At 53.0% G+C, this 57,671-nt stretch carries 54 protein-coding genes (2 of these 54 only partly in view); 4 read left to right on the top strand and 50 right to left on the bottom strand.

Annotated features, from left to right (window positions below):
* From ileS to C7820_RS01395, 37 genes are all read right to left on the bottom strand, one after another.
* Positions 1–1,519: the beginning of an isoleucine--tRNA ligase gene (gene ileS, locus C7820_RS01575; RefSeq protein ID WP_116231583.1), read on the bottom strand. 1,574 nt of this gene lie to the left of the window's left edge; only the first 1,519 of its 3,093 coding nucleotides appear in the window; the start codon lies at positions 1,517–1,519; its stop codon lies beyond the left edge, outside the window.
* A 1,065-nt stretch (positions 1,520–2,584) separates the two neighbouring features.
* Positions 2,585–3,076, bottom strand: coding sequence for a DivIVA domain-containing protein (locus tag C7820_RS01570; protein WP_076169866.1), 492 nt, complete (start codon positions 3,074–3,076; stop codon positions 2,585–2,587).
* A gap of 148 nt (positions 3,077–3,224) precedes the next feature.
* Positions 3,225–4,007, bottom strand: a complete 783-nt coding sequence (locus C7820_RS01565) for a YlmH family RNA-binding protein (RefSeq protein ID WP_116229546.1) — start codon at positions 4,005–4,007, stop codon at positions 3,225–3,227.
* A 9-nt stretch (positions 4,008–4,016) separates the two neighbouring features.
* The gene (locus C7820_RS01560) at positions 4,017–4,289 is read right to left on the bottom strand and encodes a YggT family protein (RefSeq protein ID WP_116229545.1); all 273 of its coding nucleotides are present in this window, start codon (positions 4,287–4,289) and stop codon (positions 4,017–4,019) included.
* Positions 4,290–4,296: 7 nt separating this feature from the next.
* Positions 4,297–4,743 (bottom strand): cell division protein SepF, encoded by a 447-nt coding sequence (locus tag C7820_RS01555; RefSeq protein ID WP_076169863.1) that lies wholly within the window; start codon positions 4,741–4,743, stop codon positions 4,297–4,299.
* A complete protein-coding gene (locus C7820_RS01550; RefSeq protein WP_116229544.1) occupies positions 4,743–5,435 on the bottom strand; it encodes a YggS family pyridoxal phosphate-dependent enzyme in 693 nt (230 codons plus the stop codon). Before C7820_RS01550 ends, C7820_RS01555 begins: the two co-directional genes overlap by 1 nt.
* Positions 5,432–6,298, bottom strand: a complete 867-nt coding sequence (gene pgeF, locus C7820_RS01545; protein WP_116231582.1) for a peptidoglycan editing factor PgeF — start codon at positions 6,296–6,298, stop codon at positions 5,432–5,434. Before pgeF ends, C7820_RS01550 begins: the two co-directional genes overlap by 4 nt.
* A gap of 89 nt (positions 6,299–6,387) precedes the next feature.
* Entirely contained in the window at positions 6,388–6,705 is a 318-nt protein-coding gene (locus tag C7820_RS01540) for a YlmC/YmxH family sporulation protein (protein ID WP_116231581.1), read from the bottom strand.
* 303 nt (positions 6,706–7,008) lie between these two features.
* Entirely contained in the window at positions 7,009–7,791 is a 783-nt protein-coding gene (gene sigG, locus C7820_RS01535) for an RNA polymerase sporulation sigma factor SigG (RefSeq protein WP_076169861.1), read from the bottom strand.
* Positions 7,792–7,868: 77 nt separating this feature from the next.
* A complete protein-coding gene (gene sigE, locus C7820_RS01530) occupies positions 7,869–8,591 on the bottom strand; it encodes an RNA polymerase sporulation sigma factor SigE (protein WP_076169860.1) in 723 nt (240 codons plus the stop codon).
* A 216-nt stretch (positions 8,592–8,807) separates the two neighbouring features.
* Complete coding sequence (gene spoIIGA, locus C7820_RS01525; RefSeq protein ID WP_116229543.1) at positions 8,808–9,773, bottom strand: sigma-E processing peptidase SpoIIGA; 966 nt, start codon at positions 9,771–9,773, stop codon at positions 8,808–8,810.
* Positions 9,774–10,250: 477 nt separating this feature from the next.
* Positions 10,251–11,378 carry a cell division protein FtsZ gene (ftsZ, locus tag C7820_RS01520; RefSeq protein WP_076169858.1) on the bottom strand — a complete coding sequence of 376 codons (1,128 nt, stop codon included), beginning with the start codon at positions 11,376–11,378 and terminating at the stop codon, positions 10,251–10,253.
* Positions 11,379–11,439: 61 nt separating this feature from the next.
* Positions 11,440–12,720, bottom strand: coding sequence for a cell division protein FtsA (gene ftsA, locus C7820_RS01515; protein ID WP_076169857.1), 1,281 nt, complete (start codon positions 12,718–12,720; stop codon positions 11,440–11,442).
* Positions 12,721–12,915: 195 nt separating this feature from the next.
* Complete coding sequence (locus tag C7820_RS01510; protein ID WP_116229542.1) at positions 12,916–13,683, bottom strand: cell division protein FtsQ/DivIB; 768 nt, start codon at positions 13,681–13,683, stop codon at positions 12,916–12,918.
* Between the two features lie 61 nt (positions 13,684–13,744).
* The gene (gene murA / locus C7820_RS01505) at positions 13,745–15,028 is read right to left on the bottom strand and encodes a UDP-N-acetylglucosamine 1-carboxyvinyltransferase (RefSeq protein WP_116229541.1); all 1,284 of its coding nucleotides are present in this window, start codon (positions 15,026–15,028) and stop codon (positions 13,745–13,747) included.
* A 16-nt stretch (positions 15,029–15,044) separates the two neighbouring features.
* A complete protein-coding gene (gene murB / locus C7820_RS01500; protein ID WP_076169854.1) occupies positions 15,045–15,950 on the bottom strand; it encodes a UDP-N-acetylmuramate dehydrogenase in 906 nt (301 codons plus the stop codon).
* Between the two features lie 159 nt (positions 15,951–16,109).
* The gene (gene murG, locus C7820_RS01495; protein ID WP_105444531.1) at positions 16,110–17,219 is read right to left on the bottom strand and encodes an undecaprenyldiphospho-muramoylpentapeptide beta-N-acetylglucosaminyltransferase; all 1,110 of its coding nucleotides are present in this window, start codon (positions 17,217–17,219) and stop codon (positions 16,110–16,112) included.
* 5 nt (positions 17,220–17,224) lie between these two features.
* Entirely contained in the window at positions 17,225–18,322 is a 1,098-nt protein-coding gene (gene spoVE / locus C7820_RS01490; RefSeq protein ID WP_116229540.1) for a stage V sporulation protein E, read from the bottom strand.
* 48 nt (positions 18,323–18,370) lie between these two features.
* A complete protein-coding gene (gene murD / locus C7820_RS01485) occupies positions 18,371–19,792 on the bottom strand; it encodes a UDP-N-acetylmuramoyl-L-alanine--D-glutamate ligase (protein WP_116229539.1) in 1,422 nt (473 codons plus the stop codon).
* A gap of 3 nt (positions 19,793–19,795) precedes the next feature.
* Complete coding sequence (mraY, locus tag C7820_RS01480; RefSeq protein WP_116229538.1) at positions 19,796–20,761, bottom strand: phospho-N-acetylmuramoyl-pentapeptide-transferase; 966 nt, start codon at positions 20,759–20,761, stop codon at positions 19,796–19,798.
* Positions 20,762–20,781: 20 nt separating this feature from the next.
* Positions 20,782–22,182: a UDP-N-acetylmuramoyl-tripeptide--D-alanyl-D-alanine ligase gene (locus tag C7820_RS01475; RefSeq protein ID WP_309545758.1), complete on the bottom strand. Its 1,401-nt coding sequence runs from the start codon at positions 22,180–22,182 to the stop codon at positions 20,782–20,784.
* On the bottom strand, positions 22,182–23,669 hold the full coding sequence (locus tag C7820_RS01470; RefSeq protein ID WP_116229536.1) for a UDP-N-acetylmuramoyl-L-alanyl-D-glutamate--2,6-diaminopimelate ligase: 1,488 nt from the start codon (positions 23,667–23,669) through the stop codon (positions 22,182–22,184). Before C7820_RS01470 ends, C7820_RS01475 begins: the two co-directional genes overlap by 1 nt.
* A 47-nt stretch (positions 23,670–23,716) precedes the next feature.
* Complete coding sequence (locus C7820_RS01465; RefSeq protein ID WP_116229535.1) at positions 23,717–25,738, bottom strand: stage V sporulation protein D; 2,022 nt, start codon at positions 25,736–25,738, stop codon at positions 23,717–23,719.
* A gap of 93 nt (positions 25,739–25,831) precedes the next feature.
* On the bottom strand, positions 25,832–28,111 hold the full coding sequence (locus C7820_RS01460) for a penicillin-binding transpeptidase domain-containing protein (protein ID WP_116229534.1): 2,280 nt from the start codon (positions 28,109–28,111) through the stop codon (positions 25,832–25,834).
* 18 nt (positions 28,112–28,129) lie between these two features.
* Entirely contained in the window at positions 28,130–28,546 is a 417-nt protein-coding gene (locus C7820_RS01455; RefSeq protein WP_181908917.1) for a hypothetical protein, read from the bottom strand.
* An 86-nt stretch (positions 28,547–28,632) separates the two neighbouring features.
* Entirely contained in the window at positions 28,633–29,583 is a 951-nt protein-coding gene (gene rsmH / locus C7820_RS01450) for a 16S rRNA (cytosine(1402)-N(4))-methyltransferase RsmH (RefSeq protein WP_105444520.1), read from the bottom strand.
* 20 nt (positions 29,584–29,603) lie between these two features.
* Entirely contained in the window at positions 29,604–30,041 is a 438-nt protein-coding gene (gene mraZ, locus C7820_RS01445; RefSeq protein ID WP_076169844.1) for a division/cell wall cluster transcriptional repressor MraZ, read from the bottom strand.
* Between the two features lie 215 nt (positions 30,042–30,256).
* Positions 30,257–31,528 carry an adenosylhomocysteinase gene (locus C7820_RS01440; protein ID WP_116229533.1) on the bottom strand — a complete coding sequence of 424 codons (1,272 nt, stop codon included), beginning with the start codon at positions 31,526–31,528 and terminating at the stop codon, positions 30,257–30,259.
* A 27-nt stretch (positions 31,529–31,555) separates the two neighbouring features.
* Positions 31,556–33,187 (bottom strand): bacillithiol biosynthesis cysteine-adding enzyme BshC, encoded by a 1,632-nt coding sequence (bshC, locus tag C7820_RS01435; protein WP_116229532.1) that lies wholly within the window; start codon positions 33,185–33,187, stop codon positions 31,556–31,558.
* A gap of 143 nt (positions 33,188–33,330) precedes the next feature.
* Positions 33,331–34,260 (bottom strand): ABC transporter ATP-binding protein, encoded by a 930-nt coding sequence (locus C7820_RS01430; RefSeq protein WP_116229531.1) that lies wholly within the window; start codon positions 34,258–34,260, stop codon positions 33,331–33,333.
* Positions 34,257–35,252 carry an ABC transporter ATP-binding protein gene (locus C7820_RS01425; RefSeq protein WP_076169840.1) on the bottom strand — a complete coding sequence of 332 codons (996 nt, stop codon included), beginning with the start codon at positions 35,250–35,252 and terminating at the stop codon, positions 34,257–34,259. Before C7820_RS01425 ends, C7820_RS01430 begins: the two co-directional genes overlap by 4 nt.
* 14 nt (positions 35,253–35,266) lie before the next feature.
* A complete protein-coding gene (locus C7820_RS01420; RefSeq protein WP_116229530.1) occupies positions 35,267–36,214 on the bottom strand; it encodes an ABC transporter permease in 948 nt (315 codons plus the stop codon).
* 2 nt (positions 36,215–36,216) lie between these two features.
* Positions 36,217–37,149, bottom strand: coding sequence for an ABC transporter permease (locus tag C7820_RS01415; RefSeq protein ID WP_076169838.1), 933 nt, complete (start codon positions 37,147–37,149; stop codon positions 36,217–36,219).
* A 234-nt stretch (positions 37,150–37,383) separates the two neighbouring features.
* Positions 37,384–39,057 carry a peptide ABC transporter substrate-binding protein gene (locus C7820_RS01410; RefSeq protein WP_116229529.1) on the bottom strand — a complete coding sequence of 558 codons (1,674 nt, stop codon included), beginning with the start codon at positions 39,055–39,057 and terminating at the stop codon, positions 37,384–37,386.
* 165 nt (positions 39,058–39,222) lie between these two features.
* The gene (locus tag C7820_RS01405; RefSeq protein ID WP_116229528.1) at positions 39,223–39,615 is read right to left on the bottom strand and encodes a DUF3397 domain-containing protein; all 393 of its coding nucleotides are present in this window, start codon (positions 39,613–39,615) and stop codon (positions 39,223–39,225) included.
* 6 nt (positions 39,616–39,621) lie between these two features.
* Positions 39,622–40,590 carry a ketopantoate reductase family protein gene (locus tag C7820_RS01400; RefSeq protein ID WP_116229527.1) on the bottom strand — a complete coding sequence of 323 codons (969 nt, stop codon included), beginning with the start codon at positions 40,588–40,590 and terminating at the stop codon, positions 39,622–39,624.
* Positions 40,591–40,740: 150 nt separating this feature from the next.
* Complete coding sequence (locus C7820_RS01395; protein WP_076169834.1) at positions 40,741–41,391, bottom strand: RsfA family transcriptional regulator; 651 nt, start codon at positions 41,389–41,391, stop codon at positions 40,741–40,743.
* Positions 41,392–41,719: 328 nt separating this feature from the next.
* Here C7820_RS01395 and C7820_RS01390 point away from each other — a divergent pair, with 328 nt between their 5' ends.
* Together C7820_RS01390 and C7820_RS01385 are read left to right on the top strand one after the other, a co-directional pair.
* A complete protein-coding gene (locus C7820_RS01390; RefSeq protein ID WP_076169833.1) occupies positions 41,720–41,956 on the top strand; it encodes a DUF2626 domain-containing protein in 237 nt (78 codons plus the stop codon).
* Between the two features lie 219 nt (positions 41,957–42,175).
* A complete protein-coding gene (locus tag C7820_RS01385) occupies positions 42,176–43,276 on the top strand; it encodes a coiled-coil domain-containing protein (protein WP_258875091.1) in 1,101 nt (366 codons plus the stop codon).
* A 39-nt stretch (positions 43,277–43,315) separates the two neighbouring features.
* Here the strand turns inward: C7820_RS01385 and C7820_RS33745 are convergent, their stop codons facing one another.
* Together C7820_RS33745 and C7820_RS01375 are read right to left on the bottom strand one after the other, a co-directional pair.
* Positions 43,316–44,536, bottom strand: a complete 1,221-nt coding sequence (locus C7820_RS33745; RefSeq protein WP_116229525.1) for an extracellular solute-binding protein — start codon at positions 44,534–44,536, stop codon at positions 43,316–43,318.
* A 420-nt stretch (positions 44,537–44,956) separates the two neighbouring features.
* Positions 44,957–46,291 carry a PhoH family protein gene (locus tag C7820_RS01375; protein WP_116229524.1) on the bottom strand — a complete coding sequence of 445 codons (1,335 nt, stop codon included), beginning with the start codon at positions 46,289–46,291 and terminating at the stop codon, positions 44,957–44,959.
* A 48-nt stretch (positions 46,292–46,339) separates the two neighbouring features.
* Here C7820_RS01375 and C7820_RS01370 point away from each other — a divergent pair, with 48 nt between their 5' ends.
* Entirely contained in the window at positions 46,340–46,963 is a 624-nt protein-coding gene (locus C7820_RS01370; RefSeq protein WP_306434088.1) for a YhcN/YlaJ family sporulation lipoprotein, read from the top strand.
* 272 nt (positions 46,964–47,235) lie between these two features.
* Here C7820_RS01370 and C7820_RS01365 read toward each other — a convergent pair whose 3' ends face one another.
* The 5 genes from C7820_RS01365 to C7820_RS01345 form a co-directional block, all read right to left on the bottom strand.
* The gene (locus C7820_RS01365; RefSeq protein ID WP_116231580.1) at positions 47,236–48,315 is read right to left on the bottom strand and encodes an LCP family protein; all 1,080 of its coding nucleotides are present in this window, start codon (positions 48,313–48,315) and stop codon (positions 47,236–47,238) included.
* Positions 48,316–48,408: 93 nt separating this feature from the next.
* Entirely contained in the window at positions 48,409–48,705 is a 297-nt protein-coding gene (locus tag C7820_RS01360; protein WP_116229523.1) for a YlaH-like family protein, read from the bottom strand.
* 45 nt (positions 48,706–48,750) lie between these two features.
* Positions 48,751–50,592, bottom strand: coding sequence for a translational GTPase TypA (gene typA, locus C7820_RS01355; RefSeq protein ID WP_116229522.1), 1,842 nt, complete (start codon positions 50,590–50,592; stop codon positions 48,751–48,753).
* A gap of 151 nt (positions 50,593–50,743) precedes the next feature.
* Positions 50,744–51,253 carry a hypothetical protein gene (locus C7820_RS01350; RefSeq protein ID WP_116229521.1) on the bottom strand — a complete coding sequence of 170 codons (510 nt, stop codon included), beginning with the start codon at positions 51,251–51,253 and terminating at the stop codon, positions 50,744–50,746.
* A 252-nt stretch (positions 51,254–51,505) separates the two neighbouring features.
* Complete coding sequence (locus C7820_RS01345) at positions 51,506–52,168, bottom strand: TerC family protein (RefSeq protein WP_116229520.1); 663 nt, start codon at positions 52,166–52,168, stop codon at positions 51,506–51,508.
* Between the two features lie 132 nt (positions 52,169–52,300).
* On the opposite strand from C7820_RS01345, the gene C7820_RS01340 reads away from it, so the two are divergent.
* Positions 52,301–52,990, top strand: coding sequence for a TerC family protein (locus tag C7820_RS01340; protein WP_116229519.1), 690 nt, complete (start codon positions 52,301–52,303; stop codon positions 52,988–52,990).
* Positions 52,991–53,076: 86 nt separating this feature from the next.
* Here C7820_RS01340 and thiI read toward each other — a convergent pair whose 3' ends face one another.
* The 6 genes from thiI to C7820_RS01310 all read right to left on the bottom strand — a co-directional run.
* Positions 53,077–54,306, bottom strand: coding sequence for a tRNA uracil 4-sulfurtransferase ThiI (gene thiI, locus C7820_RS01335; RefSeq protein WP_116229518.1), 1,230 nt, complete (start codon positions 54,304–54,306; stop codon positions 53,077–53,079).
* Entirely contained in the window at positions 54,303–55,463 is a 1,161-nt protein-coding gene (locus C7820_RS01330) for a cysteine desulfurase family protein (protein WP_116229517.1), read from the bottom strand. The genes thiI and C7820_RS01330 overlap by 4 nt, the downstream gene beginning before the upstream one ends.
* 132 nt (positions 55,464–55,595) lie before the next feature.
* Positions 55,596–56,327 carry a lytic transglycosylase domain-containing protein gene (locus tag C7820_RS01325; protein WP_116231579.1) on the bottom strand — a complete coding sequence of 244 codons (732 nt, stop codon included), beginning with the start codon at positions 56,325–56,327 and terminating at the stop codon, positions 55,596–55,598.
* 163 nt (positions 56,328–56,490) lie between these two features.
* On the bottom strand, positions 56,491–57,132 hold the full coding sequence (locus C7820_RS34005) for a hypothetical protein (RefSeq protein WP_309545731.1): 642 nt from the start codon (positions 57,130–57,132) through the stop codon (positions 56,491–56,493).
* Between the two features lie 58 nt (positions 57,133–57,190).
* Positions 57,191–57,409, bottom strand: coding sequence for a DUF1540 domain-containing protein (locus C7820_RS01315; RefSeq protein ID WP_076169821.1), 219 nt, complete (start codon positions 57,407–57,409; stop codon positions 57,191–57,193).
* 136 nt (positions 57,410–57,545) lie between these two features.
* Positions 57,546–57,671, bottom strand: partial view of a YpuI family protein gene (locus C7820_RS01310; protein ID WP_116229516.1) — the 3' portion only. It continues 381 nt past the right edge of the window; the window shows 126 of its 507 coding nt (coding positions 382–507); the start codon falls outside the window, past its right edge; its stop codon occupies positions 57,546–57,548.

The raw sequence follows: 57,671 nt of genomic DNA, 5'->3' as shown, positions 1-57,671 counted from the left end.
TCACGCCGCCTTCGCAGTGCGGACAGCGCACTTTGACCTCATCGACGTAAGGCTTATGCAGCTCCAGATCGTCGCTGATTTCGCCGACCGCCTGGGCCTTCAGCTCCGCAAAGCTGTGCGGCGAAAACTCGCCTTTGCACGATTCGCAGACCCAAACGTTCAGCGGCGTGCCCCAATAGCGGTTACGGCTGATATTCCAATCCACCAGCTCTTCCAGGAACTTGCCGAAGCGTCCTTCACGGACATGGCCCGGATACCAGGTAACCCCATTGTTGTTGGCGATCAGCTGATCCTTGACGGCCGTCGTTTCGATAAACCAGCTCTCCATCGCATAATAGAGAAGCGGAGACTTACAGCGCCAGCAGAACGGATAGCTGTGCTCATATTTTTCCTTGCTGTACAAAGTTCCTTTTTCCGACATCATCTTCACGATGTCCAGATCGCAATCTTTCACGAAGCGTCCGGCGAAGTCGGTAACCTCATCGGTATAGCGTCCTTGGGCGTTCACCACGCTCACGAAGCTGATGCCGTTTTCCCGGCAGGTTTTGTAGTCGTCTTCCCCGTGGGCCGGCGCCATATGCACGATCCCCGTACCACTCGAATCCGTAACAAAAGATGCGCCGACGATGATGTTGCCTTTTTCCGGCTTGAAGTAAGTAAACGGCGGCGTGTAGCTCTGGCCGACAAATTCGGAACCTTTGTGTGTGGACAAAACCGTATAGTCGCCTTTCATCACGTCTTCAACCAGGTTTTTGGCGACGATGTAGACGCCGTCTTCCTGCTGGACGCGGGCATATTCCATATCCGGATTCATGGCCAGCGCCACGTGGGACGGCAGCGTCCAAGGCGTGGTCGTCCAGGCCAGCACATAATCGCCGCTGTCATGCAGCTTGAATTTGGCCGTAGCACTCAAATCCTTGACATCTTCGTAGCCCTGCGCCACTTCGTGGGAGCTGAGCGTCGTCTGGCAGCAAGGGCAGTACGGGCTGACGCGATGTCCGCGGTACAGCAGCCCTTTGCCGTGAATCGTGGACAGGATGTTCCATACGCTCTCGATGTAATTGTTCTCCAGTGTGATGTACGGATGGTCCAGATCCGTCCAGTACCCGATCGCTTCGGTCAGCTCTCTCCACTGCTTCTCGTACTCGAACACGCTGTCCTTACATTTCTTCACAAACTCTTCCACGCCGTATTTCTCGATATCCTGCTTACCGGAGATGCCGAGCTGCTTCTCAACGCCGAGCTCCACCGGCAGACCGTGGGTGTCCCAGCCGGCTTTGCGCACGACACGGTAGCCCTTCATCGTTTTGTAACGCGGCACAAAATCCTTGATCACGCGTCCCAGCACGTGCCCGATATGCGGAGCCCCGTTGGCTGTCGGCGGGCCTTCGAAAAATACGAAGTTCGGCTTGCCCGAACGGTTTTCAATGGATTTTTTGAAGGTGCCTTCTTCATTCCATTTTTTCAGGATGCGCTGATCTCTCACGCGCGCTTTTTCTTTGACATCGACCTTATGCATGGTCACCATACCTCACTTTCATTCTTTGAAAAACTTCCCATCTCCCTAAATCCCTCTTCGTAAGAGGGACCCCGAGGGCGCTGCCCTCTGGACACCCGGAAGTCTCCGTGCGCATCATTTGATACGGACTTAGTTATGCTTGAGCGTATCCCCGCTTGCCGCCCATCTTCCTTTGCCCCGCAAAGTGAAGATGGGCACGCTTGATGTTTGTGTTACCTTGTTACTAATCTTGTTACTAATTAAGAAACGCTCCTCTAATTTCCAGCCTGATCACCACTCAGTACACCAAATGATCTCCGTCAGCCCGGCACACAGCCTGCGCATGTGCCGCCGGTCGAGCGGGTGCGAAGAGGCGTAAGACCCATCTCGCATGGGAGGTTCCGAAGGCGGTCCCCCAAAGGGGGCAGCCGGAGAAGAACCAGGCACCTCGCCCACCATCACATCAATACTCCAAACTAGTTCCATCCTCGGAGACTTTCGGGTGTCCAGAGGGTAGAACCCTCTGGAGTCCCCCTTAGGATAAGGGGGATTTAGGGGGATCGGAACCGACATCAATACTCCAAACCAGCTCCGTCCTCGGAGACTTTCGGGTGTCCAGAGGGTAGGACCCTCTGGGGTCCCCCTTAGGATAAGGGGGATTTAGGGGGATCCGAAACAAAACAAATAAGCCTCATCCCCTAAGGGACGAGGCTTCTGCTCGCGTGACCACCCTAATTCCATTCTTTCAACAATCGTCCTTGAACCGCAAGGTCAAGCACATTGATCAAAGAATGACTCCTCAGTCCATACCGAGCTTCCGGCATGGAGCCGATATAACGTTCGGCGGCCCGGTTCGGCTTACGCACGCAAACCTGCGTTTCAGCTTCACTTCTCAGGGAGGATCTTCGGCTTCGGTTTGAACATTGGCTTTCAGCATACGCCAACTCTCTGGGGAACAAATCCCAAGCTTACTTATCCCGTCATCGAATTCATATTACGTTTCAAGTCTAACCCAATCACTTGCAAAAAAACCGATATGAATATATTTATATTCCTTTTTCCCGCAAAAGTCAACCAAGCAGAAGCCTAGTATACTTCGTTCGCTTCACGAGTCTCCCGGGTTTCCAGCGCTTCCCATCCATCCTGGCTGAGCAGCTCGAGCTGGGCTTCCACCAGCGTCCGGAAACGGGTACGGTAAATCGAGGCTTGCTTCTTCAGCTCTTCGACTTCCATCGCGATCTTGCGGGCCTTGGACAAGGATTCGTTAATGATGCGGTCAGCATTCTTCTCCGATTCCTTGATGATGAGCTGCGCTTCCTTCTTCGCGTTGTTCTTCACCTCATCAGCAGCTTCCTGCGCAACGATGATGGTCTTGGACAGCGTCTCCTCGATGTTCACGAAATGGTCAAGTCTTTCCTGCAATGAGGCCAGCTGACCCTGAAGTTCCTTGTTCTCGCGGATCACGCTCTCATAATCCTTAATGACTTGGTCGAGAAACTCGTTCACTTCATCTTCGTCATAACCCCGGATTCGGCGGGCAAACTCCTTGTTATGTATATCCAGTGGTGTTAATGGCATTGATGCGCACCTCCTAAAATGTTCAGGTTTCCCTGTCGACGAGCGGTCCTGATGGGCCTCACCCAAATGTATCGGTCAAAAGTTACGATATCTTTAATATTCTTGGATAATTCATTTCGACAGCAAAAAGACAATTCCTGCTGTAGCTCTACACAAATTTCCCTATTTTTACGCGCTGGCGTCCTTTTTTCGTCATACCGCCCGCCTCGATCACTTTAAACCGCCCGAACCCCTGCATCGAAACGAGGTCCCCTTCTTTCAGCAGATAGGAAGGATCCTCGACGACTTTCCAATTGACGCGGCAGCGGCCGGCACGGATGGGAACGACCACTTTGGTCCGGCTGATGCGGTAGGCATCAGAAGCAATTCCATCTAAACGCAAAGAAGCGACCGTAATATCCTGCAGTTCCAGCTCAACCTGGCTTGTCCGCAGTTGTTCGATCGGCAAAATTTCGCGCAGCACGTGAATCCGGTGCACCTGTGTTAAGTTCATGTCGAGAAACGTACTGATCTCTTCGCAAACCACGGTGTGGCATCCATCCTCAAGGACATGGATATCCCCGATTTTGCTTCGTTTTACGCCGAGTCCCAGAATGGAGCCCATGTAATCGCCATGCTCCAGCGACAAAAATTTCTGATCCCCGGAGTAGATGCTAAGCACCTTCAGTCCCATGTCCTCTTGGCTTAAATCCCGGTAATCGGGAGCCACCAGCGCCCGGCAGCGCTCCGCTCCCTCATATCCGCCGTCCAGGCGCACCTGAACGTCGGGGTGTCGGTTCACCAGCGACTGCAAAATAAAAGCCTGCCGCGGGTCTAAAAAATCGGTAAGCTTGACTTCGTGATATTCCCCGGCGTGAACGACCCATTCCCATGCCCGATCCACAAACTCGCGTTCATCCGGGTGAAAGTGATCATAGATGTCTAATTTCATCTCAGTCACCTAAAAAAATAGTGAAAAAATAATGAACCGCAATCCCTGCATAGCGAACTGGAGCACGAACAGAGCGACGATCGGGGAAATATCCAGCATGCCGAAGATTGGCGGGATAATTTTGCGGAAAGGGGACAGGTATGGCTCCACGAGCTTGCCGAGCAGCTCACCGATAAAGCTCTCGCGAATGTTCGGAAGCCATGACATGAGAACATAGATGATGATCATGTAGAAGTAGATATTAAAGAGCAGCGATAAAATCGTATCAATGTTTTGGGCCAAACTTGGCTCACCTCATTCTGTTGTAATCATGTTCCTCGGATAATAATTCCGAAATGGCACCCTGAATCTCGACCGTATCCGGTGTGCACAAAAAGATGTTATGGCCGATCTTGGAAATACCGCCGTTCAGGGCATAAACCGTCCCACTGAGAAAATCGATAATGCGGAGCGCCTGGTCCGAACGGACCCGCTGCAGATTGACAACCACCGTGCGGTGCGCACGCAGATGGTCGGCAATGGCCTGTGCTTCGTCATACGAATGCGGCTCATGCAAAATGACCTTTACATTTTTCTGGGAGTGAATGCTGACCACATTGTTGGTTCTAGTATTTCTACGTGTCTCAATGCTCGGGGTTTCAACTTCTTCTTCCTCCACCGGCAGCTGCTCCCGTTCTACGACTTCCTCCTGCTCTTGTAATCCCAAAAAAGACATAAACTTGTTCATCACGCTCATCATTCCCCTTCCTGTTTACCTACTAGAATCGAGCCCAAACGGATCCAGGTGGCTCCCTCTTCAATGGCCACTTCGAAATCGTTGGACATTCCCATGGAAAGATCGATTAATGGCTCTCGCGTAATTGCCTGCCGGTTTATGTCGTCTCTTAGCTCCCGCAGCCCGCGAAAAACGGGCCGGGTATCCTCCGCCTCCCCTTCAAAGGGGGCCATGGTCATCAAGCCGGCGACCTTGATATGAGGAAATTGATGAAGTTCTTTCAAAAAAGGGACAGCCTGCTCCGGCTCCAAACCGTATTTGGTATCTTCTCCAGAAATGTTAACCTGAACAAAGGTTTTAATTTCCAGATTCCGGGCTGACGCCACCTTCTCCAGTTCTTTGGCTAATGAAAGCCGGTCCAGCGAATGTATATATTCGAATTTGCCTGCCACGTCTTTGACTTTGTTGGTCTGCAGATGTCCAATAAAATGCCAGGTCCCGCGGGAACCAAGCGCATTCCATTTCTCCTCGGCGTTCTGCCAGCGATTTTCGCCGATATGCGTCAAACCGCTGTCCAGCACCCTTTCTGTCATGGATGTCGACACGTACTTGGTTACAGCGATCACATTGACGTCTTCCCTGGATCTTCCGCTGCGAAGGCAGGCTTCCTCGATGCGCTTGTTGACTTCACTTATCCGTTCTTCCAATGTCAAGGAAGATTCACCCCTTCTCTAAGCCCGATCCAACTCGCCATACGCCCTGTCGTTCCGCCGTCTTTTCTGTAGGAAAAGAACAAATCGTTGCGACAGCTCGTACACCATGATGTACATTCGATATGAGTCGGCAATATTCCTGCTTTCATCATAATCTGTCGATTTAATTCTTTCAAGTTCAGCATGCTTTTGCCGTCGGGTTTGGCAACGTAAAAATCGGCAGGGGAGTACTGTTCATTACCCAGGAAATGACTTGCTAAATCGTGTACATGACCCATCACTTTGTCATCTACCTCGTAACAGCAGGAGCCGATGGACGGACCGATTGCGGCGCGTATCTCCTCTGGCCGGCTGCCATAAGCCTGCCCCATCTTCTCCACCATAGCCGCGGCGATCCGGGCCACAGTCCCTTTCCAGCCGGCATGGGCCAGTCCGACAGCCTGGTGAACGGGATCGTAAAAATATAGCGGTACGCAGTCCGCATAAAACGACGTCAGCAGCACCCCTGGCACGTTCGTCAGAAGTCCGTCCGTATCCTGAAATCCCGATTCTCTGTTCCGGCTGCCGCGTCCGCGGCCTTCGTTCGTTACCACCGCGATGTCCGCCCGGTGAACCTGTTCCCCGCACGTCCAGTCATCCAGCGTAAAGCCCAGCTCTTCCGCAACCTTCAAGCGGTTGGCGACCACCGTCTCCGGCTGGTCTCCCACATGAAAGGCGGTGTTAAGCGTATCGTAAGGCGCGCTTCCCGCGCCGCCATTTCGTCCGGTAAATCCGGCGCTGATGCCGTTCCATTCACGAACCCACGGCTCCAGCATAAATAACGAAGGGCGCGAATCGCCCTCTTTTAACTTGAACGGTTCCAATTTCAATCACCTCAACCTCCAGTGTACCACATGGACACGGCTTGCATAAAACCAAAATGGTTGGTTTGACAAGGCAAGGCAGACCTTTCCTAGACATCCCTGTAGCCGCGGCGGTCCGCCTGCTCCGTTCTCTCTCTGTAGGAGGCGGCGTCCTTCTCGTCCTGGAGCGTCCGCAGTTCCTCCATCTTCACGAGGACGACATCCGATCCGATTTTGACGATATTGCTCCAAGGAATGATCAGGTCGCTGCCGCCTCCGAACAGCCCCCTGAACTTGCTGTAGCTTGGGACGACGATCGCTTCGATCCGCCCCTGGCGAAGGTCGAGCTCCAGATCGCTGATCTGCCCCAGCCTTTTGCCGTCCACGATGTTGATAACATCCTTCGTTTGAAAATCGGATATTTTCATGTTTCTGTCCACCGCCCAACGTTCTGGATTCACATGTTCCTCTCCTTTAGCAGTCTATTCATCAGACTCGTTCAATATATATGATTAATATATGCCGGCGCCGGGCAAAATGCCCATGTTTTGAAGCGAAATCCTCCGCAATACTCAGCCTCTCCGCGTTGGTTTGAAGGGGCTTTGCAGGACGGTTTCTCAACTTAAAGTTGATGACCATGGCATTCACCCGAAAGCCGAGCTAGCAGACCATCATCTCATCCAAAAAAAAGACGGCCCGTAGTGCGGACCGCCTTGCTTTACTTCATCTATTCACGATTTCACGTGCTTTTGCATTTGCTGGATGGCCGATTTTTCAAGACGTGATACTTGGGCTTGGGAAATGCCGATTTCGTCGGCGACCTCCATCTGGGTTTTGCCTTCGAAGAAGCGCATAGACAAAATCATTTTTTCCCGCTGACCCAGTCTCTGCATCGCTTCACGCAGCGCGATCTCCTCGATCCAGGAGACGTCCTTGTTTTTGTCGTCGCTGATCTGGTCCATTACGTAGATCGGGTCGCCGCCGTCATGGTAGATCGGTTCGAACAGCGACACCGGGTCCTGGATAGCATCCAGTGCGAAGACGACGTCCTCTTTGGGGACGTTCAGCACTTCCGAAATTTCGAAAATCGTCGGTTCCCTTGAGTTTTGATTCGTTAAGGAATCACGAACCTGCAGCGCTTTGTACGCAATATCCCGCAGCGATCGGGATACCCGGATCGGGTTGTTGTCCCGCAAATACCTGCGAATTTCCCCGATGATCATCGGCACCGCATAGGTTGAGAATTTCACATTTTGAGACAAATCAAAATTATCAATGGCTTTCATTAGTCCGATACAGCCCACCTGAAACAAATCGTCGACAAACTCCCCCCGATTGTTGAATCGCTGGATGACGCTGAGCACCAGTCTCAGGTTGCCGTTCACCAGCTTTTCTCTGGCTGTACGTTCGTTGTTTTGCTGTAAGTCATGGAACAGCTCCCGCATTTCCACATTGGTCAGGACGGGCAGCTTCGAAGTATCCACACCGCAGATCTCGACTTTGTTTCGGGTCATGATGATATACCTCCCAAGGAGAAACTAATGTACATTATCTCCCTGGAGGGTCATTTTATTCCTGATAAAAATTTTGCCTAGACCATTTTGTTGAACTCCTTGCGCAGCCGCTTGATGATGCGTTTTTCAAGTCGGGAAATGTAGGATTGGGAAATGCCGAGCATATCCGCCACGTCCTTTTGCGTCTTCTCCTCCCCGTCCTGAAGGCCGAAACGCAGCTCCATAATGGTTCTTTCCCGGTCGGTCAGCTTGTCGAGCGCCTTGTGCAAAAGCTTGCGGTCGACCTGCTCCTCAATGTTCCGGTAAATGGTATCATTTTCGGTTCCGAGCACATCGGAAAGCAGCAGCTCGTTTCCGTCCCAGTCGATATTGAGCGGCTCATCGAAGGATACCTCGCTCCGGATTTTGCTGTTCCGCCGCAGATACATCAAAATTTCGTTTTCGATGCAGCGGGAGGCATACGTGGCCAGCTTGATTTTTTTCTCCGGGTCAAACGTGTTGACCGCCTTAATCAGACCAATCGCTCCGATGGACACCAGGTCCTCGATGTTGATGCCCGTATTCTCGAACTTGCGCGCGATGTACACGACGAGCCGCAGGTTGCGTTCGATCAGCATCGCCCGGATGGCCGCATCCCCGGTGGACAGCCGCTGGAGCAAATATTCTTCCTCTTCGCGTGTCAGGGGAGGAGGGAGAGCCTCGCTGCCGCCTATGTAATAGATTTCTTCGCTTTTGAGTCCTAAGAGAAACAGGAATCTGTAGTACTGCAGCTGCGCTACCAATCTCCATTTCACACGCATAATTGATCCTCCTATAAGTTTTCCGCAGGAAAACTCTCATCGTAAGCATAAGCATTAGTTTTCCGTAGGAAAACAATCTTCGTAAGCATAAGCGTTAGTTTTCCGTAGGAAAACAATCTTCGTAAGCATAAGCGTTAGTTTTCCGTAGGAAAACGATCTTCGTAAGCACAAGCATTAGTCTTCCGCAGGAAAACGGTCTTCGACCTTCCCCTGCGATCACAGGTTACCCGCCGTTTCCAATGGCTCGGCTGCTGGACTCTGGGCATCATCCTCAACCAGCTTCGGATGGATAATGGCCTGATACGACCGGTCGCCCGACAGCTGCCCGCCGTCCAGGCCGACCAGCACCTTGCTGGAACGATGGACGCCGTCGCCGATCCGAACCTCAACGGCGTCAGGCTTGATGGCCAGCATGAACGAGGCGCTGCGGTTCACCCCCCGATAGGGAACGAGACGAAGCCGGTCCTGCCACGCAAAATCCATATGTTCCAGCTCCATCACCAGTTTGTCCGGCTCTCCATCGGCCAGCCTTTCGCACCATCCCGAAGGCAGACGGTCCGCCCACAGCGAAGCTTCCATGACCATCACCGGCGTTCTCGTCAGCGGATCGCTCAGCTGATTGCCCGTATCCAGCAGCCCTCTGCAGGTCACCCGGTGACCGCCGATCTCGACGGCGACCTCGCCCATAAATACGGAACGACTTTCCACCTGCTTCCGGGTCGAGTGAACCATTTTGAACCACAGCAGCATGCCAAACACCCCGATGAAGGTAAACCAGAACCCGATCTTCAGTTCAAACGACATGCCGCCGGAAGCCGTGAACCAAATCCCGTTAAAAATTTCTCCCGAATTTTGCAGCAAATAATGTATCCCGATAATCCCCCCGGCTACCGCAAAATTGATAATATAAAAGGCCCCCATATTCCGGATATAGTTTTGAAGACTTCCAAAACCGAAGGTTATCCATAACATCAGCAGGGATAAACCCAACTTGACCAAAAAGGTATACATAAACGAGAGCTGCGGCACAAACATCATGACGACATACAGGGCACCCACCACAGCCGCCACAATCAATCTCCACCACGGGGGCTTCAGCTTCCGCATCCAGGCTGTAAGCCAGAGCAGTGCACCGTCGATCAGCAGATTCGTGATGAATATCAAATCAATATACACAACCAGTGCTTATCACCTGCCTGACGCCTTTCCTGTTTATGGAATGATTGGATCCATAACGCATACACGGTACGCCGATATTCTCTTAAGCATTTTTGGGAGATGTGATTAGTATAAAAACAATACGGTTCAAAGTCTGTCTAAAATTGGAAGGGACTCCTGAACTTTTTTTGTCGAGTTCCGTTCTTTTATAGAGGAAGTTTCGGGGAAAAAGAAGCGTAAGCCGCCGTTGGCATGGGATTCGACACTCCCATATCTATCATCAAATTGTTATAAGTATTACCTCCGGCTTTAATGACATAGGATGAACTCTGTAAAGGAGGAACGCCTTTAAATATTCGAACGGATGAAAGAAATGACCGGGCGCACTCACACAAAAGTTTTTTGTACAATGCCGCTTCGTTTCCAACGGATTCCCGTTTCCACAAAAAAACACCCGCATTTCCGAAGAAATGCGGGTGTTTGACGGATGGAATGACATCCTTAGTCGTTATTGTTCTGACGGGAACGATTCCGCAGGAACGTTGGAATGTCCAATTGATCGCTGCTTGTCTGGTTCCCGAACGGACGCAGATTGTTCGTGTTGTTGCTGCGCGATTCTGCAGGTTCCGACGGCGCCGGTGTTCCCTGCTTGCGCACCTGAGGCTGCTGCACAGGACGGTTCTCAAACCCGGTCGCGATGACCGTTACTTTGATTTCATCCTTCATGCTCTCTTCAATAATAGCGCCGAAGATCATATTGACCTCCGGATCCGATGCCGAGGTAACGATTTCCGCCGCTTCATTGACTTCATACAGCGACAAATTGGCGCCTCCCGTAATGTTCATGATGACGCCGAGTGCGCCTTCGATCGAAGTTTCGAGCAGCGGGCTCATAATCGCTTTACGTGCAGCTTCTGCTGCACGGTTTTCGCCTGTCGCTATGCCGATCCCCATCAAAGCCGAACCGCGTTCGGTCATGATCGTTTTGACGTCGGCGAAGTCAAGGTTGATCAGGCCGGGCACCTTGATCAAGTCCGAAATGCCCTGTACCGCTTGACGCAGCACGTTGTCCGCCTCGCGGAATGCCTCCATCATCGGTGTTTTTTTATCAACGATTTCTAATAGCCGATCATTCGGAATAACGATAAGTGTATCGACTTTTTCCTTTAAGGCTTCGATACCGAGCACAGCCTGGGTGGAACGCTTGCGTCCTTCAAATGTAAACGGCCGTGTGACCACACCGACCGTCAGTGCTCCGCATTCCTTGGCGATTTCTGCGATGACAGGAGCGGCACCCGTTCCGGTACCTCCGCCCATCCCCGCAGTAACGAAGACCATGTCAGCACCCTTCAGCGTATTCATAATCAAATCGCGGGATTCTTCGGCTGCTTTCTTGCCGACCTCCGGATTTGCGCCTGCGCCCAATCCGCGGGTCAGTTTGTCCCCGATTTGCAGTTTGTGTTCCGATTTGGCCATATGCAATGCTTGGGCGTCTGTGTTCACCGTAATGAATTCTACGCCTTGCACGCCATTCTCGATCATCCGGTTTACAGCGTTGCTGCCGCCGCCGCCCACACCGATCACTTTAATTTGAGCCAAGCTCTCCATTTCAAAATCAAATTCCAACATATTTCCCCATCTCCCCCTCATTGTGCATGGATGGCCCGTCCACGTTATATGGAAAACCTGCTTAGATGAATTCGCTGAACATTTTCTTCAACCGTTCGATAATACCCGGATTCTGGGCTGACTCCGAGTTGGTAGCAGGATTCGCTTTCGGTCGGTTCACTGTTTTCTTCACATTGCTGGTATTGGCACTCGCCGTGTTGTTGGTGCTGCGCACGCGAATGTTGCGGATCACGTTGTGCAGTACCCCCACACCGCTCGTATAGCCGGGATCTCTGACCCCGATATAATCAGGCACGGCGATTCGGACCGAAGCCGCCAGCTCACCCTGTGCCACCTGAAGCACACCAGGCATGGAAACAGTTCCGCCTGTAAGAATATAACCTCCAGGCAGCTCGCTGTAACCAAGCCGCTTCACTTCTTCGCGGATCAGGTGGAAAATTTCCTGTACCCGGGGCTCGACGATAGCCGCCAAGTCCTCCTGGGTAAACTCCTTCTCCACGTTGCTTCCGATGCGGACCACCTTGAAGGTGACGTCCGGAGCGGCATCGGCCATTAACGCACAGCCGTATTTCAGTTTCACTTTCTCGGCCTGGTCGGTCAGCGTCCGCAACCCGTAAGCGATATCGTTGGTTACGAATTCCCCGCCGATCGGCAAAGAGGATGTCGCTGCGATCGTTCCCGCTTCAAACACGGCAATCGTCGTTGAGCCCGCACCGATGTCAACCAGTACGGATCCCATCGTCTTCTCATCCTTGGACAAAGCCAGCTGGCCCGCTCCCAAAGACATCAGGACCAGATCCTTGATCTTGAGTCCTGCCTTCTCCACACAGCGCAAAAGATTATGTATGGCTGTCTTAGCGCCGGTAATAATGATGGCCTCCACTTCCAAGCGGACACCGATCATGCCGCGCGGGTCATGAATTCCCTCCAGCCCGTCTACAACATATTGTTTGGCAACTACATCAATAATTTCCCGGTCCGGCGGCAGAGCGACAACTTCAGCGGCCTTAAGCACGCGTTCGATGTCTTCCTCACCGATTTCCCGATCCTCATTCGATACCGCCACAACACCGTGGCTTGATTGAAGTCCGATAGTATTCCCCGAAATGCCGACATAGACCTCCGATATTTGAATACCGACCATACGCTCCGCGTGGTCAACGGCACTGCGGATGGATTGTACAGTCTGGTCAATATCTACGATTGCACCCTTGCGAATTCCTTCCGAGTCGGCAGATCCAACTCCAATAATATTAAAGGTTCCATTATTAACTTCCCCAATAATAGCACGAACTTTGGATGTACCGATGTCCAAACTAACAATGATGTCATTGTTGCTCAACCGTGGCACCTCCTGTTTTTATAAAATAACTGCGTAAAAAGACACTCAACTTTACATATTCAACATACATGATTCTTTCCCTCTTTTTTCTACAAATTTTTCAATTGCCAATCTTTGTTACGAATCTCTTCAAAATCAGAAGAAAAAAGAGGGAGATTTCATACTTGTCCGTAATTTTAATTGTAGCATTTTTTACTATTCATGAGTAGTGGCATTTTGGTCGCCGTTTTCCTCGCCGGGAGGCTCGAAAGGAACGTAGGAATCAGCCTCCAGCATTGTGATGATACCCGGCTCTTCCGTCTCTATGACTTGGTTAAGATACTCGACCTTGTCTTTTAATAGCGAGATGGCCGTAATGACCTCAAACCGCGAGCGGGTGTACAGCTTAATCCGGTCCGGGAAGGACTCCGTCGGCGACGGGATGATCTCCGAGATGTCGGAGGTCAGTTCATTCGGAATTTGCCCCAGCACCTTGCAGAGCGCGGCTTTGTTCGGATCGGAGGCATTCCACTTCGTCAGGATCGGCTTCTCCACCGCGATTCCGGTGTTGTTCACCGACACCGTCGCACCGCTGGAAAGGATCGCCTGCAGATCCCCCTCCGCGGCAAGCTCGTACGCAACGGTAGGATACTCCTCGATCGTAACGTTAATGACGCCTGGAAACTGCTTGTCCACCGTCGCCTTTTGGATCGATTTCACCTTGAGCAGGCTGCTCTCCACCTTGGACGGAGATACGCCGAAGAACTGGCTGCCAACCTGCAGACCGCTGGCCTTCAGCAGCTCGTCCCTTGTCGTAAATATATTGCCTTTGAAATGAACCTCCGTGACCTGGCTCATCGTCGAACGAAAGAACAGAACAGATAGGATGACGATAAATAGCAGCAGCAGGATCCAAATAATACGTTTGCTGGCTTTTCTTTTAGGCTTGTCTTCTTTTAAAACAGGAATTTGGGCGTTAGGCATAGGATACTCTCCATATAATGCCTCTTATCCCCTTCAACTGGCGAAGGGGATAAGCGTGGCGTTAATTAGCTAAATCAAGCGGTTTGGGTACCGGCGTAAACCGATGTATATCCGCTCCGAGTTTTTGGAACAGCATTTCGATATGATCATAACCGCGGTCGATATGATGAACCTGCTCCACAACCGTTTTGCCCTGTGCAGCCAGACCGGCAATGACCAGCGCCGCGCCGGCCCGCAAGTCCGTGGCTTCAACTGTGGCTCCGTATAGGCGCTGCACCCCGCGGATAAAAGCGCTGTTCAGGTCGATTGTAATATCCGCGCCCATACGGGTCAGCTCGTCGACATGCTTGAACCGGCCTTCAAATACCGTCTCCTTCATGACGCTGAAACCGTCGGCTAATGACAGCAGCACCATGACCTGGGACTGCAGGTCGGTGGGAAACGACGGATACGGTGATGTTACGATCCGTTCCACCGCTTTGGGGCGGCTCATGCAGCTTACGCTCATTATATCATTGAGAATACTGATTTGAACACCAGCGCGCTTCAGCACGTGGATAAGCGAAGACAAGTGCGCGGGATTGCAGTTCGTCAAAGTGACGTTCCCCCGCGTCGCCGCCGCGGCAATCATGACGGTTCCGGCTACGATCCGGTCAGGAATAATTTCATAAGTGCACGGGGTCAGCTGCTGAACCCCTTGGATCGTGATCGTATCGGTACCCGCGCCGATAATGCTGGCTCCCATCCTGTTCAAGAAGTTGGCCAAGTCCTGGATTTCCGGTTCGCGCGCGGCGTTCGAAATCGTCGTCGTTCCGCTGGCGGTGGCCGCCGCCATCATAATGTTTTCGGTAGCCCCTACGCTGGGAAAATCCAAATGGATGTCGGCACCGGTTAATTTGCGCGCCCTGCAAATAATTTGCTGATCTCTCTCCTCAATTTCCGCACCAAGCTCCTGAAGCCCCCGCAGATGAAGGTCGATTTTCCGTTCGCCAATCGCACATCCGCCCGGCTGATAAACGGCAACCTCGCCGAACCTGGCCAGAAGGGGACCCATCAGAAATATGGAGGAACGCATTTGCCCCATTAAGTCTTCCGGCACATGAAACGAATTGGCAGACGATGTATCCACGGTGACCGTCTCCTGCTCATGCAGCGTCTTGCAGCCGATCCTTTCGAGAATGCCCAGCATCACATCAATGTCCAGCAGCCGGGGGACATTATTCAGCCGAACTTCGCCTGCGGCCAGCAAGCTTGCTGCCAAAATCGGCAATGCGGCATTTTTTGCTCCATGGATACGTATGGTTCCTGATAGGGCTTTGCCACCCTCAATCACCAATTTGTCCAATGTATCACCTCCGAGTTTACCGCTCACCAACCGCATACACTTCCGGCATCAGTTCAATGCCGTATTCAGTTTGAATCGTCTCCTGAATGTGATGCATTAATGTGAGCACGTCCTCTGCTGTCGCTTGACCGGTGTTTACAATGAAATTGGCGTGCTGCATGGACACTTCTGCCCCTCCGATCCGTTTGCCCTTCAAACCGGCATGCTCCACCAGCCTGGCGGCATGATCGCCTGGAGGATTGCGGAACACGCTCCCTGCGCAGGCCATCTGCAGCGGTTGGGTGCAGCGCCGGTATTCTTTGAAGCGGGCCATCGCTTCAGCAATTTGCTTACGGTCTCCAGGCCGCAGCTCAAACACGGCTCTTGCCACGATCCCTTTGCGCTCATGAAGGATGGAGTGACGATAGGCAAAGGCCATCTCTTCTGCAGTGTAAGTCACCAATTCTCCTGTATCCAGTACAATCTCAGCGGACTTGAATATGCGTGACACATCAGACCCGTGGGCTCCGGCGTTCATATACACGGCACCGCCTGCGCTTCCGGGTATCCCTCCCGCAAACTCGAGGCCTGTTAAACCTTCTTTTCCGGCCAGGACACTAAGCTTTACGAGGGAGAATCCTCCTCCGGCGGTAACCCGGTTTCCCTGAAAATGGGCATGATCGAGCTCCCCGCCCAGTTTAATCACGACGCCGCGAAAGCCTTTGTCGGCAACGAGCAGGTTGGAGCCGCGGCCGATCTGCAGCCAGGGGATTTGATTCGCATGCAGCAGGGAAATCAGGCTTACCAGCTGCTCCACGCTGCCCGGGATGACAAGCGCGTCGGCAGGACCGCCGATTTTCCAGGTGGTATAGCTCTCCAGAGGTTCATTCCAGCGAATCGTTCCGACATGGGCTTCGGACAGTAGGGACTTCCACTGCTGCATCGCAAAGCATCCTCCTTTATCGTTAAGCGGGAAAGAAGCGGTATGGACCGGTATACTGCGGCCGATCGTAGAACCGTGCCGGTATTCCATGGGTGATTGTCACGATTATAGAGTATCTTATGTAGTACATACCGCGTGTGTGACAATCGCCCACGGCTTTCAGCGGCCCCGCGACAGGCGGCGCATTTCTTCCACGATCACCTTGGCCGAATCCGGTTTGCCCAAGCTCCGGGAGCTTGCGGACATTTCCTGCTGCAGATTGTAATTCATCATGATATCTTCAATGGACTCATAGAGCCGCTTGCCCGTCAGTTCTTTCTCCAGGATGACTTTGGCCGCGCCGGCTTTCTCCAGCTGTCTTGCGTTAGCCACCTGATGGTTGTTGGTCACATTCGGGGAAGGAATGAGAACGGATGGAATCCCGAGCGATGTGATCTCCGCCAGGAACGAAGCCCCTGCACGGTTGACGATCAGGGATGTCGCCGCAAGCACTTCCGGCATGTTATGAATATACGGCAAAACGTGAAGATGATTAGGAAGGCTTCCAAGCCGGCTCCTGATATCCTCACGCGTTTGGTCAAAATAAGTTTCTCCGGTCACATAAACGAAATGGATATGCTTCAGCTTCTCAAGCCGCGGCGCCATTTCGATCATGGCGTCGTTAATTGCCTTGGCTCCTCTGCTGCCGCCCACAATCAGAACGACGGAGCTGTTCATCGGGATGCCCAGTGTGGCAAAACCTCTTTCCCGGTTCGCCGTCTGAACCGTCGTCGCCCGCGGATTCCCGGTGTAAATCACCCGTTTGGCTTTGGGAAAGGCGCCTTCGGAACCTTCAAAGCTTACGGCAACCGTGCTGACGTACCGGCTCAGAAACTGATTCGTCAACCCGGGGATGGCGTTCTGTTCATGAATGATGCTCGGAATGCCGAGCTTCGCAGCCGCGTACACCACCGGACCGCAGACATAGCCGCCGGTGCCAATGACAACGTCCGGCTTAAATTCCTTCAGCAGCTTCTTGGATGTTTGGACTCCCTTTAGAAAACGCATGACCGTTTTCACATTGTCCATCGATAGCTTACGGCGAAACCCCGTAATGTCGATGGCTTCGAAAGGGAGATTTTCTTGGGGGACGAGCTTGCTCTCCAGCCCCCGGGTACCGCCAATATATAAAAATTCGGAATCAGGATCTTCCGCCTCACATTGTCTCGCGACAGCGACGGCCGGGTAAATATGTCCTCCCGTGCCGCCGCCGGATAATACGACGCGCAATGTATTCACCTCGCATAACGTGATAGATTAAGTAAAATGCCGAGCGCGGTCAGCATCAGAGTTAACGATGAGCCTCCGTAACTGATCAGCGGGAGCGTAATTCCGGTGACCGGCATCATACCGATAACCACGCCGATGTTAATGACGACCTGAACGGCAACCATGCCGATAATGCCGACGGCCAGCAGGCTTCCGAACCGGTCGGGGATCGTCATGGCCACACGCATCCCCCGCCATACGAGCACGAGGAACAGCAGCAGCACGATCAGACCGCCGATAAATCCGAGCTCCTCCGCCAGGATGGAGAAAATAAAGTCGGTCTGGGGCTCGGGCACGTAGCTGTATTTCTGCCGGCTCATTCCGAGTCCGAGCCCCCCGAGTCCGCCGGGGCCAATCGCATATAGCGACTGGATGATCTGGTAACCGGCGCCGAGCGGATCCGACCATGGGTCAAGAAAAGCGGTAATACGCTTCAGCCGGTAGGGCGCGGCAATGATCAGTCCCGCAAAGCCGGCTACCCCGCCAAGCCCGAGAAAGCCCAGATGGCTCAGCTTGGCCCCTGCCGTAAAAACGATCATCATCGACGCGCCAAGCATCACCGTACCGGTTCCCAAATCCGGCTGCATCATGATCAGCCCGAAGGCCAGTCCAATCAGACCGAGAGGCGGGAGCAGGCCTTTGCCAAACGCCGTAATGTTGAAGTTCTCGCTGCTCAGCCACTTGGACAGGAACAGAATCATCCCGAGCTTCATAAATTCGGAGGGCTGAATGCCGAAGGAGCTGATCCCGAGCCAGCTCCGTGCACCCCCGCGCACAACGCCGATGCCCGGAATCAGGACGATGATGAGCAGCCCGAAGCAGATGATCAGTCCCGCCTTGGCGTATTTTTTCCATACATGGTAGTCCAAATTTGCGGTAAAAAACATCGCGACCAGTCCGAGTCCGGCAAACAGCATCTGTCGCTTGACGAAATAGAATGAGTCGCCGTAATCGTGAAAGCCCAGTACGGAGCCTGCACTGTATACCATGATCATGCCGATCGTCAGCAGGCCCAAAATACAGAGAAGGAGCCACAGATCCGGCGCCGGTCGTGTCTTGTTCATGAGGAGGCCACCTTTTGCCAGGAAGTAGGGGCTTATCCACCCCCCTACTTAAAGATTATGCACCGCCTCTTTAAAAATGCGTCCGCGCTCCTCATATGAGGTAAACATGTCCCAGCTCGCGCAGGCCGGCGAAAGCAATACGACATCCCCGGCTTCGGCGAGAGCTGCGGCCTCTTGTACCGCGGAACGCAGCACAGCGGCGGCGTCCTCACCAGTATCGGCCTTGCGGATATGCTTTAATCCGGCCATTTCGGCAACTTTCGCGATTTTATCCGCCGTTTCGCCGAGCACCACAACCGCCTTGACGTGCTCGCTCAGCAGCGGCATCAGCTCCATGTAATCCGAGCCGCGGTCCAGACCGCCGGCAATCAGCACGACCGGCTGATGGAACGAGGCGAGCGCCATGCCTGTCGCTTTGGCGTTCGTCGCTTTGGAATTGTTGTAATAGGCAGCGCCGCCGACGTCTCTGACATACTCCAAGCGGTGCTCCACCCCGTGGAACGAAGCCAGAGGTTCGGCCAACCGGTCTGGTGCAGCGCCGGCTGCGATCGCGATCGCGCAGGCCGCTGCGGCGTTTGCGACGTTAAACCGGCCGGGAATACCGATTTCCTTCACGGGGATGATTACCTGGGACCGCCCGTCCGAATCGCGGTATACGATGCTGCGCTCTAGGTCGTCTTCCGTGTCCGGAATATAAGGCGGGCTCACATACACGCCGACTTGCAGTTCTTCCGTCACCGAGAACGGAAGCAGCTTGGCCTTTATATAAGGCACCAGGCTGCGGCAGTAAGAATCATCCCAATTGAGGACCGCGGTATCATCCTCTGTCTGATTGGCGAACATTTTCGCTTTGGAAGAAGCATAGTCTTCCATGCTGCCATGATAATCAAGATGGGTTTCCGTCAGGTTCAGCAGGCAGCCGATACGCGGACGGAAATCCGTCGTTCCTTTCAGCTGGAAGCTGCTGAGCTCGGTAACCATCCAGTTGCCCGCATCGGCATGCTGCGCCGCTTCGCACAGCGGCGTGCCGATGTTGCCGGCGACGATCGGACGCATACCGGCCGCTTCCAGCATGTTGCCCACCCACGTCGTGGTGGTCGTTTTGCCGTTGGAGCCGGTGATCCCGATAATCGGCGCCTCGCAGATGTGATAGGCGACTTCCACCTCGGTCACCACTTCGATCCCGAGCTTCAGCGCCTCCTGCACCGGCGGAGCTGTGTACGGAATTCCCGGATTTTTGACGAGCAGAGAAATACCGGGATGAACCAGCCCCTCGGGATGACCACCGCAAATGACGGTGATTCCCAAGGGCTCCAGTTCCCCGGCTTCGGGACATTGATCCTTTTCCTTTCGATCATTCACAGTAACAATCGCTCCGGCCTGGTGCAGCACTTTGGCGACCTGCACGCCGCTTCGGGCAAGCCCGAGCACTACGATCTCTTTACCCCTGTACGAATCTGGATGCTTCATCTTCTACAACCCCTTGTTCAAGTAAAGTCCAAGTCCCGCGAGCACGATGCCTACCGCCCAGAAGGTCATGACGACCCGCCATTCGGACCATCCGGTCAGCTCGAAGTGATGGTGAATCGGACTCATTTTAAAGATACGTTTGCCGCGGGTCTTGAATGATGCGACCTGAAGAACGACGGACAGCATTTCGATGACGAACACGCCGCCGATCACGATAAACAGCAGCTCGGTTTTGGTGACGATGGCGATGCCGCCGATGGCTCCGCCAATGCCGAGCGAGCCCGTATCCCCCATGAATACTTTGGCCGGGTGGGCGTTAAATACAAGAAACCCGAGCACCGCCCCGATCATGGCAGCGGCACAAACAGCGGCCGACAGCGAGGTCGCCTGCATGGCGACGATGGCGAATGCGGCAAAAGCGATGGCGCTCACGCCGGACAGCAGTCCGTCGACCCCGTCCGTGAAATTGACCGCGTTGGTCACAGCCATCATCATAATGACGATGAATGGATAATAGAACCATCCGCCCCAGTCAAACGACCACGACGTTCCCGGTACGCTGATCGCCGTGCTGTGGCCGTTCTTGATGAGCAGGTAACTCATGATCGCGGCGAAGAGCAGCTGCAGGATAAGCTTCTGCTTCGCCGTCAGTCCGAGAGAACGCTTGAACACGATTTTAATATAATCATCAAGAAATCCGATCAGGCCGAAGCCAAGCGTGGCTACGAGCAGTACGTAAAAATCCGTATTAATGACGGAAAATTTCAGAAAAGCAAGCGTAAAAGCCAAAATAATGACGATTCCGCCCATTGTCGGCGTTCCCGCCTTCTTCAAATGGGTCTGCGGCCCGTCGTCGCGGACCTGCTGGCCGAACTTCATACGCCTCAGCAGCGGAATAAGCAGCGGAGCGGCAATCACCGCGAGAATAAAAGATACACCGATCGTTAACAGCAATAGTTGATAGTCCATGGATTCACCCCCTCTGTGCGCTATTTCTGCAAGTTTTCCTTAACTAGAGCATCCACAATTTCTTCGAGCTTCATACCCCGCGACGCCTTGACGAGCACCACATCTTTGGCATGAACGCGCTTGACGAGATGGGGGATCAGCTCAGCTTTATCCGTAAAAGAAAATACGCTCAGGTCCGGACGAATCTTCCGGGCCGCTTCAGCGGTCTCCTCCGACAACGGTCCGTACGTGTACAGCACATCGACCCGGTCCGCCGCGGCGTACTGCCCGATCTCGGCATGGAACTCCTTCTCCTGCGGCCCAAGCTCCAGCATGTCCCCCAGCACGGCCACCTTGTGATGATAGCCTTTGAGACTATGAAGCGCGTCGATCGCAGCCTTCATGGAGGTTGGACTGGCGTTGTAGGCGTCGTTCAGAATGGTCAGCCCGCTCGGCGCCACGATTTGCTCGATCCGCATCCCGGTCAAATGCAGTCCGGTCAGTCCCGTGCGGATGTTCTCCTCGGTAATGCCGAAATGGCGGGCCACCGCGAGAGCTGCAAGGCAGTTAATGACGTTATGCTGGCCGAGCAGCGGCAGATCCAGCCCCTCCTCCGGATGCAGCAGTGACGTAAAAATAATCCCCTTGCTGTGGAACATCATCCCTGTGGGGTAATCGTCGTTGCTGTGATCCAACCCGAACGTAAAGGTCCGGAGCCCTTCGGGTTTCACCGTTTCGGCTTCGCCGAGCACCATAGGAATCAGCGGCTCGTCGCCATGGTAGATCAGCAGGCCGCCGGGCTTCATGCCGCTAATAATTTCCACCTTGGCCCGGGCGATTTCATGTCTTGAGCCGAGCTGAAGCAGATGCGCTTCCCCGATATTCGTAATGACCGCCACATCAGGACGGGCGATTTGGGAGAGACGCTCGATCTCATGCCGGCCGCTCATTCCCATCTCCAATACGGCGATTTCCGTATCCGCCGGCATCTCTAAAATGGTTAAGGGCAGTCCAATATGATTATTGAAATTGCCCCCGGTTTTATGAACTTTATAGGTCGTAGACAGAAGGGTATACACCATATCCTTCGTCGTCGTTTTGCCGTTGCTGCCCGTAATGCCGACTACGCGGCAGCCTACTTCTGCCAAATAGGCCTCAGCCAGGGTCTGCAGCGCCGCAAGCGTGTCATCGACAACAATGACAGCTCCCGCCGGCGCCTCGCCCCGGTCGCGCTGCCACAGCGTCGCGCCCGCTCCGTCCTTCAGTACGGATTCGGCATAAGCGTGTCCGTCAAAACGTTCCCCGACGAGCGGGACGAACAGGCTTCCTTGCTTTATTTGTCGGGAGTCCGTAAACACGCCTTGAATCGGCAGCTCCCGGTGTTGTTCCTGCGAGAGTGTTCCTCCGCACATGGCGGCCATTTGGCCTAAAGTCGTCGTAATCACTTATCCAATCCCCTTATCGCTTCCTTGGCAACTTCACGGTCGTCGAAGTCATAATTCGTCGTACCAATGGTTTGATAGGTCTCATGACCTTTCCCCGCAATCAATACTACATCCTGAGGGCTTGCCATTTCAATAGCCTTTTGTATAGCCGTCCGCCGGTCCACGATCATCTCGTAGCGCTCCTGCGGAACGCTGTCATCCTTAAGACCCTGCTCGATGTCCTTCAGAATCAGCTCCGGATCTTCCGTTCTCGGGTTGTCGGATGTGACAAAAATGAAGTCGCTGTACTTGGCCGCGATTTTGCCCATGATCGGACGTTTGGTCCGGTCCCGGTCTCCACCGCAGCCAAACACGGTAATGACCCGGCCTTCGGCGAATTCGTTGACCGTCTTCAGCACGTTCTCCAGACCGTCAGGCGTATGCGCGTAATCGACGATAACGGCAAAAGGCTGTCCGGCATCCACCGACTCGACCCGGCCGGCCACGCCCGGTACCGATTCAAGGCTGCGCTTGATATTGTCCAGTTCAATGCCTTCGAGCAAGCCGGCGGTAATGGCGGCCAGCGCATTGTAGACGTTGAACTTGCCGACCATTCTCAGCTGGATATCGGCGCTGCCCCGGAAGGTGTCCACATGGAAGGAAGTTCCCTGCGCCGTCACCTTGACGCCGGTTGCCCGGACGTCCGCGCTGTTCTCAACACCGTATGTAATGACTTCAGCTGCCGTAATTTTGGCGAAATAGGAGGAGGCTTCATCATCCGCATTCAGCACGGCAAACTTGCGCTGCTCCGGCTGATGGGCGAATTTGTTGCCCAGACGGGCGAAAAACAAACCTTTGGCCGCGCGGTATTCCTCCATCGTTTTATGATAATCGAGGTGGTCCTGCGTCAGGTTGGTGAAAATGGCGGTACGGAAGTCGGTGCCCTTCACCCGTCCCTGCTCCAGCGCATGGGAGGATACCTCCATCACGCAGCACTCCACGCCGTTCGCCGTCATGTCATCCAGGGAACGCTGAAGCTCCAGCGCTTCCGGCGTTGTGCCGGACATCGGGAAGGTCCTTCCGCCGTAGCGCATCTGGATCGTGCCGATCAGGCCGGTGTTGACCCCTTGGTCGCTCATCATTTTTTCGATGAGGTAGGTTGTGGTCGTCTTGCCGTTGGTTCCCGTCACGCCAATCATTTTCATATGGGAGCTCGGCGACCCGAAAAACGCATCGGCCAGAACGGCCATGGCAAACCGGCAGTCCTTGACCACGATCTGCGGGAGGTCGATGTCCAGCTTCCGCTCGACAACGAGCGCCACCGCCCCTTGTTCCGCAGCCTGGCCGGCATAGTCATGACCGTCGACCGTGTGGCCCGGGAGGCAGATAAACAGGTCTCCCGGCGCCACTTTACGCGAATCCACCTGGATGTTCGTAATCGTAATGTCGCCGTCTCCGATAATTTGTGCCGTCGTTAATGCAGATGCCAGTTCATTTAGTTTCATCTCTTGATCCCTCACTCTAGTTCTATTAGTCTCGAATATCGCCGCAATCAATTATGGGTTGAGGCATCATTCTGCTGTGTGCCGGTACCGTCCTGAGGCGCTTCCGGATCATCCTGCGCTTCGTCCGCATCACTCTGATCCTTCACGTCCGCGTCCGTTCCCATATAAATCCGGATCGTCGAGCCCCGCTCCACCCGGCTGCCCGGTTTGGGCGCCTGACTGATGACCGTGTTCCCGGTACCGGACTTAGCCAGCGTAAAATTCATGTTCAGATCCTCATATAAATCTTCAACCGTCGCCCCCACCAGGTCAGGAACGGTGTCGATCGGCGTATCTCCGTATTTATAAGTTTTCGGCAGCTGATCCTTGCGCTCCGGCACCTTCAGCACATGCAGTGAATCCTCGAGAATGTGCTGGACGATCGGCGCTGCCACGACGCCGCCGAATTGAATGCCGGCCGGATTATCCACCGCGGTGTAAACAACGATTTGCGGGTCGTCCGCCGGTGCAAAGCCGATGAATGAAACGATATGCTCCGTAGAGGAGTAGCGGCCGTTGACGACGATCTGGGCGGTACCCGTCTTGCCGCCGACACGGTATCCGTCGATGAAAGCGGGTCTGCCCGTCCCTTTAGCCACTACGCTCTCCAGCGCTTCGCGCACCTGCTTGGACGTATCCTCCGAAATAACTTGTCTAACCAGCGTCGGCTTCGTTTCGCTCACCGTTTGGCCGGTCTCCGGATTAATCCAGGCTTTGGCAACGTAAGGCTTAAACAGCTTGCCCCCGTTGACGGCAGCCGACACGGCAGCCACCTGCTGGATCGGCGTCACGGACACCCCTTGTCCGAAAGCCGTCGTGGCCAGCTCGACCGGGCCCACCTGAGACGGCTTGAACAGGATGCCGTTCTCTTCTCCATTCAGATCGATGCCCGTTTTGGAGCCGAATCCGAAATTGCGGATATAGTTAAACAGCGAATCTTTGCCCAGCCGCTGGCCCAGAACGACAAAGCCCGGGTTACAAGAGTTTTCCACGACCTGCAGGAACGTTTCGCTGCCGTGGCCGCCCCGCTTCCAGCATCTCAGGCTGGCTCCCCCGACCTTGATATATCCCGGATCGAAAAACTGCTCATTCTTGAGGTCCACCTTCTTCTCCTGAAGGGCAGCCGCCAGCGTAATGATCTTGAAAGTCGAACCGGGCTCGTACGTCATCCAGATCGGCAGGTTCCGGTTATACACTTCGGATGGATATTCCTGATAATTCGCCGGCTCAAATCCCGGACGGCTGGCCATCCCCAGAATCTCTCCGGTTTTCGGGTTCATGGCGATCGACCAGGCGCCGCGGGCCTGGTACTGAACCATCGCCTGGTCCAGCTCCCTCTCCATAATCGACTGAATCGATTTGTCGATCGTCAGCTGGAGGTTAAGGCCGTCTCTAGGCTCCTCGTATTTCTCGGAAGATCCCGGCATGAGCCTGCCCCCCGCATCGGATAAATAGGAGACGCTGCCGTTAATCCCCTGCAGCTTGGTGTCATATCTCTGCTCGATCCCGGTCAAGCCCTGGTTGTCGATGCCCGTAAAGCCCAGAATGTGCCCGGCAAGGTCGCCGTAGGGGTAAAACCGCTTATTGTCCTCAGCAACGACGATACCCGGCAGCTCTAAATCACGAATTTTCTGAGCAAGCTCCATCGTAATTTTGCGTCCACCGGGTTGCAGTCGTTCAATCCTTGATTTCTTCGTAATAGACTTCATAATCTTGTCTTCGCTCATACCCAGCAGAGGAGCCAGCGTCTTCGCCGTCTTCTCGGGCTCCTTGATCTGGACAGGGATCGCCATGATCGTCGGCGTGCTTATATTATAAGCCAAGGGCGTCCCATTGCGGTCCTGAATCTCGCCCCGCTTGGCCGTTGACGGAATTTCCCGGCGCCAGTTCTCCTCGGCCTTGGCGGATAATTCGCTGCTCTTTCCAAGCTGCACATAGGCTAGCCTCACGATCAGAGCGGCAAACAACAGGCAGAGGATCAGCAAGCTCCACAGCAGCCTCCGCCTCATGGTGACGTTTGAAACCTTCATTTGTTATCCCTCCCCGCTTCCCTACAGCTTCATGACTGTTCATATCATGAATATTCGGGACAACCAGGGGATAGAACAAGCTGTTGCCGCTTATCAGTTATCGCTGGCTTCTTCGCCGGACTTACCGTCGGCCGAATCGCCGGCCGACGTATCCTTCGAACCGGAATCGTCCTTCGTGGAGGATGATGAAGTATCCTGCGATGTCTCTTCATCCTTGACCGGCTTCAGCGTCAGCTGGACGGAACGCTTGCCGTTCTTGTCCGTGACCAGCTGCTCGCTGACGTATCCTTGGCCTTCGACGGTAACCGAGCATTTCAGCAAGGTCAAAATATCCAGCGCATCACGCAGCGATTCGCCTTTTAGATCCGGCACGGTCATCTTGTCGGTCTCCTCCGTGAGCAGATAAATGCGCTGCCCCGGGCTCATCGGCGTTCCCGCTGCCGGGAACTGCCGGATGACCGAGGTGCCCTTGCCGATCGTTTCGAAGTCGATGCCTGCGTTCAGCAGCTTCTGCTTCGCGTCCTTCACGGCCAGCTTCGTGAGCGTCGGAGCCGGTGAGCGTTCTGCCGTCGTTTTGCCGTCGGACGTTTTTTTGGTGTTCGCCTTCGGCACGCCCATATACGGCAGGGCCTGGGACACGATTTTCTTAAAGATCGGCGCCGCCACCGTGCCGCCGCCGACATCAGGGTCATTCGGCTGGTCCACAATGACAATAAGGGCGATCTTCGGATCGTTCACCGGCGCAAAACCGACAAAGGAGACGACGGACTTTGAGTAATCCGGTTTGCCGTCGGAGCCGTATTTGACCGCGGTTCCGGTTTTACCGGCCACCCGGTATCCGTCGATGTAGGCGTTGCGCCCGGTACCTTTTACCTGGTCCGCGACGACCTGTTCCAGGTAGCTGCTCGTTTCCTTGGCGGCTTCCGGTGAGATCACCTGACGGACGACCTTGCTCGTATCCGGAGCTAACACAACTTTGCCTGTATCCGGATCGGTAATCTCTTTGATGATATGCGGTGTCTTCAGCTTCCCACCGTTCGCCACCGCGCTGATCGCCGCCAGCTGCTGGATCGGCGTCACGGATACGCCGTGTCCGTAGGACGCGGTCGCCACCTCGACCGGACCCGGAAGATTGATCGTGGTGGATACTTCGCCAGGCAGTTCAATGCCCGTCTTCTGACCGAAGCCAAAATCCTTGATATATTTCAGCAGGCGGTCTTTCCCGAGCATTTCCGATCCCAGCTTAACGAAAGCGACGTTACTGGAGCGCTTCACGCCCTCAAGGAACGTGATTGGTCCCCAACCATATCGATTGATATCATGAAGGTACGTATGAGTCCCTTTGACCTGGATTTGTCCGGACTGGTAGATCGCATTTGGATTAAAAAGCTTTTCCTGCACCGCACCTGCCAGCGTTACGATTTTGAACGTGGAACCCGGCTCGTACGTAGCTTTGACGGCATAGTTGAAGAAGTCTTTCTGGTCCTTCGTGTTCCAGTACGTATTCGGGTTGAATGTCGGCAGGTTGGCCATCCCGAGTATTTCCATCGTCTTCGGGTCGGCAGCAATGACCGTCATGCTGATCGGTTGGTACTTTTCGTACGTCTCTTTCATCGCGTCTTCGATATAATACTGGATCGTGTCGTCGATCGTCAGCTTTAAATTTTTACCATTGACAGCCGGCTTGTACACCATATTCGCTTCGGGAAGCTGGTCCCCTTGCCGGTCGCTTTCGTATTTCATGAGTCCTGAGGTGCCTTTGAGGTAATCATCCAGACTTGCCTCAAGCCCGGCTACAGCCTCACCATCCCGGTTCGTGTAACCCAGAATATGAGCCGCAAGCGTCCCCTTCGGATAATAGCGCTTCTGCTCCTTGATCATGTCCAGCCCGGTTTCAAGCACCTTTTTTTCTTTTTTAAGCTGTGCCTTCAACTCTTTGTTGAGATCTTCGATCTGGGCCTTCTTCGTTTCGTCAATTTTCCACCCTTCGTTCCGGACCTCCCGGTTGGTAAGGTATTCCCCGTCCTTGTCTTTGGCGTTTACAAGTTCCTTAAGCTCGCTTTCATCCTTGCCTAAAATCTTGTGCAGCCCTTCGATGATTTCGTTCTCCAGCCCATTCTCGTGGATAACAGCGGGATTGACGATAACGGTATAAGCCGGGACGTCGGATGCGAGAATATCGCCGTTGCGGTCCGTAATCGTGCCGCGGGATGCCGGAATCGGGACTTTTTTCGTCCACTGGGCGACCGCCCGATCATGCCAGTCATCCCCGTTAACCACCTGCAGTGCAAATACCCGAATTAACAGAACAACAAAAAGGAGGGTGATGAATCCTCCTAGGAGCAGTGTGCGAAGTTTTATTCTTTTTACCATGCTCAACCCTCACAAGCTCTATTTTTTTGCCGTTTCCGACCCTGTTCCGGCGTTATCCGTACTTGTCGTACTGGAACGCGGAACGGTAAGCGCCTCCTTGCCCGGCTCTTGGAAGCCAAGCTGGATTGCCTTCTCGCGGATTCCGACCTCAAGGCGCTGCTTCTCCGCCTTAAGCTCTTTAATAGTCACGTTCATGTTCTTAATGTTCTTGTCGACCTTCTGCCCTTGCTTGTTCAGGTCGTAAATGTTGGCGTTCTGCCAGATGATCAGGCTCGCCACCATGACGCATATTCCAACCGTCAGCAAATAGAGCAGCTTTTCCTTGATCGGCAGATATGTACGGTGAGTAACGACTTTCGTCTTCTCCCGGTACCCGGGAGACGTTCGTTCAGCGACCTTCTCCTTAACTGCCAGGTTACCACGCGTATAGGCCATGTCTGATTCCCCTTTGTCTTAGTCTCTACGCCCTGAACATGAATCCTTGCCTTCAAAAATATGAATCGTGTGTCAGATGCGTTAGGTTATATTTTCTCAGCAACTCTCAGCTTGGCTGAACGCGCTCGCGGGTTCTGTGCAAGTTCTTCTTCACCCGGCACGATCGGCTTGCGGTTGACCAGTTTCATTTCACCCTTCCCGCCGCACACGCACATCGGAAAGTCCGGCGGGCAGGTGCATTTGCCTACGTAGCTGTTCAAAATTTGCTTGCATATCCGGTCCTCCAGCGAATGGAACGTAATCACCGATACCCTTCCGCCGGGAGCAAGACAGCGCACCGCTTGATGCAGCGCTTCTTCAAAAGCGCCAAGCTCGTCGTTCACTGCGATCCGAAGGGCCTGGAAGCTTCGTTTGGCCGGATGGCCGCCTGTTCTCCGCGCTGCCGCCGGAATGCCTTCCTTAATAATATCGACCAACTCGCCCGTTGTTTGAATGGCTTTCTGCGCTCTGCGCTCGCTGATCACTCTGGCAATCCGTCTTGAGAACTTTTCTTCCCCGTATTGGAACAAAATCCGGGCAATTTCCTGCTCAGGCCATTCGTTTACAATTTCGGCAGCCGTCAAGGACGCCGACTGATCCATCCGCATATCGAGCGGCGCATCGTAATTGTAGCTGAATCCCCGGTCCCCTTCGTCAAACTGGGGAGATGACACGCCCAGATCGAACAAAATGCCGTCCACCTGCGGGATGCCGTCCTTGCTCGGAACAGCCAACTCCCGGAGGGTTTCCTCCAGATGCCGGAAATTCGTCTTGACCAGGGATACGCGGTCTGCGTACGGGGCCAGCCTTTCCTTTGCGTTATCGAGCGCCCAGTCATCCTGGTCCAACGCGATCAGCCTGCCGTATTCCCCCAGCTTGGACGCGATCAGGGAACTGTGCCCCGCACCCCCAAGCGTGCAATCGACATAAATGCCGTCTCTCTTCACGCGCAGCCCTTCTGTCGCTTCTTCTTTAAGCACCGTGATGTGATGAAACAAGCTGCAGCCCTCCAAACTCTCTACAAATCAAAATTCAAATCAACCAGCTTCTCAGCAATATCGTTAAACGTCTCTTCAGATTGCTGGAAGTACTCCTCCCAAGTATCCTTGCTCCAAATCTCCACCCGGTTCGATACGCCGAGCACCACGCATTCTTTCTCCAGCTTTGCGTATTGGCGGAGATTTCCCGGTAAATTTACCCTTCCCTGTTTATCCCATTCGCATTCCGTTGCACCCGAGAAAAAAAACCGGGTAAACGCACGCGCGTCGGATTTCATCAGGGACAGTGACTTCAGCTTTTGTTCCAAAATTTGCCATTCATTCATAGGATATACAAATAGGCATTGGTCCAAGCCCCGGGTGACCACAAAGGAGGAGCCAAGCAGCTCGCGGAATTTGGCAGGGATGGTGACGCGGCCTTTATCGTCTAAGCTGTGTTGATATTCCCCCATAAACACCGTTCACTCACCCCTTTAACCCCAAATCCCCACTTTGCACCACTTTCCACCACTTAAGGATACTAGATTCGCCGGATAAAATCAAAATCCTGCCTTATCCACATGTTTTTTTGTGGATAATTCCAGCCCCGCCCTGCGCGGAAAAACAGCAAAAACCCCCTGATTCGCGAAGAATCAAGGGGGTTTTCCACATGTGGATAACCACAATTTACCGATTATTCGTGGGTGGACCAGCTGTCCAAATACCGGATCTGCTCCTGGCTCAGCCGGTCGATCTGAATCCCCAGGCTTGCCAATTTATGGCGTGCGACCTGCTCGTCGATTTCGAGCGGCACGTTCAGCACCTGAGCACCCAGGTTTTGATAGTTGTCATTCACGTATTTCAGAGACATCGCCTGGAGGGCGAACGTCATATCCATAATTTCCGCCGGATGCCCGTCTCCCGCCCCAAGATTGACAAGGCGTCCTTCGGCCAGAAGGTAGATTTTGCGGCCGTCCGTCAGCTTGTATTCTTCGATGTTACGGCGCACGGTGCGTACCGACTCAGCTCGTGCCGCCAGTTCAGGTTTGTTGACTTCGACATCGAAGTGGCCGGCGTTCGACAGGATCGCCCCGTCCTTCATCACGTCGTAATGCTCACCGGTGATGACGTCCCGGTTGCCCGTCACGGTCACGAAGAAATCGCCGTGCTTCGCGGCTTCCAGCATCGGCATGACTTCAAAGCCGTCCATATGAGCTTCCACCGCACGGATTGCATTGACTTCCGTCACGATGACTTTGGCGCCAAGTCCCTTGGCCCGCATCGCTACGCCCTTGCCGCACCATCCGTAGCCTACAACGACAACGGTTTTGCCCGCTACGACCAGGTTTGTCGTACGGTTGATTGCATCGAACACCGATTGTCCCGTACCGTAGCGGTTATCGAATAAATACTTGCAGTAAGCGTCATTAACGGCCACCATCGGGAACTTCAGCAGCCCGTCTTTTTCCAAAGCCTTCAAGCGAATAATACCGGTCGTTGTCTCTTCCGCGCCCCCGCGGATCGTCTCCAGCAGGTCCGGCCGTTCCGAGTGAAGGATCGTCACCAGGTCTCCACCGTCATCGATAATGAGGTCGGGTTTGGTCTCCAGCGCCCGGATCAGAAATTCCTTGTACTCCACCGGATCCGGATTGTATTTGGCCAGCACGGTCACACCGTCTTCCACAAGCGCCGCACAGACGTCATCTTGTGTGGACAACGGGTTGCTGCCTGTGATCGTTACTTCCGCACCGCCGGCCTTTACCACTTTAGCCAGGTATGCCGTCTTGGCCTCCAAATGCAGCGAAATGGTGACCTTCAGCCCCTTAAACGGCTGCTCCGCTTCAAACTGCTTGCGGATTTCGTTTAACACCGGCATATGGGCCTCCACCCAATCGATTTTCAAATGGCCTTCCGGTGCCAGCGCCATATCCTTGACGACGCTGTTTTGCAGTGAAGATGAACTCATCTCATTGCCTCCCTATCCTCTATTTGATTAACATTCGATAATGCGGTGCTCCGCCGTAAAATGATCCGAGGTGCGGATCAAATCATGAATCCATTCGAGGCCGTAGCGGTTTAAATAGTAGAAAATATTAAACACCCGTTCCTGCGGCTTGCCCAGCGGAAACAGGGAAACGCCGATCCGGTCCCACTGCCGCAGCTCGGCTTCATGCTTCTTCTCCACCGCTTCGCGTGTTTTGCGTTCCAGATAAGATATTTGCTCCAAAATTTTGCCCTTGTTTTTCTCGCTGAGCGGGATCAAACCGGACTGAATCGTGCCCAGCTCGCGGATCAGCGGTTCGTACAGCTGCTCAAAGGCCCGGCGCGTCTCGGCGAATTTCGGCTCGATATGGAATTCCTCCTGGCTCGAAAGCCATTGCTGGCGGGCTTCTGCAAACCGGTGCTGAACATCCTGGAAGGTCACGCCGAACTTATCCATGTATTTCTGCAAGGCGCCTTCGATCAAGGTAAAGGACATCCGCGGCAGCAGGATCGGCATCCGGAGCCCAAGGATTTCGAAAGCCTGCTTCGTAATGGCCCAATAGGAAATTTCCCCTTGCCCAAGCACGGTACAAAGTACCGGGAACAGCGATTCCTGCATCATCGGGCGCGTCAGCACATTGTTGCTGAACCGCTCCGGATGAGTCCGAAGCTGCTCCAGCAGCTCACTCTGGCTTAAGCTGACGATCCCTTTGCGGTCGGTGAACTTGCCATCCTGTTTATACAGCAGCAGACGGTTTCCTTCATATATATAGAACAAATTGGCCCCGCCGGCCGCAACTTCCGCCTGAAGCGAGTAGCCTTTGCCGGTAATACACGCCGCCGCCTGCTGATAAGCCTGTTCCAGCCCGTCGTTGCGCTCGATCATTTTTTCAAACACCGGAACTTCCAGCTTGCGCAGCTCAGGATCCGCCGAATCGAGCAAAATCAAGCCGTACTCGCCAAACAACCGGCCCAGCAGCTTGGCGAAAGCGTCGCTGAGATTATCCGACTGCTCCGACGCCTCATGGATCCATTTCAAAATCTCCGGCTTGTTTTCACTGTCCGGAAGCCATCTGCCCAGCTGGTCGAAGGACTGCTTCCATTCGTTTGGACCGATCGGAATCGCACTCACCGACGAGCGGGGTCCCGGTTTCGCTTCCATCTTGATTTTGGCGACCTTCAGCTCCGGTGTCATGACGTACGTATGGTTTACTTCATCGAAGTCATGGTCCTCACCCGCGATCCAGAAGACGGGCACCACCGGCCGGTTGAATTTCTTGGCCGCTTCTTGCGCCGACTGGATAATGGTCATGGCTTTATAGATCACCAGCAGCGAACCGGTAAACAATCCGCTCTGCTGTCCCCCCACCACGGCCAGCGTTCCTTCCTTCGCCAGCAAATCCAGTGCATTATGTACCGCCTGATGGTCATTGTGCCGGCTGTTATACCGCCGTAAAACTTCTGCCAATTCGCCCCGGTTAACCCGGCCGGACTCCGATTGGTCAAGCCATTCCACACGTTTCAGCCAGCTTGCTTCATCACGAAAATCTTCGCCGTATAAAGGCTGTACTTCGCTAAAACGGTTTATATAATCATCTGCAAGAGCCGAACCGCTCTTGAGTGAGTCGGAAACCACATTCATGGGTATGCCTCCTATTCTGTGCCCAATCACTTCCGTGCTTACTTTATACTACCGCAATCTTTCTTGATTGTAACCAATGTTGTTGTATCCGTCAAAGCAAACAAAAAACCGCCGGGATCACCCGGCGGTAAAGCTGTCATAGCTTAGGCATATGGAGCAGCGACCCAATGGCCTTTGGAAACTTCCACAAGTCTCGTGTCTTCCTGATCCGCTGCATCTCCGCCTTTGGCGGAGTGAATCGGACCCGAATTTTCGTCATTCATCAAGATCCGCTTCTTGTTCTCCTCCACTTCGGGATCCGGGATCGGAATCGCCGAGAGGAGCGTTTTCGTATACGGGTGAATCGGATTGGCGTACAGTTCCTCACTGTCGGCCAGCTCTACCATTTTGCCCAGGTACATCACCGCTACGCGGTCACTGATATGCTTGACCATCGACAGGTCATGGGCAATGAACAGATAGGTCAGCCCAAGCCGGTCCTGCAAATCCTTCAGCAGGTTGACGACCTGTGCCTGAATAGACACGTCCAGCGCCGAGATCGGCTCGTCGCAAATAATGAACTTCGGATTGACGGCAAGCGCACGGGCAATCCCGATCCGCTGCCGCTGACCGCCGGAGAACTCATGTGGATAACGGGTGGCATGGTCCGGATTCAGACCGACCATATCCAGCAATTCCTCCACGCGCTTCTTCCGCTCTTTGCGGCTGCCGGCCAGGTTGTGGATATCCAGCGCTTCGCCGATAATGTCCGATACGGTAAACCGCGGGTTCAAGGAAGCATATGGATCCTGAAAAATCATCTGCATGTCGCGGCGCATCGCTTTCATCTTGGAAGGCGACAGCTTGTAAATATCCGTGCCGTTAAACTTGACGCTGCCGGCGGTCGGCTCGTACAAGCGGAGAATCGTACGGCCCGCGGTCGACTTGCCGCAGCCCGATTCGCCCACCATGCCGAGCGTTTCGCCTTCGCGGATGAAAAAGTTAATGTTGTCCACGGCTTTGACGATCTTGCCGCCGCCGACGTTAAAGTATTTCTTAAGGCCTTCAACTTCGATCAAATGGTTCTCTTTCATGACGATTGAACCTCCTTGGCCATCGGATGAAGATTCCAGCAGCGCGCCATTTGGGTGTCGCTGAATACCGTCGCTCCCGGATTGATCCGTTCGCATACTTTCATCGCTTCATCGCAGCGGGCGCAGAACGCGCAGCCGACCGGCGGTTTGATCAAGTCCGGTGGCGTACCGATAATCGGAATCAGCGGCTCGCCCTTCTTCTGGTCAAGACGCGGCATCGAACGCAGCAGGCCTTTCGTGTACGGGTGCTGCGGGTTTTTGAAAATCTCCCACTTCGTCCCCGTCTCTACCACTTCACCGGCGTACATGACGATAACGCGGTCACACATGCCGGCAACGACGCCGAGGTCATGCGTAATCAGGATAATGGAAGTTCCGAGCTTCTGCTGCATTTCCTTCATGACGTCCATGATTTGCGCCTGGATCGTCACGTCCAGCGCTGTCGTCGGTTCGTCGGCGATCAGGAGCGCCGGGCGGCACGCCAAGGCGATTGCAATCATGACGCGCTGGCGCATCCCGCCGGAGAATTCGTGCGGGTACTGGTTGAAGCGTTCTTCCGGGTTCTTGATGCCGACAAGTCTCAGCATTTCCAGACCGCGCTCTTTCGCTTCCGCGGAGGACAGCTTTTGGTGCTTGATCAGAACCTCGGTAATTTGCTTGCCGACCTTAATCGTCGGATTCAAGGAAGTCATCGGATCCTGGAAAATCATGCCGATGTCTTTCCCGCGGATCGCTTCCATTTCTTTATTCGTTTTCTTCAGAATATCTTCGCCCTGGAAAATAATCTGACCGCTCTTGATGTCAGAAGGAGGAGACGGGATCAAGCGCATGATCGTCTGCGCGGTCACACTCTTACCACTGCCGGACTCACCGACGATCGCCACCGTTTCTCCTCTGCCTATTTCAAAATTCATGCCGCGGACGGCTTTGACTTCGCCGCCTTTGACGTGAAAGGATACATGCAGGTCTTTTACTTGTAAAATCGGCTCCATGATCTCACCTCCTGTTATTTCAATTTCGGATCGAGCGCATCGCGGAGGCCATCACCGAAAATGTTAAATGCGAGCATTGTCAAACTGATCAGAATGGCCGGGAACAGCATCCGCCAAGGATAGTACATCCAGCCGGTCAATGCGTCGTTGACCATCGAACCGAGCGAAGCGATCGGTGCCCGGACACCCAGACCGAGGAAGCTAAGGAAGGCTTCCGAGAAAATCGCGTTCGGTACCGACAGCGTCAAGGTGACGATGATCGGACCAACCGCATTCGGCAGCAGGTGGCGGAACAGCAGCCGGCCGGAGCCTGCTCCCATGGAACGGGAAGCCAGAACGTATTCCCTGTTCTTCAGCTGCATAATTTCACCGCGGACGATCCACGACATGTTAATCCAGCCGGTAATGGTCAGCGCCAGGATAATCGTTCCGATACTCGGCTCAAAGACGACGAGCAGCAGAATCGTAACCAGCATATAAGGAATGGAATACAAAATTTCGGAAAACTTGTTCATGATGGCGTCGACGCGTCCACCAAAATACCCCATGATGCCGCCGTAAATGACACCGATCAAGAGGTCAATAAGTGCCGCAGCCAGGCCGACGATCAAGGAAATACGGGCGCCCATCCACGTCCGGACGAACATATCGCGGCCCAAGTCGTCGGTGCCGAACCAGTGCTCCTTGGAAGGAGGCTGATTCGTTGCCAGCAAATCGTTGGTCGCCGAATCGAACTTCGAAATGATCGGCCCGATAATCGCAGCCAGAATGATCAAGATGAGAACGACCAAGCTTGCCATGGCGAGTTTATTTTTACGCAGACGCTGCCACGCGTCTCTCCACGCCGAAATACTTTCCCGCTGAATAATTTCAGCCTCTTTCTCATCGGTACCGATTTTCCGGAAGTCTTCGGGCGTCAGCTCTACGTTGTTATTCATCAAGGTTGGATCCTGTACAGCCATCGTTAGCCCTCCTTCCCGCCGGTTAATTTAATGCGCGGATCAACCAGCACGTATACGATATCGGTGATGAAACGGGCCAGCATCAGCAGAACGCCGTAGAAAATCGTCACACCCATAATCATCGTGTAATCCCGGTTGGTAATACATTCGACGAACACTTTACCGATCCCGCCGATGCCGAAGATCTGCTCGATAACGACGGAACCCGTAATGACGTTGGCGGTCATCGGTCCGATATAAGTGACCACCGGCAAAATGCCGTTACGGATCACGTGCTTGAACATAATGGTCATCCAGTTGAGGCCTTTGGCCTTGGCTGTCTTGATGTAATCCGCATGCAGCACTTCGAGCATGCTCGAGCGCGTCAAGCGGGCGATAAAGGCAATCGGCTGCGCCGACAACGCGGCGACCGGCAGAACGTAGTCAAGCGGGCCGTCAAAGCCCATGACGTTGAACCAGCCCAGCTTCTGCGCAAACAGATACTGGATCAGCGATGCCAGCACGAAGCTCGGAACGGCGATGCCCAGCACCGCCAGCACCATGGCGATATTATCTATAAGCTTTCGGTGGTACAGCGCGGCGAGCATGCCGAGGAGCACACCGACAATTACGGAAATAACGATGGCGAAGATACCCAGTTTCAGGGATGCAGAGAAGGTCTGCAGAATAATGCCCCCTACCTCCTGGTTCTGATGCTTCATGGAAATCCCCAGGTCACCTGTTGCAATATCCCCCAAGTATTTGAAGTATTGCTGATATACCGGCTTGTCCAATCCATACTGTTCCATCAGCCGGGCTTGGATTTCAGGCGGTACATTTTTCTCGGACATAAAAGGGTTACCAGGAATGGCCTTCATCAGAAAAAATGTAGCCGATATCAAAATAAAGAGCGATACCAGCATATAGAAAAACTTGCTCAGTACGTAACGTACCATGTCCGATTTACCCTCCCCGCTAAACTTCATATAACATGGCACCAACCATCGTGGGCCATATTTCAATTTTAAAGAATGCCGAATCTATTTGTCCATGCTATATATTTCAAATTGAAGAAATCCTTGGTAAAGATATATACTAAGCAAAAAAAACGGGATATATATGGAAGCTCCACATATATATCCCGAACAGTATTTATCAAGCTAAGCTGCTTTTGTTAGACCATTCGAAATTTATTCGAAATAAGCTCTTGTAAAGTCTACTTGACCGGCATAGTCAATGACAACGCCTTTAAGATTCGGTTTGATCAACGCAACGTTTGTATAGTAGTAAATCGGCAGCACGACCTGCTGATCTTTAATGAGCATCGTTTCAGCCTTTTTAAAGTCTTCCATACGTTTTGCTGTGTCAGGTGTAGAGAATGCGTCTTTGATCAAAGCATCATACTCTTTGTTTTTGAAGCCGGAATCGTTGTTGCCGCTGGTCGAAGTCCACAGATCGAAGAAAGTCATCGGATCGTTGTAGTCCGGGCTCCAGCCGGCACGTGCGATTTGGTAGTTCAGGTTTTGACGGTTCTTGAGGAACACGCCCCACTCTTGGTTTTCGGTTTTCACTTCAACGCCAAGATTTTTCTTCCACATATCTGCAATGGCAAGCGCAATTTTCTTATGCTTGTCATCGGAGTTGTAGATCAAAGTGATCGGAGGAAGCGTCGTGTATCCTTCTTCCTGCATGCCTTCTGCAAGCAGCTTCTTGGCTTCTTCCATATTTTCGGTAAAGAAATCGTCCTTGAACTCGGTACGGTATTCGCCCTTGTCACCGGAAATGCCTGGCGGCACGAATCCGAACGCAGGGGTTTCTTCACTCATCGTTACTTTATCGACGATATCCTGACGGCTGATCGCCATCGAGAACGCCTTGCGGATTTTTACGTTGTCAAACGGTTTCGCTGTTGTGTTGAACACGTAGTAGTAAATGCTGCCGATCGGTTTCAAATCGAGCTCGTCCTTCAGCTCGTTCTTCACTGCAGGCATTTGGTCCGTAGGAATCGTTCCGTTCGGGTTACCTGCGTAGTCAAGCTGGCCAGCCTTGTAGCTGGACAGTTCCGTTGCGCTGCTGTTGGACAGCGACATCGTAACCTTGGTCAGCTTGATGTCTTTGTTATCCCAGTAGTTTGCGTTTTTGGTCACTTCGATCTTCTGACCGGTTGTCCAAGTTGTGAGCGTGAACGGTCCGTTCGTTACCATCAGCTTCGGATCGGTTGCCCATTTGGCGTTGTCTTTCACCGATTGATGCACCGGATAGAATGTATAGAACGAAGTCAGACCCAGGAAATAAGGAGTCGGATTGTTCAGTGTTACTTCCAGTGTGTTGTCATCTGTCGCTTTTACGCCAACTTGGTTAAAGTCGGTAATTTTCTTGCTGTTGTAGTCTTCTGCGCCTTTAATGTAATAAAGTTGATATGCATAAGGCGGTGCTGGGCTTGTAGCCGGATTCAAAACCCGCTCCCAAGCGAAGACGAAGTCTTTTGCCGTTACAGGGTCGCCGTTGCTCCACTTCGCGTCTTTACGCAGATGGAACACGTACTTCAGACCGTCGGAGGAAACATCCCACTTCTCGGCCACACCCGGAATCGGGTTGTTGTCCTTGTCCATACGCACAAGGCCTTCGTACATCATTTTAAGTACGGTGTTAGCTTGAGTGTCCTGGGCTTGCGCCGGGTCAAACGTTGGCGGCTCTGCGCTCAGGTTAATGTGAAGTACTTGTTCTTTAGCAGCCGACGAACTTCCCTTGTCGCCGCCGCTAGCCGTGCTGCCGCCATTGTCATTCTTGGAACCGCACCCAGCAAGTACAGTGCCAACAACGAGGATCAGCGTCAGAAGCATGAGCAGGCTTTTCCTTTTCATTAACTGTTCCCCCTAAAGGTAAATTAATTATGTGTATGGTTAGAAATTATACAACCAGTGGTCAAAAAAATCTACACAGAAAAACATGAAAATTTTACTTTCTTGTGACAAACGGCCAAAAACAAGGATTTTCCCTGTCTTTTTGATGATTAAAATTGTAAAATATTAGGCCCCAGTCTGTATTATGTACTTAAATATACCGATTAATGTAAAGATGATGTAGCTTGCACTCATAAGCATAAAGGACATTCTCCATACGACTTTGGCGATTTTCCTGGCATCAATTCTGCCCTTGAGCCGGTTCTGGGCCCCGCCGATCAACCCCACCGCGATGAGCATGAACAAGAGGATCAAATAAAAGCCGAACCTGGTATGGAACGTATTGTTGAACAGCGCCGCAACCGAAAAGATCAAAAACAATGTAGTGACGTCCATGGCCAGCAGCAGCGCGCGGTTTCTGCTGTTTTTCCGCCAGTAATATCCTCCTATATACACGAGCAAAAACGGGAAAAACGGAAGGATGCTCAAAAAAATAAATGAATTTCTCAAGAAATCCAAGATTCCTCACTCCTCCTCTGCGATTATTCCTTCGATGAGCCGGGTCACCAGCTCGTTGACAGGAGCCTGAACCCCTGCCTTCCGCGCCATGTCCGCGATGCTTCCATTAATCCAGCCGATTTCCGTCGGCGAACCGGCAAGCACATCCTTCAGCATGGACGAGGTGTTCCCGGAAGTCGCTCTGCACACATTCAATATTTGATCCCACATGTCTTCTTCATACCGAATTCCGCATGCGTCGTAAACGGCTAGCGTCTCTTCATACAATTTCTTCATCAGCTTCATCCTCGCCGGACTTCTGAGCAGCTCTCCGTTCGGAATCCTCCAAAGTGCGGTCAGCGGATTGATCACCGCATTGATCAGCAATTTACGAAACATCATGTTATCGATGTCATTCGACAATACCGGGTAAAATCCTGCTTGTTTTAGGGCCTGAACAAGATTTAACCACCGGCCGCCAATCTCCCTGGAGACATGCCCTATACCGCTCTCGCCGATCACCGTATCCCCTGATCCCGCATGAAACACTTCTGTATACGATGTTCTCTTTGCACCCTCAGTCGTCACCGCAGCCAGCATAGTCCATCCTGGCAATATCGCCTTCAGCCTGTCCATATGCCCGTAGCCGTTTTGAAAACAAACGACGACCGGCCGGCTGGATCCTTGCGGAAGCCTGACTTGTGATAAATAGCGGCATACCGTCTCCGTATCCTTTTGTTTGGTCATCACAAGCACATAATCTCCCGGCTTCGTCTCCCAAGCTTGTCCGAGCTGTTCGACCGTACCGGTTTGAAAATGCGCGGGGTCTACCTTTAATCCGCTCTCACCGTCTTTGGCAATATGGATGCCGGAATGGCGGAGCTCCTCCGCCTGTCCAGCGCTGCGGCTCCAGATCCGCACCCGGCTGCCGGACCCGGCCAATTTCCCCCCAAACAGCAGTCCGAGCGATCCCGCGCCCACAATATCGATCAGCATTAGCCTGCCCTCCGTGTCCAATGGTTACTTTCCGTGTCCCTATTATAGCGCATCCGGGATCACATAAGGCTTACACGCACGAAAAAACCCGTTCGGTCTGCGCAAACTTCACGCATCCGCACGGGATCTGTATTGCATCGTGTATAACTTTTACTCAATCCGCTCCAGATTGCCGTTGGCATCCATCTTGAACCGCGACTTCAGCTCCTCGTCCTCTTCGTTCAAAAAGGCAAGCCTCCGTGCCCGGTCCATAATTTGAATAAGCGCTTTGTAGTCGTCATTAACGACCCTGTAATCGGTTTGGACTTCACTGACTTCCCTGGAGAGCCGCTCGTTGACCCTTCTCAAATTGTTCAGCTCTTCTTCCTTTTCACGGAGCTCCTTCTCCAGCATTTTCAGCTGGCGTCCGTTTTCCTGGAGGCTCCCTTTCCACTGCTTCAAAAAGCGGATGACCGCATCGATGGAGAGTGTCTCTTCACTGGCTCCCTCCATTTTGTAATAACCCGCCTCAGCTTCGGACAGGCCTAAACCGGCCACCTGAATCCCCGAATTTGCCGGCTGCTTCTTATAGTAGCTCCGTTTCTGGCGCTGCGTCTTGGCCAGGCTGATTGCTTCCTCATACTTTTTACGGACACAGCTGTTCCATCGGAATCCGCAGGCTGCCGCCGTCCTTCCGATTTTTTCGCCTACTTCCTCAAAAGCGGCCAGCTGAGTGCTTCCTTCCCGGATATGCCTTAAGGTTACTTCCGCCAAAATAAGGTCATCCTCGCTGCTCCATGCATCTTGTCTAACTGCTGTCATGCAACAAAACCCTCCTAACAACATCCTAAAATAACCCGTCTCCATAACCGGATTGTTCACCGGGTACTGAATAAGGTATAACAGCTGCTTATTTTCATTTCTATGCTTCTCATAGAGTTCATAGAATCTATTTGATACTAAATTGTATTGCCAATTTGCAAAGCGCTCATACCCTCATATTGGAAATTTGCCGATGCATGGCGATGTATACTTTGTCTTCATGGGACCACAATAATAAAAACAACTTTTTCGTTTACACAATTTTGGGTTAACGATATAATGATACGTAGCTTAGCTATGACCGTACATAAGGAGAGGGGGATATAACGTGGCACGCATGTTTCGAGTACTCGGGTTCTTTACGCTCGCAATCGGGCTTATGGCATATGCCGGCAACATGGTCGAGATGGCTCTGTTGTTCTTCGTACAGACCGCATTTTTCGTCATCTTGGGGTATCTGAAATTTACGGAGAGAACTTACATTCTTCTCTTCTGGGGCTATATGATCGTGACGTTTACCGGTTTCAGCTATTGGACAGTATTCAAAATGGGCTTACCGCTTTAATCCGATCATTAGAGAACCCAAAGGAAAGCGATCCGACATCCAATGCCGGGTCGCTTTTTTCGCTTATGCCGGCTTTTATCGGGGGCACCTGCATAAATCTGAATCTGCCTGCAGGGGTTATTTGGCTTGCCAAATCTGACAGGCTCCAAGAGAGATGATATTTTTTACCGTTGAATCATATATTTACAATGGACAACCATGGGGGAGGGATCAAATCCATTGAAGCCTTACAATCGACGCCTGCGAATCCTCTGCCTGCTTCTGCCGATGCTCTGCCTGTCGCTGCTCCGCCCCGTACCTGAACTTCGGGCCGACCCGTCCGCCGGCGCCAGCACAGACGACCGGGAAATATTGCAAAACAGCCTGTCTGTTGTGGAAATCGACCGGGAGATTGAGCGGATCACCGCGCAGCAGGAGACGATCCAGCAGGAGCTGAACAAGCTGTCCGGGCAGCTGGAAGACAAGCTGCTTCAGATTCAGGATCAGCAGAGCCGCGCGGGAGCCGTCATTCGATCCTATTACATGGGGGAAAGGGAAGGCCTGCTCGTTGCCGTGCTGTCCGCCAAAGATCTGGGCAGCCTCATTCATATGTATGATGTCTACGATATGATTATGGAGCATGACCGCTCGGTTCTTGATGCGTATCAATCGGAGTACAAGGAGATTAAAAACACGAAGCTGGCCATGGAGAAAAAGACGGCCGAACTGGAAGAAATGAAGTCCAATCTCATTGAGCAGCGGGCACGGGTATCGGCCCTGCAGCAAAAGGTCGATCAGGGTATCGCCTCCAGCAGCGATCCGGAAGCGCTCAAGAAAATGATCGAGGAATTTACGCTGTATTGGGAAAATGTCGGGCTTAACGAGGTAAAAACCTATTTTAACGCGCTCGCCTCAGCCATGAACGACCTTCCGGAGTTTATCCAGAATCAGGACGGAGCGATCCGCACCAACGGAACGACCTATAATATCGACATCAAGGAGGACGATCTGAACGCTTTCCTCCGCTCCAAAAACGATCTGTTCAAGCAGTTTGCCTTCCACTTTGGCGAAGACGAGATTACGGCCTCCGGCCAAAGCGGCACGCTGTCCCTTGAAGTTCAGGGCCACTACAGCGTCGAGGAGCAGCCGCAGAACTCCATCATGTTCCATGTGGATAAGCTCGTATTTAACGGCTATGAACTGCCCGATACGACATGCCGCCAAATGGAGGAAGAGTTCGATTTGGGATTTTATCCGCAGCAAATCGTCTCCTTCGTAAAGGCGACCGAGGTGAAAAGTACAGATAAAAACCTCCATGTCACGCTTAAGCTGTCTATGTAACACCAAAAAGCCGGAGACGAACTGCCCGCGAGTATCGGATCAGCTTCCTCCGGCTTCCCCTCTTACAGCCTCAACGTAATCTGCGGCCGCAGATTTGCCTGTAATATAATCGCCTGATGCTTTGACAAACACATCCCATTTTGCCTGCAGCCTGCCTGTGTCCTTATCGGTACCCGCCGTCTGAAGCAGGGAGTTGAGATGGAACGGCAGTCCGGCCGGATTGAATACCGTATCGTCGTACAGGCTCTTCAGCGCCGGAAGTTTACCTGTAGCCTGGTACCATTGCTGCTGAACGACTGCCGAACTCATATACGCGATCCATTCGGCCGCTTCTTTGGCATGCATCGATCCCGCCGATACGGCGTAGCTTCGGCTGCGCAGGAGCGACGGATAGATGGCGTACAGCTGCTCGGGCATCCGCAGTTCCGTATTTGCCGTCTGAGACTCCGCCGCTTCCGAGACGGCGGAAATGGTTAGCGGAAGCTGGGCTCCGTCAGCGCCTTGCTCGGCCTGGTCGATTTGCATGAATGCGCGAGCCTTGTCGATCCATTCCAGGGATGCCTGGCTCGGGCTTAACGGATCGGTGCCCAGTGCTCCCAACAAAGCTGCAGCATCATAGCCGTCCCCGGACGAAATCTCCAGCAGCTGCTGATGTCCTCGGTTCTTCGCTTTGCTCAGCAGCTCCTTCCAACTGCTGATACCGCCTGGAATATCCGTCACTCCAAGCGAATTCAGTGCTTTCATATTCCATGCCAGCACATAAGGATCCATGTCGGCGGGCGTTCCCCACTGGTAGCCGTTCCATTCCACCTCTTGCAGCAGCGGGTTGATGGTATCACTATCCGCACGATTGCTTGTATAGAATTCGACTGGCAGCAGGTAGCCTCGGGAGGCCATCGGGCGGACCCACGAGCTGTTGATGAACATGACATCGGGTCCTTCCCCTACGGCCAAAGCGGACGTCAGCTGAAGGTAAGCATCGGCATCCGGGATGTTGTTCAATTCCACCGTGGCTCCGGTGTCGGTGACATATGTATGATTCAGCTCCTCGAGCTGCTTAAAATCCTCATCGCTCAGGTGCACGGTGACCCGGATGGGGGATTGGGACGTTCGCTCTTGTGTGGAAGGCTGCGGAAACAGAGACGCGTCATCTTCCTCTTCATGACCCGATGGGGTCTGCGACAAATCCTGCCCCTGGGATAAAGCGGTTAAAGAGAGCAGCAAAATGGCAAACAGAAGCCAGTAATTTTTCCGCCTCAAGTCTCTAGGCCTCCCCTCACAATACTTATACAATATTTTAGCAAATTCATAGGGCGCTTGTCCTATTTTTTTCTGGAAATGTTTAACGGACTCGCAAGAAATAAACCGATGCCCCATACGATGAGGTTAATTACAAAACTACGCCTATGAATGTCCTTATTGTAATTCGAGTATATTTGATCCGGTGCCTGAAATTGTTAAAACTAAAGAAAGACGTCTATCGACGTACCTTCTATGAAGACCGACCGCGCGGATATTTTTCTTGCCAAATCAGGAAGCGAAGGCTCCGAAACTTATACTTTCAGATCTCTCTAAAAAAAGCCCCCAGCCGGTTCCGATGAACCGGACAAGGGGGACTTCTTTTTTATGAGCTGGCAGGTGGTGGCATCATTTCTCGGGAAATAGTACCAGTTTATGAAATCACAGCAGATCGGCTGCGAGCTGGGCCAGCTTGGAGCGCTCGCCTTTTTCCAAGGTAATGTGCCCGCTGATCCCTTCCTGCTTGAATTTCTCCACGATATATGACAGACCGTTGCTCGATGCATCCAGATACGGATGATCGATCTGCTCGGGGTCCCCCATCAGAATAATCTTGCTTCCCTCCCCGACCCTGGAGACGATTGTTTTCACTTCGTGGCGGGACAGGTTCTGGGCTTCGTCCACGATGATAAACTGGCCGGGGATGGACCGTCCGCGGATATACGTGAGCGCCTCGACCTGAATGCTGCCCAGACCCATTAAAATTTTATCGATATCGCCCGACTTTTTCGTATCAAACAAAAACTCCAGGTTGTCGTAAATCGGCTGCATCCACGGACGGAGCTTCTCTTCTTTCTCTCCGGGCAGATAACCGATATCCTTGCCCATCGGAACGACCGGCCTTGCGATCAGCAGCTTTTTGTATTTATGTTCATCTTCGACCTTCATCAGCCCGGCTGCCAAGGCAAGCAGCGTTTTGCCCGTACCGGCTTTTCCGGTAATCGTTACGATCGGAATATCGTCGTTCAGCAGCAGCTCCAGCGCCATGCGCTGTTGTGCGTTGCGTGCGCTGATTCCCCATACGGAATCATTGCTCAAAAAGAGCGGCTCCAGCCGGAGCGCATCCGCATTCACCTTCAGCAAGGCCGATTTCGTGCTCCCCATCTCGTCCTTCAGGATGACGAATTCATGCGGATACAGCGGGTAAGGCAGCTGCAGCGGCTTGATGGACAAAAAACGGTACGAATAAAACTCGTCGATGATGGAAGGATGCACCTTTAGCGTAGAATATCCGGTATACAGGTCACCGGGGCCTACGGTGCGGTCGGATAAGTAATCCTGGGTCACGAGACCAAGCACGTCCGCCTTGATGCGAACCAGCACATCCTTGCTTACCAGCACTACCGACGTCGGGTCCTCCTTGCCCTGCTCCTCCAGATGATAATTTAAGGCGACTGCCAAAATGCGGTTATCATTGGACATTTCGCCGAACATTTCTTGTACTTTCACAAAACTGCGGTGATTCAGCTCCACTTTCAGGCTGCCTTTGTTTTCAAGAAGCACCCCGCTGTGCAAATGGCCGCCGTTTTCCCTTAATCCGTCCAGCAGGCGGGACACCGTCCGCGCATTTCTCCCGATTTCGTCGGCATTCCGTTTCTTGGAGTCTATTTCTTCCAGAACGACGGCCGGAATCACGACTTCATGTTCATCAAACGCAAATATCGCCCGGGGATCATGCAGCAGCACATTGGTATCCAGTACAAATATCTTTCTCATACTTTCTCCCTCCACTGAACTCATAATAAACACATAAATTATTTCGTCATGGACATCCTAAGTTACAACCCGTCATGCCAATTTATGACCTGGAAAGGACGATCACATATGAGAATGTTTTTGCTCGTTGTGTTAACTATGGCTCTACTGAGCGGTTGTAATCATCAGAACACTGCATCACCCTCTCCTCAAAGTCAACAGGGGCCGACAGCCGCATCAACCGGCGACCATCACCGCCTTTCACTCCGGTCTGCAGGAAACACAGCCGTGCGTTCTGCAGAAGATACAACGGACCTGGCTTTAAAAGACCATTTGGAAAACATCGCCGAAAAGGTGAACGGTGTGAAAAAAGCGCATGCAGTCGTGTTAGGCAATACTGCCGTTGTAGGCATCGACGTAGACGGCAATTTGACGCGTTCCCGCGTCGGAACCATCAAATATACCGTTGCCGAAGCACTCAAAAAGGATCCTCGGGGCAAAAACGCCCTCGTGACGGCCGATATGGATTTGTCCAGCCGGATTGCCGAAATCGGTCAGCATATTCAAAAAGGGGAACCCGTATCGGGATTCGCTTCCGAACTGGCGGATATTGTCGGCCGAATCGTGCCGCAGCTCCCGCGCGATGTCAAATCGCGTCAGAACAGCCCTTCTTCGCCAAGCCCAACCCGCTAAAGCATAGGACAGGCGAAATACCAGCCGAATCAACAAATTTTGCAAAAAAAGAAAAAAGCCCAGTGATCAGATCACTAGGCTTTTTTGCATGGCGCGTCAAAACATACACCGGATTCAGCAGAAGTCGGCACAGAGAGATGAACGGCTGGTTGACGCTGCATTTCATATATTGGAGTCCACTTCGTAACCGTCTCGGACATCGCACTGACCTCCTGTACAGGTTCCATTGTACTCTAGTATATTATATGTCGTCCCAAAACTTGCACCCAACTTTACGGATTCGAGCTTTCATCCGCTGAAGTACCTGCTTCCACGGCAGCCTTGCCGGCAAGCTCGTCCTTCAAGGCCTGCTTCGCTTTATCCAGCTCGTCATCGTCTACATACACATAAGGACTTTTCCAGTTGCCGGTAATCGGCATGAATTTGACGTCTTCTTTTTTAATTTTCCAATAAGTTGCAATTATGTTCTTCAATTGATCCTTCTCGATGTCGGTTTCCATGTTGTTATTCATGGCATCCAGCACTCCGCCCAGGCTCGTGACGCCCTTGAACGTCTGCATCTTGTCGATCAGGGAGTGAAGAACTTCGTTCTGTCTGCGGTTGCGGTCAAAATCGTCGGAAGCGTCCGTTCTCGGACGGCAGTTAGACTTCCGGTAGCGCACAAAATCGAGCGCCTGCTTCCCGTTCAGTTCCTGCTCACCCTTCTTCAGGTTGATGTCCGTTCCGTCGGCTTTATCCCGGTAGCACATGTTCTTGTCGACTGTCACGTCAACGCCGCCCAGTGCATCTACCGCATCACGGAAGGCCTGGAAATTCAGCACCGTCACGTAATCGATATCGATGTCCAAATACTTGGAGAACATCGTCTTCATCTCATCGGTCGCCTTGATCCCGGATTGCTTCTCATCGGCCAGGAAATTCGGATAATAGGCATTGGCCTTGTTCTCCCGGTAGCCCTTCAGCTCGATCTTGGTATCGCGCGGAACCGACACTAACGTTGCCGATTTCGTATCCGGATTAAAGGCGGCGATCATGATGACGTCAGACAGGTGTGTCTTCGTCTCCGGACGATAGTCCGTTCCAAGCAGCAGCATGGTAATCGGTTTGACCTTGGCGGATTGGGAAGGAGCGACCGGTGCATCCACACCTGTGTCCAGAACGCCATGATCCGCTTTATAGTACAAATATCCCGCGTATCCCGCTACAGCGAGTACAGCTAAAATAATCAGAATCAATACGAATTTCAAAAACGTTTTGAACCCGCTTTTCTTCTTTTTCTTCTTTGGAGGCACTTTCCCTTTCGGGGTGCCGCCTTGAGATCTTGGAGGTAGACTCGTATTGCTGGGACTCATCTCAAACACCTTTTTCATTTATTTTGAGGTAATCTCTCTATAAACGATGACAACCTTCGTAATGTTGCAAAGAGCCGGGCCACAGCGGGCGCGTTAGGCCCGCTTGGCAGCCGCTTCGGCTTTCTTCTTCTGCCGCGCTTCCACGAAATAGCGGATGCGCACCGTGAACATCAGAGCTACCGCGACAAGCAGACATTGGATGATCGGAAGCTTGTCGTGCTGAAAAATCAGCAGCATCCCGGAGCCGATGGCCATCAGAATATACAGCAGAATCTCTTTGAGAAGCGGAAGCTTCTGTTTGACCCGAAACACCTTGTTGTATACATAGGTGATCAGCACAAAGATGATGATATAGGAGATAATCGGATGCGCTGCTAACCAAGCTTGCACGGACAGTTCACTCCTTCCAGAAATGAGGTGAGGACCTTACCCGGATTACATGTTGGCTTCGGCCATCTTGCGGTGCTTCTCGGCACGTTCACGCTCACTCTTGTTCAAAATCTTCTTGCGCAGACGGACCGATTTCGGCGTGATTTCACAATACTCGTCGTCATTCAAATATTCAAGCGCCTGTTCAAGTGAGAATAGACGAGGCGTCTTCATTTTTACTGTATCATCTTTTGTCGCGGAACGCACGTTTGTCAGCTGCTTCTCTTTGCAGATGTTCACGATGATGTCGTTATCGCGCGTATGCTCGCCGACGATCATGCCCTCATAAATTTCGGTTCCCGGCTCCAGGAACAGGATGCCCCGGTCTTCGACGCCCATCATGCCGTAGAAAGTGCTCGTTCCGGTTTCGCTGGAAACCAGCACGCCCTGATGGCGTCCGCCGACTTGACCGCTGTGCAGCGGGCCGTAGCTGTCAAACGCATGGTTCATGACGCCATAACCCCGGGTCAGCGTCAGGAAGTGCGTACGATAACCGATCAGGCCGCGTGCGGGAATCAGGAACTCCAGGCGCACCTGTCCGCTGCCGGTGTTGACCATGTTCACCATTTCTGCCTTACGGGACCCGAGGCTTTCCATGACCGCGCCCATGCTCTCTTCAGGCACGTCGATCAGAAGGCGCTCGATCGGCTCCATCTTGGCTCCGTCGATTTCCTTGACGATAACTTCAGGCTTGGAAACCTGCATTTCGTACCCTTCGCGGCGCATGTTCTCGATCAGGATGCCGAGGTGAAGCTCGCCGCGTCCCGACACGATAAACGCATCCGGGCTGTCCGTCTCCTCAACGCGCAGGCTGACGTCTGTCTCCAGTTCCTTCATCAAACGCTCACGCAGCTTGCGGGACGTAACCCACTTGCCTTCGCGTCCGGCGAATGGGCTGTTGTTGACCAGGAACGTCATCTGCAAGGTTGGCTCGTCAATCTTAAGAACCGGCAGTGCTTCAGGATGGTTCGGATCGGCGATCGTCTCCCCGATATTGATGTCCTTGATTCCGGCGATCGCGATGATGTCGCCCGCACCGGCTTCTTCCTGCTCCACGCGCTTCAGTCCCTGGAAGCCGAACAGCTTCTCGATCCGGGCGGTTTTGCTCTTGCCGTCGCGCATGATGACCGTAACCGATTGACCTTGCTTGATCACGCCGCGGTTGACCCGGCCGATCGCGATCCGTCCAAGGTACTCATTGTAGTCCATCAGTGTAACAAGGAACTGGAGCGGCTCATCGACCTTCTCTGTCGGAGAAGGAATGTGCTCGGTAATCGTTTCATACAGGGCAAGCATGTTGTCATCCTGCTTGTCCGGATCCAGGCTCGAGGTTCCGTTCAGCGCCGAAGCGTAAACGACCGGGAAGTTCAGCTGGTCGTCGTTTGCTTCAAGCTCGATGAAGAGGTCGAGCACTTCGTCAATAACTTCGGCCGGACGGGCTGCCGGACGGTCGATCTTGTTGACGACGACGATCGGCGTCAGATTCGCCTCAAGCGCTTTGCGGAGCACGAATTTGGTCTGAGGCATGCAGCCTTCATATGCGTCAACGACGAGCAGTACGCCGTCGACCATCTTCATAATCCGTTCCACCTCGCCGCCGAAGTCGGCGTGTCCCGGGGTGTCCACAATGTTAATCAGAAAATCTTTATACGTAATGGCCGTGTTCTTGGCCAGGATGGTAATGCCGCGTTCGCGCTCCAAATCGTTGGAGTCCATGGCGCGTTCCTGCAGGTGTTCGTGCTTGGCGAATATCCCCGATTGCTGCAGCAACTGGTCAACTAGGGTCGTCTTGCCGTGGTCGACGTGCGCAATAATCGCAATGTTGCGAATTTTATCTCTTGAATGCATGGCTTTTATCCAGATCCTTTCCCTTTCAAATCGTAACGAAGTCTTTCAACAAATGAAGCGTCAGGCGGTAGCGCCGACGCTTCTACATCCCTTATATTATAATGAAGTTTCAGAAAAAAACAAGTGTTTTACAGAAAATAGAAGGCCTGATTTACCAGCCGCTCTTCCACTTCCGGTTTCTGGATTTCCCCCTTCCGGCAATGAGCCAAATACCCAAGGCAATCAGAAGCACGGCGAGGATGTAGATCACCGCGGTATGAAGAAGGCTGAAGAAGAACAGCACCAGCGAAGCCAGTCCCAAAATGACAGAGACAGGAAGCAAGGAGGACGGACGCGGCTTTTCAAACAGGTAATACTCGTACATCCCGACCGCGATCCCGAGCAGAAGGGCGGGCCACAAGTAGGACATCAGCCCCCAGCTGATCGTGCTGCACAGTAAAAAGAGCAGCCCGTACACCGTCAAAATACCGCCGGGTACAAGCACCGTCGCACGCGCCCGGTTGCCGAAAAACAGCATATGCAGAACCAGTCCGGGAATCAAAAGGACCAGCGGCCACAGCGTGCGGCCCAAAAAACCGAAAACTCCAAGCTTGCCAAGCAAAATGACGATTCCAGCAATGACAATGAACAGGCCCAGCTTCAAGTCGTTCCTTGAGGACATTCTCCCACCCTCTTCTCTATAGCCGTCCTTTACGCCATACGCAAAAAACGACATATTTTCATCTTTAGTTTATCTGAAACGTGTGAAAAAAACCAGATTGCGCCTGTAATTTTTTAGGCACTGCAGCCCAAAATAACCCGGGAAAGGAAAGGTCCTGCCGCAAGCCCGAATTATTCCCATACTTTGCGATTTTTTATGTTCATAACAAGAAAAAAACCGGGTTCAGCCCGGCTTTTAACGAGATTGTCCTGCTTATGAGCGCGGCCGCAGCAGCAGCTGCTTGATGCCGCCGGAGACGATCACCAAGCCGGCCAATACGCCGGGAATGAGATGGTGGAATTCCGGCAGAGATGCGGAGAGGAGAGCCCCAAGCCTGTGATCCTGGAGGAGCATCTCACCGGCTGTATAGGCTAGAATGCCCGCCCCGATGTACACGAGCACCGGGAAACGGTGAAGCCAAGTGACGATCAAATTGCTGCCCCAGACGACGATCGGTATGCTGATCGCAATGCCGATCACGATCAGTGCGAGATCGCCGTTGGCGAGTCCGGCAATGGCCAGTACGTTGTCGAGGCTCATAATGAAATCCGCCGCCAGAATAGTCCTGACCGCTTTCCAGATGGTGGAGGATTCCTGCAGCCGGAGCTCATCCTTGTTTTCGATCAGCAGATTTATGGCGATCCAGATGAGCATGAACCCGCCGACCGCCTGAACATAAGGGATTTTCAGCAGAATGACCGCAATAAAAGTCAACAAGCACCTTAGGATAACAGCGCCGAGCGCTCCCCACCATACCGCCTGTTTACGCTGCTTCTCCGGCAGGTCCTTGCTCGCCAGAGCAATCACGACGGCATTGTCACCGCTTAGGACCAAATTGATCATCAGGATCTGAATGAGCAGCCAAATCGATTCCAAAGGTCAACACCCCCACTCTACATCTATGTGGGAGTTGGCCAGGCTATGCTTGACTTCACATGAAAAATTAGCCTATAATGAATCGATTTGCTATTGAACTCCGTATACAGTCATAATAAGGAGTGACCTGATTTGGACAGTGTAATAGAATTTTTAGTTAGTTTGATCAAAATCGTCTTTTTGGATTTAATATTGGCTGGCGATAACGCCATCGTAATTGGCCTTGCTGCGAGGAATCTTGCTCCCTCGACTCAGAAAAAGGCTATTTTTTATGGAACCGGAGGCGCAGTCCTGCTCCGGATCATTGCGACGATCGTCGTCGTCTGGCTGCTGAAAGTGCCGTGGCTGCTTGCCCTGGGCGGTGTCATGCTCGTATGGATCGCCTACAAGCTGCTGGCCGATAACGACGATCACACGGACATCAAGGCAGGCCAAACCTTATGGGGAGCTGTACGGACCATCATCGTGGCGGATGCCGCGATGGGGCTGGACAATGTGATCGCCGTGGCTGGCGCAGCCGAGCAGAATATCATCCTCGTCGTTCTCGGACTGCTTATCAGCGTTCCGATTGTCGTTTGGGGAAGCACCCTGTTTATTAAGCTGATTAACAAGTTTCCATGGATTATTTACCTTGGTTCAGCGGTACTCGGTTACACCGCATCCAACATGATTACGGAAGAAAAGCGTTTTGCTCCGTTTTTTGAACAATATCCGTTCCTGCGGGTGCTGTTTATCGTGATCGTCGTCATAGCCATTCTCGCCCTCGGATACCTGAAACGCGCGTCGATGAAGAAACGGAAGGACGAACATTCGTATAGTTAGAATACACATGTCCAGCTTGTTGTCGTACAAAAGGAGGCTCTTCAATGATGAAGAGCCTCCTTTTTTGTTTCCTAATCCTCTGAGCTTTAGAACCAATCCTCGTTAACGCCGCCTGCTTCTTCTTCCTCTCCAATCACATAATCCTTGGTGAGCACCAAAGTTTCGGTCCGCTCAAAGGCGTCTTGGATCAGCTCGGGGAGCTTCTCGATCGACGCCTCCACGTTCTCGACGACCCGCAAATTCGGATTCGTCGTCGGCGACTTGGGCACGAACAGGGTGCAGCAGTCTTCATAAGGAAGAATCGAGGTTTCGTATGTGCCGATCTCTTTGGAAATCCGGATGATCTCGTTTTTGTCCATCATGATCAGCGGCCGCAGAAGCGGCAGCTCGGTCGCCCGGCCGATCACATTCATGCTTGGCAGGGTTTGGCTGGCGACCTGCCCGAGGCTGTCTCCGGTAACGATCGCAAGTGCCCCTTCACGCTTAGCCAGCAGTTCGGCAATTCTGAGCATCGAACGCCGCATCAGAGTAATGATCAAATTGTCCTGTCCAATGCCGGTAAAGGACGTTTGCACTTCGGTAAACGGCACCAGATGAATTTTGATCTCCCCTGCATAACCGGAGAGCACCTTCGCCAGCTCGATGACCTTCTCTTTGGCGAGCCGGCTTGTAAACGGGTAGCTGTAGAAGTGAACGCACTCCACCTCCAGCCCTCTGCGCATGGAGGACCACCCTGCGACCGGGCTGTCGATTCCGCCGGAGAGGAGCAGCATGGCCTTGCCGTTGCTTCCCCGCGGAAATCCGCCGACGGCGGGAATGGTCTGACAGAATATATAGGTTCCCTGCTCGCGGATCTCCACATTCAGGGTGAGCTCGGGATCCTTCATGCTCACTTTTAACAGAGGATACTTCTTCAGCAGCGGCGCACCCACCAGATGGTTCATTTCATGGGACGAGTGCGGGAAAGCCTTCCACACTCTGCGGGCATGAACCTTAAAGGTGACCTCTTTCTCCATGCTCATCTGCCCGATAAATGCTGATGAAGCTTCCAAAATAGATTCCAGCTCCGTAGAGCTGACGACAACCGGGCTGATCGACGTCAGCCCGAATATTTTTTGGAGCGAGGTAATCAGCGGTTCCGGCTCTTCCCCGTTCAGTTCAACGTACAGTCTTCCGTACTCCTTGCGAATTTTCGCTTTGGGAAAATCCTTAAGAACGGACCGGATATGCGAGATCACCGCATTTTCGAAGCGCCCGCGGTTTTTTCCCTTGAGTGTAATTTCTCCATAGCGGAGCAGAAGCATATCATATTTCAATGGATTTCATTCCTTCCTGTCATTAAAGGCGTCAGCCGTTCGACCGCATCCTGAAGCGCGTTCTTCAACCGCTCTACATCATTCTTGGTGTTGGTAAGCCCCATGCTGATCCGGATTGCGCTGGAGGCCTCTTCCTCGCTCCGTCCCATGGCAAGCAGGACACGGCTTGGCTCCGCCGTCTTGGAAGAGCAGGCCGATTTGGTGGACACGAGCATGCCGTGCTCCTCAAGCGAATGCAGAAGGACCTCGGCTTTCATTCCGGAAAAGGATACGTTGACGATATGCGGCGCCCCGTCTTCGTCGCTGTTCAGAGCAAGGGCCGGCATCGTTCGGATAAATGCGAGCAATTCGTCCCGCAGCGCCCCGACCTGCTCACCGAAAGTCCCCAACTGCTCTTTAGCCATCCGCATGGCTTTGGCCATGGCGACAATCCCCGGATAATTTTCCGTCCCCGAGCGCATGCCGGACTCCTGCTTGCCTCCCGACAGCAGCGGATGAAGCTGAACGCCTTCCCTTCGAAATAATACGCCGGCTCCTTTGGGGCCGCGGATTTTGTGTGCCGATAACGTATATAAGTCCGCCTGCCACGCCTGCAGGTCGACATGCAGCTTGCCGAAGCCCTGAACACCGTCCACATGGAACAGGGTCAGCGGATTGCACTGTTTAATGATTCGTCCCGCCGCCTCCAGCGGCTGCACGGCTCCGGTCTCATTGTTTACATGCATGATGCTGACCAGAATGGTGTCCTTTCTAATGAGGCTGCGCAGCTGGTCCGGATGGATCCGGCCTTTCCGGTCCACATCAAGAAAGGTTACCTCGAATCCGTGTTCCCGAAGATATAAACAGCTGTCGTAGACGGACGGATGCTCCGTTGCAGTTGTTATGATGTGCTTGCCCCTGCCAGCATATTGAAAGGCTGTTCCCTTAATGGCCATATTGTTCCCTTCCGTTGCGCCCGAGGTCAAGATGATCTCGGCCGGTTTAACACCAAGGGCAGCGGCGCATACTTCCCGGGAACGCTTGATTAGCTTGGCAGCGTCCTCGCCCATCCGGTGAATGGATGAAGGATTGCCGTAATGCTGTCTCATCACTTCCGCCATCGTCTGGATCACTTCTTCGTAGGGTGGCGTACTTGCCGCATGGTCCCAATAGATCATCACGTTTCCTCCTTTACACGGATCACCCGAAGCAATATAAAGAGATCAAACATCGGAAGAAGCGCTTCATATCGAGCCGCTTCCCGTTCTCCCGAGTTTGATCCCGTAACTTAAAACGCTATGCGATTGGTATTAACCTTCATATTTTGCCCTGGCATCCGCAATTTTACGGATATAGTTCCTTGTTTCTGCAGGAAGCCGGTCCAATTGCTGCATCAATTCGGCATCGGTCGATACTCCGAGTTTGAGCACCCGGTTAGGCCCCGCATTGTATGCCGCCAGCGCCATATTCTCCTGCCCACCGAAGCGGTTCAGCTGATACGAAAGGTATTTCGTGCCGGCATCGATGTTCTGCGCCGGGTCGAACGGATCGCTGACCCCGAGTCCTTGCGCCGTGCCGTCCATCAGCTGCATCAGGCCTTTGGCCCCCGCAGAAGATACGACATTCGGATTAAAGGTGGACTCCGTCTCGATGACGGCCTTGATTAGCGATTCGGACACTCCGTACTTGCGGCTTGCCTGTTCAATCAAGTCGTTGTAAGCGGTCGATTTGCCGGAGCCGGAATCGGAATGCGCCGGCTTGGACACTTCGTCAACATGTTTCACCGATGAGGCGTTCGCCTCTCCCAGCTGCTGCCACAGCAGACCGTCACTCCACGATACGCCGGGCACCGTCGGTTGTACGGAAGCATCGGTTTCTGCAGCTGCCGCGCTGGAGTCATCCAACAGCTGGTTCAGAATAACACCAAAATCAGAGGTGCTGCCATTCTCGATAATGTCCTGGAGAAGCTCGTCTCTATTTTGAATACGGCTGTTGTCCTGCATTGCCAACAACTGCTGCGCTGCAGCCGGATCGATTTGCATCATCTCAAACCTCGTTTTCCTCATAATCTCGTCCATGCGGATTGGATTTATTTTACCATGATCCTGCCGTCTTGCGCCAGACCTCTTCCAAAAAACGCTAACATGAAAAAAAGCGCCCTCAGCCGCTTCATGAGCGGCCAAAGACGCTTTATGCCCGTTTGATTTACCGGGCGAACGGAACCAGCACGAAGTAGCTGATCGTTGCCAGAATGCCGAGTCCCATCGCCCATCCGCCCCATACCTTGCTGCCTTGGCTGTACGCATAAAAGCCGAGGACCGCAGCCAGTGGGCCCAGGATAATGGACCACATAAACAAGGACAGGACGCCGAAGCCTACACCGACATAACCGGCCGTACGTCCATAGTTTTGAACGGCGTTCCGGTTTTCGGCATCATCCGAGGTGCGGACCTCATCCCTGCGGACCGATGGTGCCGGAGCTACTTCTGCCGCATACTCCTCGCGGTCTTTTTTGTATAAATCCGTTCTCTTCACCGTGGCATCCGCCTTCCGGTCGTCCCGGACCGAATATCCGGCCGCACGGCTTGTGACTTCAGGGGATGTCACCTCTGATGCATACTCCTCTTTATGGGCGTCCCTGCGCGGGTAATCGGTACGGATCCGTGTCGCGATCGCCTGCCGGAACTCGTTATCCCGGGTTGCAGAAGGAGTAGTACCCGCTTCAGCTGCATATTCTTCTCGGTGATTCGTGCGGGAAACGTTATTTGTTGAAACGGGAGTGATTCCTTTTCCTGCGAATGGGCTGTCCGTCTTGTGTTCCTGCTCTCGTTTGTTGAATTCATCCATGATTAGAAGCCTCCTCACGACAGATGGATAAGTGCATAAATGGAGTCGGGTGCTTGGATTAAGAAGTTTTGGGCTTGAAGGTCAGACAGCAGGTAGCCGAAGAATTTACAGCCCGGTCTTTGTGCTCTCCAAGCTCGCTGCCGTACTCCTCGCTGTACTTGGCGGAGGCGTGCTTGTCGATTTCGATCAGGATTTGCTCGGCTTTGCAGACGTTCTCTTCACCCCAGTAGCTGCAGTTGCTGACGCTGCATTTTACGTAGGTTCTTGGATCCTTCATTATTTATCACCTCAAGCTTCATTGTCCCCTGCTCCATATCGGCGTATCCCTGCTGCATCTTGTCAGTTGATGGTCGTCATGAGGAAAATAAAAAAAGATGCCATCATCAGGCATCTTTGGTGTAATCGTATAAGGTTTAAGCGTGCGAACGCTGGTTGTGCATCCGGCGCTCCGTTAAATAATCGCTTTCGTAATAAGTCAGATCGTCCCGAAGCTCTTCATATACTTTGGTGATATCGAGAATGATGTCTCTTACCGGCCG

The sequence above is a fragment of the Paenibacillus sp. VMFN-D1 genome (assembly GCF_003386155.1).
Taxonomy (GTDB): domain Bacteria; phylum Bacillota; class Bacilli; order Paenibacillales; family Paenibacillaceae; genus Paenibacillus_AQ; species Paenibacillus_AQ favisporus.
Note: the sequence above shows the minus strand (reverse complement) of the source record. Positions and strands in the feature narration are given on the sequence as shown.

Bases quoted from the DNA above. Each gene is read 5' to 3' on its own strand.
- C7820_RS01365 (WP_116231580.1), bottom strand. From the start codon at position 48,315: ATGAGTCCCAGCAATACGAGTCTACCTCCAAGATCTCAAGGCGGCACC.
- C7820_RS01410 (WP_116229529.1), bottom strand. From the start codon at position 39,057: ATGAAAAGGAAAAGCCTGCTCATGCTTCTGACGCTGATCCTCGTTGTT.
- C7820_RS01460 (WP_116229534.1), bottom strand. From the start codon at position 28,111: ATGGTAAAAAGAATAAAACTTCGCACACTGCTCCTAGGAGGATTCATC.
- ftsZ (WP_076169858.1), bottom strand. From the start codon at position 11,378: ATGTTGGAATTTGATTTTGAAATGGAGAGCTTGGCTCAAATTAAAGTG.
- C7820_RS01370 (WP_306434088.1), top strand. From the start codon at position 46,340: ATGGACATCCTAAGTTACAACCCGTCATGCCAATTTATGACCTGGAAA.
- sigE (WP_076169860.1), bottom strand. From the start codon at position 8,591: ATGCGTGTGAAATGGAGATTGGTAGCGCAGCTGCAGTACTACAGATTC.
- C7820_RS01565 (WP_116229546.1), bottom strand. From the start codon at position 4,007: ATGAAATTAGACATCTATGATCACTTTCACCCGGATGAACGCGAGTTT.
- C7820_RS01555 (WP_076169863.1), bottom strand. From the start codon at position 4,743: ATGAGCGTGATGAACAAGTTTATGTCTTTTTTGGGATTACAAGAGCAG.
- bshC (WP_116229532.1), bottom strand. From the start codon at position 33,187: ATGAATGTGGTTTCCGACTCACTCAAGAGCGGTTCGGCTCTTGCAGAT.
- C7820_RS01350 (WP_116229521.1), bottom strand. From the start codon at position 51,253: ATGTCCTCAAGGAACGACTTGAAGCTGGGCCTGTTCATTGTCATTGCT.
- C7820_RS01465 (WP_116229535.1), bottom strand. From the start codon at position 25,738: ATGAAGGTTTCAAACGTCACCATGAGGCGGAGGCTGCTGTGGAGCTTG.
- typA (WP_116229522.1), bottom strand. From the start codon at position 50,592: ATGCATTCAAGAGATAAAATTCGCAACATTGCGATTATTGCGCACGTC.
- C7820_RS01510 (WP_116229542.1), bottom strand. From the start codon at position 13,683: ATGCCTAACGCCCAAATTCCTGTTTTAAAAGAAGACAAGCCTAAAAGA.
- C7820_RS01325 (WP_116231579.1), bottom strand. From the start codon at position 56,327: ATGCAAATCGATCCGGCTGCAGCGCAGCAGTTGTTGGCAATGCAGGAC.
- C7820_RS01455 (WP_181908917.1), bottom strand. From the start codon at position 28,546: ATGGCCTATACGCGTGGTAACCTGGCAGTTAAGGAGAAGGTCGCTGAA.
- C7820_RS01395 (WP_076169834.1), bottom strand. From the start codon at position 41,391: ATGACAGCAGTTAGACAAGATGCATGGAGCAGCGAGGATGACCTTATT.
- C7820_RS01425 (WP_076169840.1), bottom strand. From the start codon at position 35,252: ATGGAGCCGATTTTACAAGTAAAAGACCTGCATGTATCCTTTCACGTC.
- C7820_RS01315 (WP_076169821.1), bottom strand. From the start codon at position 57,409: ATGAAGGATCCAAGAACCTACGTAAAATGCAGCGTCAGCAACTGCAGC.
- spoVE (WP_116229540.1), bottom strand. From the start codon at position 18,322: ATGAACAAGACACGACCGGCGCCGGATCTGTGGCTCCTTCTCTGTATT.
- mraY (WP_116229538.1), bottom strand. From the start codon at position 20,761: ATGGACTATCAACTATTGCTGTTAACGATCGGTGTATCTTTTATTCTC.
- C7820_RS01540 (WP_116231581.1), bottom strand. From the start codon at position 6,705: ATGAAAATATCCGATTTTCAAACGAAGGATGTTATCAACATCGTGGAC.
- C7820_RS01440 (WP_116229533.1), bottom strand. From the start codon at position 31,528: ATGAGTTCATCTTCACTGCAAAACAGCGTCGTCAAGGATATGGCGCTG.
- C7820_RS01400 (WP_116229527.1), bottom strand. From the start codon at position 40,590: ATGCTGATCGATATTGTGGGCGCGGGATCGCTCGGACTGCTGTTTGGG.
- C7820_RS34005 (WP_309545731.1), bottom strand. From the start codon at position 57,132: ATGGATGAATTCAACAAACGAGAGCAGGAACACAAGACGGACAGCCCA.
- C7820_RS01415 (WP_076169838.1), bottom strand. From the start codon at position 37,149: ATGGTACGTTACGTACTGAGCAAGTTTTTCTATATGCTGGTATCGCTC.
- C7820_RS01420 (WP_116229530.1), bottom strand. From the start codon at position 36,214: ATGGCTGTACAGGATCCAACCTTGATGAATAACAACGTAGAGCTGACG.
- murD (WP_116229539.1), bottom strand. From the start codon at position 19,792: ATGAAGCATCCAGATTCGTACAGGGGTAAAGAGATCGTAGTGCTCGGG.
- C7820_RS01430 (WP_116229531.1), bottom strand. From the start codon at position 34,260: ATGAAAGAGAACCATTTGATCGAAGTTGAAGGCCTTAAGAAATACTTT.
- C7820_RS01375 (WP_116229524.1), bottom strand. From the start codon at position 46,291: ATGAGAAAGATATTTGTACTGGATACCAATGTGCTGCTGCATGATCCC.
- murB (WP_076169854.1), bottom strand. From the start codon at position 15,950: ATGCAGCAGTGGAAGTCCCTACTGTCCGAAGCCCATGTCGGAACGATT.
- C7820_RS01470 (WP_116229536.1), bottom strand. From the start codon at position 23,669: ATGAAACTAAATGAACTGGCATCTGCATTAACGACGGCACAAATTATC.
- C7820_RS01570 (WP_076169866.1), bottom strand. From the start codon at position 3,076: ATGCCATTAACACCACTGGATATACATAACAAGGAGTTTGCCCGCCGA.
- sigG (WP_076169861.1), bottom strand. From the start codon at position 7,791: ATGACCCGAAACAAAGTCGAGATCTGCGGTGTGGATACTTCGAAGCTG.
- C7820_RS01330 (WP_116229517.1), bottom strand. From the start codon at position 55,463: ATGATCTATTGGGACCATGCGGCAAGTACGCCACCCTACGAAGAAGTG.